The sequence below is a fragment of the Bartonella sp. AA89HNZF genome (assembly GCF_042196905.1).
Taxonomy (GTDB): domain Bacteria; phylum Pseudomonadota; class Alphaproteobacteria; order Rhizobiales; family Rhizobiaceae; genus Bartonella.
Genome location: NZ_JBHIRD010000001.1, coordinates 123,891 through 181,561, shown reverse-complemented (window position 1 = coordinate 181,561; position 57,671 = coordinate 123,891). Strand labels below are relative to the sequence as shown.

At 37.1% G+C, this 57,671-nt stretch carries 38 protein-coding genes and 2 pseudogenes (2 of these 40 cut by a window edge); 18 read left to right on the top strand and 22 right to left on the bottom strand.

Annotation, left to right across the window (positions count from 1 at the left end; all coding sequences use genetic code 11):
• The 5 genes from ACFIN0_RS00600 to gyrB form a co-directional block, all read right to left on the bottom strand.
• On the bottom strand, positions 1-536 hold the 5' portion of the coding sequence (locus ACFIN0_RS00600; protein WP_375701693.1) for a sulfate transporter family protein. Its footprint begins 184 nt before the window's first position; 536 of the gene's 720 nt are visible here — the first part of the coding sequence; its start codon is at positions 534-536; its stop codon lies beyond the left edge, outside the window.
• Between the two features lie 1,876 nt (positions 537-2,412).
• The gene (coaBC, locus tag ACFIN0_RS00595) at positions 2,413-3,834 is read right to left on the bottom strand and encodes a bifunctional phosphopantothenoylcysteine decarboxylase/phosphopantothenate--cysteine ligase CoaBC (RefSeq protein WP_375701692.1); all 1,422 of its coding nucleotides are present in this window, start codon (positions 3,832-3,834) and stop codon (positions 2,413-2,415) included.
• Between the two features lie 69 nt (positions 3,835-3,903).
• Positions 3,904-5,490 carry a 2-polyprenylphenol 6-hydroxylase gene (ubiB, locus tag ACFIN0_RS00590; RefSeq protein ID WP_375608982.1) on the bottom strand — a complete coding sequence of 529 codons (1,587 nt, stop codon included), beginning with the start codon at positions 5,488-5,490 and terminating at the stop codon, positions 3,904-3,906.
• 2 nt (positions 5,491-5,492) lie between these two features.
• Positions 5,493-6,275: a bifunctional demethylmenaquinone methyltransferase/2-methoxy-6-polyprenyl-1,4-benzoquinol methylase UbiE gene (gene ubiE, locus ACFIN0_RS00585; RefSeq protein ID WP_375701691.1), complete on the bottom strand. Its 783-nt coding sequence runs from the start codon at positions 6,273-6,275 to the stop codon at positions 5,493-5,495.
• A gap of 118 nt (positions 6,276-6,393) precedes the next feature.
• Positions 6,394-8,826, bottom strand: a complete 2,433-nt coding sequence (gene gyrB, locus ACFIN0_RS00580; RefSeq protein WP_375701690.1) for a DNA topoisomerase (ATP-hydrolyzing) subunit B — start codon at positions 8,824-8,826, stop codon at positions 6,394-6,396.
• Between the two features lie 906 nt (positions 8,827-9,732).
• Between gyrB and ACFIN0_RS00575 the strand changes: the two genes are divergently transcribed.
• On the top strand, positions 9,733-10,638 hold the full coding sequence (locus tag ACFIN0_RS00575; protein ID WP_375701689.1) for a transporter substrate-binding domain-containing protein: 906 nt from the start codon (positions 9,733-9,735) through the stop codon (positions 10,636-10,638).
• An 11-nt stretch (positions 10,639-10,649) separates the two neighbouring features.
• Here ACFIN0_RS00575 and ACFIN0_RS00570 read toward each other — a convergent pair whose 3' ends face one another.
• Positions 10,650-12,182 carry a YifB family Mg chelatase-like AAA ATPase gene (locus tag ACFIN0_RS00570; protein ID WP_375701688.1) on the bottom strand — a complete coding sequence of 511 codons (1,533 nt, stop codon included), beginning with the start codon at positions 12,180-12,182 and terminating at the stop codon, positions 10,650-10,652.
• 408 nt (positions 12,183-12,590) lie between these two features.
• Here ACFIN0_RS00570 and ACFIN0_RS00565 point away from each other — a divergent pair, with 408 nt between their 5' ends.
• The 3 genes and pseudogenes from ACFIN0_RS00565 to ACFIN0_RS00555 form a co-directional block, all read left to right on the top strand.
• Positions 12,591-14,555 carry an autotransporter assembly complex family protein gene (locus ACFIN0_RS00565; protein WP_375701687.1) on the top strand — a complete coding sequence of 655 codons (1,965 nt, stop codon included), beginning with the start codon at positions 12,591-12,593 and terminating at the stop codon, positions 14,553-14,555.
• Positions 14,555-19,213, top strand: a complete 4,659-nt coding sequence (locus ACFIN0_RS00560; RefSeq protein WP_375701686.1) for a translocation/assembly module TamB domain-containing protein — start codon at positions 14,555-14,557, stop codon at positions 19,211-19,213. Before ACFIN0_RS00565 ends, ACFIN0_RS00560 begins: the two co-directional genes overlap by 1 nt.
• Positions 19,214-19,653: 440 nt before the next feature.
• Positions 19,654-19,929 (top strand): annotated as a pseudogene (locus ACFIN0_RS00555) (Arm DNA-binding domain-containing protein); the annotation flags it as partial.
• Positions 19,930-21,443: 1,514 nt separating this feature from the next.
• Here ACFIN0_RS00555 and ACFIN0_RS00550 read toward each other — a convergent pair.
• Together ACFIN0_RS00550 and infC are read right to left on the bottom strand one after the other, a co-directional pair.
• On the bottom strand, positions 21,444-23,210 hold the full coding sequence (locus ACFIN0_RS00550; protein ID WP_375606133.1) for an ABC transporter ATP-binding protein: 1,767 nt from the start codon (positions 23,208-23,210) through the stop codon (positions 21,444-21,446).
• Positions 23,211-23,810: 600 nt separating this feature from the next.
• Positions 23,811-24,329 carry a translation initiation factor IF-3 gene (gene infC, locus ACFIN0_RS00545; protein ID WP_026500140.1) on the bottom strand — a complete coding sequence of 173 codons (519 nt, stop codon included), beginning with the start codon at positions 24,327-24,329 and terminating at the stop codon, positions 23,811-23,813.
• A gap of 196 nt (positions 24,330-24,525) precedes the next feature.
• Here infC and ACFIN0_RS00540 point away from each other — a divergent pair, with 196 nt between their 5' ends.
• From ACFIN0_RS00540 to dapE, 3 genes are all read left to right on the top strand, one after another.
• Positions 24,526-25,305 carry an alpha/beta hydrolase gene (locus tag ACFIN0_RS00540; RefSeq protein WP_375701685.1) on the top strand — a complete coding sequence of 260 codons (780 nt, stop codon included), beginning with the start codon at positions 24,526-24,528 and terminating at the stop codon, positions 25,303-25,305.
• A gap of 31 nt (positions 25,306-25,336) precedes the next feature.
• Positions 25,337-26,083, top strand: coding sequence for a M48 family metallopeptidase (locus ACFIN0_RS00535; protein ID WP_375606135.1), 747 nt, complete (start codon positions 25,337-25,339; stop codon positions 26,081-26,083).
• Between the two features lie 226 nt (positions 26,084-26,309).
• Entirely contained in the window at positions 26,310-27,482 is a 1,173-nt protein-coding gene (gene dapE, locus ACFIN0_RS00530; RefSeq protein ID WP_375701684.1) for a succinyl-diaminopimelate desuccinylase, read from the top strand.
• Positions 27,483-29,346: 1,864 nt separating this feature from the next.
• On the opposite strand, the gene hemW is transcribed toward dapE, so the two are convergent.
• A complete protein-coding gene (gene hemW / locus ACFIN0_RS00525) occupies positions 29,347-30,546 on the bottom strand; it encodes a radical SAM family heme chaperone HemW (RefSeq protein WP_375607934.1) in 1,200 nt (399 codons plus the stop codon).
• On the bottom strand, positions 30,543-31,190 hold the full coding sequence (gene rdgB / locus ACFIN0_RS00520; protein WP_375701683.1) for an RdgB/HAM1 family non-canonical purine NTP pyrophosphatase: 648 nt from the start codon (positions 31,188-31,190) through the stop codon (positions 30,543-30,545). Before rdgB ends, hemW begins: the two co-directional genes overlap by 4 nt.
• Before the next feature lie 514 nt (positions 31,191-31,704).
• Here rdgB and hrcA point away from each other — a divergent pair.
• Positions 31,705-32,775, top strand: a complete 1,071-nt coding sequence (gene hrcA / locus ACFIN0_RS00515; protein WP_375610010.1) for a heat-inducible transcriptional repressor HrcA — start codon at positions 31,705-31,707, stop codon at positions 32,773-32,775.
• 124 nt (positions 32,776-32,899) lie between these two features.
• Positions 32,900-33,562 carry a nucleotide exchange factor GrpE gene (gene grpE, locus ACFIN0_RS00510; protein ID WP_375606140.1) on the top strand — a complete coding sequence of 221 codons (663 nt, stop codon included), beginning with the start codon at positions 32,900-32,902 and terminating at the stop codon, positions 33,560-33,562.
• Between the two features lie 95 nt (positions 33,563-33,657).
• On the opposite strand, the gene thpR is transcribed toward grpE, so the two are convergent.
• The 6 genes from thpR to ACFIN0_RS00480 all read right to left on the bottom strand — a co-directional run bounded on the left by thpR (position 33,658) and on the right by ACFIN0_RS00480 (position 38,702).
• Positions 33,658-34,197, bottom strand: coding sequence for an RNA 2',3'-cyclic phosphodiesterase (thpR, locus tag ACFIN0_RS00505; protein WP_375607938.1), 540 nt, complete (start codon positions 34,195-34,197; stop codon positions 33,658-33,660).
• Positions 34,198-34,821: 624 nt separating this feature from the next.
• Positions 34,822-35,115 (bottom strand): HPr family phosphocarrier protein, encoded by a 294-nt coding sequence (locus tag ACFIN0_RS00500; RefSeq protein ID WP_012754483.1) that lies wholly within the window; start codon positions 35,113-35,115, stop codon positions 34,822-34,824.
• A gap of 17 nt (positions 35,116-35,132) precedes the next feature.
• Positions 35,133-35,531: a PTS sugar transporter subunit IIA gene (locus ACFIN0_RS00495; RefSeq protein WP_375606142.1), complete on the bottom strand. Its 399-nt coding sequence runs from the start codon at positions 35,529-35,531 to the stop codon at positions 35,133-35,135.
• A 136-nt stretch (positions 35,532-35,667) separates the two neighbouring features.
• Positions 35,668-36,132, bottom strand: a complete 465-nt coding sequence (locus tag ACFIN0_RS00490) for an HPr kinase/phosphatase C-terminal domain-containing protein (protein WP_375606143.1) — start codon at positions 36,130-36,132, stop codon at positions 35,668-35,670.
• A 23-nt stretch (positions 36,133-36,155) separates the two neighbouring features.
• Complete coding sequence (locus ACFIN0_RS00485; RefSeq protein ID WP_375606144.1) at positions 36,156-37,940, bottom strand: stimulus-sensing domain-containing protein; 1,785 nt, start codon at positions 37,938-37,940, stop codon at positions 36,156-36,158.
• A gap of 39 nt (positions 37,941-37,979) precedes the next feature.
• Positions 37,980-38,702 carry a response regulator transcription factor gene (locus ACFIN0_RS00480; RefSeq protein ID WP_005774392.1) on the bottom strand — a complete coding sequence of 241 codons (723 nt, stop codon included), beginning with the start codon at positions 38,700-38,702 and terminating at the stop codon, positions 37,980-37,982.
• 386 nt (positions 38,703-39,088) lie between these two features.
• On the opposite strand from ACFIN0_RS00480, the gene lysM reads away from it, so the two are divergent.
• Entirely contained in the window at positions 39,089-39,544 is a 456-nt protein-coding gene (gene lysM, locus ACFIN0_RS00475; RefSeq protein ID WP_375606145.1) for a peptidoglycan-binding protein LysM, read from the top strand.
• Positions 39,545-39,654: 110 nt separating this feature from the next.
• Here lysM and ACFIN0_RS00470 read toward each other — a convergent pair whose 3' ends face one another.
• Entirely contained in the window at positions 39,655-40,209 is a 555-nt protein-coding gene (locus tag ACFIN0_RS00470; RefSeq protein ID WP_375606146.1) for a copper chaperone PCu(A)C, read from the bottom strand.
• A gap of 961 nt (positions 40,210-41,170) precedes the next feature.
• On the opposite strand from ACFIN0_RS00470, the gene dnaK reads away from it, so the two are divergent.
• The 4 genes from dnaK (at position 41,171) to ACFIN0_RS00450 (ending at position 48,105) form a co-directional block, all read left to right on the top strand.
• Entirely contained in the window at positions 41,171-43,063 is a 1,893-nt protein-coding gene (gene dnaK / locus ACFIN0_RS00465; protein ID WP_375610012.1) for a molecular chaperone DnaK, read from the top strand.
• A gap of 158 nt (positions 43,064-43,221) precedes the next feature.
• Positions 43,222-44,364: a molecular chaperone DnaJ gene (dnaJ, locus tag ACFIN0_RS00460; RefSeq protein ID WP_375701721.1), complete on the top strand. Its 1,143-nt coding sequence runs from the start codon at positions 43,222-43,224 to the stop codon at positions 44,362-44,364.
• A 1,888-nt stretch (positions 44,365-46,252) separates the two neighbouring features.
• Positions 46,253-47,158 carry an acetylglutamate kinase gene (argB, locus tag ACFIN0_RS00455; RefSeq protein ID WP_375606149.1) on the top strand — a complete coding sequence of 302 codons (906 nt, stop codon included), beginning with the start codon at positions 46,253-46,255 and terminating at the stop codon, positions 47,156-47,158.
• A 32-nt stretch (positions 47,159-47,190) separates the two neighbouring features.
• A complete protein-coding gene (locus ACFIN0_RS00450; protein WP_375606150.1) occupies positions 47,191-48,105 on the top strand; it encodes a DMT family transporter in 915 nt (304 codons plus the stop codon).
• 1,014 nt (positions 48,106-49,119) lie between these two features.
• Here ACFIN0_RS00450 and ACFIN0_RS00445 read toward each other — a convergent pair.
• Positions 49,120-49,263: pseudogene (locus ACFIN0_RS00445) on the bottom strand (integrase); the annotation flags it as partial.
• A gap of 447 nt (positions 49,264-49,710) precedes the next feature.
• Here ACFIN0_RS00445 and lepA point away from each other — a divergent pair.
• The gene (lepA, locus tag ACFIN0_RS00440; protein ID WP_375610054.1) at positions 49,711-51,516 is read left to right on the top strand and encodes a translation elongation factor 4; all 1,806 of its coding nucleotides are present in this window, start codon (positions 49,711-49,713) and stop codon (positions 51,514-51,516) included.
• A gap of 576 nt (positions 51,517-52,092) precedes the next feature.
• Here the strand turns inward: lepA and dapD are convergent.
• Complete coding sequence (gene dapD, locus ACFIN0_RS00435; RefSeq protein ID WP_375610013.1) at positions 52,093-52,941, bottom strand: 2,3,4,5-tetrahydropyridine-2,6-dicarboxylate N-succinyltransferase; 849 nt, start codon at positions 52,939-52,941, stop codon at positions 52,093-52,095.
• Positions 52,942-53,047: 106 nt separating this feature from the next.
• On the opposite strand from dapD, the gene ACFIN0_RS00430 reads away from it, so the two are divergent.
• Positions 53,048-53,911: an LOG family protein gene (locus tag ACFIN0_RS00430; protein WP_375701682.1), complete on the top strand. Its 864-nt coding sequence runs from the start codon at positions 53,048-53,050 to the stop codon at positions 53,909-53,911.
• 32 nt (positions 53,912-53,943) lie between these two features.
• Here the strand turns inward: ACFIN0_RS00430 and truA are convergent, their stop codons facing one another.
• From truA to def, 3 genes are read right to left on the bottom strand one after another with little or no spacing between them, the layout of a single operon-like run.
• Positions 53,944-54,687, bottom strand: coding sequence for a tRNA pseudouridine(38-40) synthase TruA (gene truA, locus ACFIN0_RS00425; protein ID WP_375610014.1), 744 nt, complete (start codon positions 54,685-54,687; stop codon positions 53,944-53,946).
• A 1-nt stretch (position 54,688) separates the two neighbouring features.
• Positions 54,689-55,618 (bottom strand): methionyl-tRNA formyltransferase, encoded by a 930-nt coding sequence (fmt, locus tag ACFIN0_RS00420; RefSeq protein ID WP_375606154.1) that lies wholly within the window; start codon positions 55,616-55,618, stop codon positions 54,689-54,691.
• Positions 55,618-56,154, bottom strand: a complete 537-nt coding sequence (def, locus tag ACFIN0_RS00415; protein WP_375606155.1) for a peptide deformylase — start codon at positions 56,152-56,154, stop codon at positions 55,618-55,620. Before def ends, fmt begins: the two co-directional genes overlap by 1 nt.
• A 90-nt stretch (positions 56,155-56,244) precedes the next feature.
• On the opposite strand from def, the gene ACFIN0_RS00410 reads away from it, so the two are divergent.
• Together ACFIN0_RS00410 and ACFIN0_RS00405 are read left to right on the top strand one after the other, a co-directional pair.
• Positions 56,245-57,426 carry a DNA recombination protein RmuC gene (locus ACFIN0_RS00410; protein ID WP_375606156.1) on the top strand — a complete coding sequence of 394 codons (1,182 nt, stop codon included), beginning with the start codon at positions 56,245-56,247 and terminating at the stop codon, positions 57,424-57,426.
• A gap of 112 nt (positions 57,427-57,538) precedes the next feature.
• Positions 57,539-57,671, top strand: the beginning of a protein-coding gene (locus tag ACFIN0_RS00405) for a hypothetical protein (protein ID WP_375606157.1). It continues 455 nt past the right edge of the window; the window shows 133 of its 588 coding nt (coding positions 1-133); its start codon is at positions 57,539-57,541; the stop codon falls past the right edge of the window.

Here is a 57,671-nt window from a genome sequence, read left to right as displayed (position 1 = left end):
TCTGTTCGAAAACGATAAGCAGCAAACAAGAAATATTCATGACCGAGCAAATAACCATTAATAAGATAAAAAGCAATTAAATTAATACCTGGTATGAAGAATAAAATAAAAGCAATTCCATTACCAAGAAGGCTTAAAATAACAAATTTAAAGGAAATGATAAGAGAACGCTGAAACGGCAAAGCTTGTCCAATAGGCTCATTTGGGTAATCCTCTTTTTCAATGATTTCAGCAGCAGAATCAATGAAAAAACCACCAATCATAGCGGTGATTGGTGCAATCAAAAAAGCTAACAAAAGAGCCAAACCAAGATTAAAAATGATAAGCATGCTAAAACCAATCCATCCCGCCCAACTAGGGAGTCCAGGAAGAAATTGAGCAATCCAGGGCCAAAAGTAAGACACAAAAAATTGGTGCACACATAACCATAAAATGGTGAGAATGAAAAAAGTAACCCCCAATGCTTTCAGTATCATAATACGATATTGCGAGGTCAGAAGACGTTGTAAAGCACGATAAGCAGCAGTAAAAATCATAGATTAATAAACTAAGGAAAGAAGCAAAAAAAACAAGAAATATATTTAAAGTATGTACAGTGTAATTTTTTCTTTCTTTGAATTACAAGATTTTTTTCAAAAACATTATAAAAAACGGATAAGGCTCCTTTATTTAAAATAAAGTTTGAATAAATAGAAATTTTGATTTTTAAAACAAAGAAGAATTTAAAAAGCAGCTGTTGTAGAAGAAGTTTTTATTATTTTTGTACATAGTGTAGATTATTGCGTTTATATGATATATATAAAAAATTAAGGAATAAGAACTTTGGAGAGGAAAGTTATTTACTTCTATTTATTCAGTAGATTTATCTAACTTAGTTTATTTAAGTGCTTAATTGTTTTACACAATTCCTAAAATTCTGTACTTTTCTACTATTTGGCAGCATGCTTTTGCCTCTCGCTTTCAAAAAATATTGAGTTCAATGGAATAGGGGTAACGTAGTAGCTCCGTAGATATTCTAATTTTGGGCAACAGAATGATTAATATGATAGAAGTGGAAAAAATAAGCTTAGGCGATTGACCGTCCGATCCCATGGAAGAGCAGTTTTTTGAGAAGAAGCAAAGAAAGGGAGATGTCACTGATGCTTAAAAATGATGAGATTTTGAATTTTAAAAGCCATAAGTGCAATGAAGTAAGAATTCATTGAAGCACTTTTCATACAAGTGGTGCACTGTATCAAATAATTTTTAGATAATAACACCATTAATTTATGAAGAGAATTGATCATTTTCAACTTGAATAAGAATCCAAAATATAGAAATATTCTTTAATTTCAAAGTCTCTATTCAACATCAAAAAATTATTTACGTGCACATTATAGGCGAGACCAATGTATGGGTACAAAGCTTTCGATAAAAGAATAAAAATGCTTCTCATGAATCGTCACAATGTGAGGATATCATGGATAAAATTCTAGTCTTTGTGGTCTTGGTATGCTGGAGAGAGGAGACAGACATTTAATCTTAAAAACCGATCACTGAGGAAAATAATAAAAGCGTCAGTTTCATAAACTTATAGACAGTGGTACAATGAATTTTGTCTACACTCTTTATGAGCGTCAGTGTGAGGTATGCTTAAAATTGCATTGAGATATTATAATATATTAATTTATACATCATTTTCATAGTGAATAAGAGCTTCAAATAAAGTTGCCATATTTTCTCATGAGCTGTTCTCATCATGAAACAATCAAAATCATTTATTCGTATATCATAAATAGGACCAATATGGGGATAAAAACATTGAAGAGAGAAAATGCTTTTTATAAATTTTATCCAGTGCAAGAGCTTTCTCAAAATTGATGGTAGGCAAAGTGAATGATAGCTTGTTTTTTATAAGCTGGGGAGACAGTAGTACAATAGATCCTACTTTTATGAAGGTTAGGGTGAGATGGGATTTAAAAAAAAACATTTTTCAACGCTTGTCATACCCATTTCGCAACAGCGCTTGTGAATGGTCTATGGGTAAAGCTCTCGTGAATAATATAAAACTTATAGGGCATCACTATACGCTTAATAAAAAGAGTACGTTGGCGCCATCATCCTTAGTGTTGTCCGAGACAAGCTCTTTGTTCTTGAGACGGTCCATTATAAGCGTTTTTAGTCCTTTCTTAAACGTTTTGTATTCATACAGTTATCCTTGTTTACAACGTGTAAGAAAATGATTTTTATTGATTCAACATGAGAGAAATTGGAAATGAGAGAATCTTACGATATCTGGGATTCTAATTTAATATGAACAATGCTAGGTTATCATTATAAATCAAAAATATTATATACTAATTGAGATGGATAGACACCTATTATCATTTCTATTTTATAAGGTGTTTTAATATCAACGCGTTTGAAGAGTTCTTATTTGCAAAGGGGTATATTTTCCTCATGAGGAGTAGATGTTTGGGGGGCAAAAAATGATACAATCACGTTTGCTAATTTTTGCGCTACGTGTTGTTTACTCATATGAGGCCATTGTTCAACTTTTTTTCTACTTACGAGATAAACTTGATTTGTATCAGAACCCATGACACTTGTACCATCTACTTGAAGAGAAATATCATTAGCAAGAATGAAATCAGCTCCTTTTTCAACGCATTTCTTTTGCGCATTAGCAATAATATCGCATGTTTCAGCAGCAAAACCAATGACCAATGAGGGGCGTTTTGGAGCGTGTCCAATCATTGCTAAAATGTCAGGATTTTCAACCATTTGAAGGGATGGTGGTGTTTTATGAGCATCCTTTTTAATTTTGTGTAAAGATTGGGTTTGACTACGCCAGTCACAAACAGCGGCAACAAAGATGGCACCATCAGCAGGCAATGCGGTTTGAACGGCTTTTAACATCTGTTGTGCTGTTTCAACATGAATTGTTTTTACTTCTTGTGGGTCTGCAAGATGAACAGGTCCACAAATAAGTGTTACTTTTGCACCCAAATGTGCAAGAGCGGTTGCAATGGCATGACCTTGTTTACCTGAGGACCGATTAGCAAGATAACGTACTGGATCAATTGGTTCATGGGTAGGGCCAGAGGTAACGATGAAATGGCGGCCAAAGAGAGGTTTTTCATGCACATTCAAAAGATTCTCTATAGCAGCGACAATAGTTAAAGGTTCGCTCATACGTCCATATCCAATCTCGTCACGTTCAGCCATCTTTCCGATTTCTGGTCCGATGATATGAACGCCATCTGCGTGCAATTGTGCAACATTACGAATAGTTGCTGGATGCACCCACATGGCTGGATTCATGGCGGGTGCAATCAAGAGTGGACAGCGTGCTGCTAAAAGGACACAATCAGCCAGATCATCTCCTATGCCATTGGCTATTTTTGCAATGCGGTTGGCTGTAGCAGGAGCTAAAATAATCAGATCAGCATCACGTGCTAATCGGATATGTCCGATATCATGTTCTTCTTCGCGTGAAAATAAATCAGTATATACAGTACCACCGCTTAAAGCTTCAGCGGCTAAAGGCGTAATAAATTTTTGCGCCGCTTTTGTCATCACAACTTTTAAATCTGCTCCACGTTCTTGTAAACGGCGAATCAAATCAAGGGCTTTATAAGATGCAATACTTCCACCAATAATAAGAAGGAGAGATTTTGATTTCAATGATTGCACTTCAACAGCACTGGCATGAGAGGGGAGTGTGGTATGAGTAGGGGGATTGCTTAAAAGGCGGCGGGCTTCTTCTTCCATAGAAATACCATTTTGCGCGGCGCGTATGCGCAAAGCTTCTTTGGTTTCAAGAGACAGGTTACGAATAGTAATACTGGCCATAAAATACCTCCAAGAAATAAAAATGATTTCAATGATTTCATTGTTGATATTTTTAGCATATTAAGGAGATTAGAAAAGATGAAAAAAGTAAAAAGTAAGACAAGCGCAACAAAGTGCAATGATGAAAAGACTATAACGACCATAACGGTTTCTGTGACTTTGTTCCACAGCAAGTTGTTTGAGGGTAGCAGGAGAAAGATTAAAACCTGTTTTTCTCATTTGATTGAAATCTTCTTCTATTCGTTGGAAATTTTGAACCAATTGTGGTGTTTTGCGTGCCAGCGAAAGGAGAGCTTGTGCTCCTTCACTAAAGTCTTTTGCAACGCCTACGGGTCCTAAATTTTTACTAATCCATTCTTTGACAACGGGTTCAGAAGCTTTCCACATATTAAAAGTGGGGTCTAATGTACGGGCAACACCTTCCACGACAACCATTGTTTTTTGCAGCAATAAAAGTTCAGGTCGCGTTTGCATGTCAAATAATTCAGTGACTTCAAATAATAAAGTGAGCAATTTAGCCATGGAAATGCTTTGTGCTGATTGTCCGTGAATTGGTTCGCCAATAGCGCGGTTGGCTTGCGCAAAGCTTTCGATATTATGGTGTGAAGGAACATAGCCGGCCTCAAAATGGGCACGTGCAACTCGATGGTAATCGCGGGTAATAAAGCCGTAAAGAATTTCAGCAAGGAAATGCTTTTCTTTTTTGCCAAGCCTTCCTGTAATGCCTAGATCAACAGCAACAATACATCCTTTTTCATCTACAAATAAATTACCAGGATGCATATCGGCGTGAAAAAAACCATCACGCAGTGTATGACGAAGAAAAGATTGAATAAGCGTAATAGCAAGCGCCTTCAAATCAAAACCTGCTTCTTTGAGTTTGGAAGTTTCGGATATTCTTATACCATCAATCCATTCCATTGTAAGAACATTACGTCCTGTCCGTTCCCAGTCAATACGTGGAACCCGAAAGCCTGTATCATGTTGAATATTTTCAGCCATTTCAGATATAGCTGCTGCTTCTAAGCGTAAATCCATTTCAAGTCGTGTTGTTTGTGCTAAAGTATCCACCACACAAACAGGACGAAGCCTTCGAGAGGCAGGGATATAGCGCTCTTGTAAATGAGCAATGAGATAGAATCCTCTAAGATCTTTAGAAAAACGTGCTCTGATATTGGGACGAATAACTTTTACAGCACATTTTTTCTTATGGCCAGTTTCATCACTATATTCAGCTGGATGAACTTGAGCAATAGACGCGGCGGCAATGGGGGGATAAAAATTTACGAATAAATCATCAATAGAGCGACCAAGAGAACTTTCAATTTGAGCAATAGCGGCAGTGCAAGAAAATGTTTGGACGCGATCTTGTAGCTGTGACAAATCTTCCGCAATATCACGCCCAACAATATCAGGTCTTGTGGCAAGAAATTGACCAAGTTTTATGTAAGAGGGTCCAAGCTTATTAATGGCATATGAAATATTTTCAGATCGTTGTTTCTTTTTTGTTTTGCGTCGTGCTAATGCACTCGCTATACGATGACATAGCGCTGGAAATCCTTGAAGATCATCATGAGGGAGAGCACTTAAAACACCTTCACGTGTTAAAACCCATCCTGCACGCATCAATTGAAAGTAAGGGGAAATTTGCACCATTTTTAAATTTTCCAACCTGAATGCAGCGCTGCAATCGCACCGGTGAGATTGCGGTACGATACCCGCGAAAACCCCGCATGCTTGATCATATGGGCAAAATCATCTTGCTTAGGAAATTTGCGGATAGATTCAACCAAATAACGATAAGCATCGCCATCATTTGCGATAAATTGACCCAGCTTAGGGATAGCATGGAAAGACCAAAGATCATAAATTTTATCCAACAGAGGCATCTCGACATTTGAAAATTCTAAACATAAGAAACGTCCACCGGGCTTTAAGACACGAAAAGCTTCTCTAAGGGCTTGATCAATATGAGGAACATTGCGAATTCCAAAAGCAATCGTGTAAGCGTCAAAGCTTTGATCTTCAAAAGGTAGATGTTCTGCATTGGCTTCAACAAAATCAATTAGAGGGGCAAGACCATTTTTTTGTGCGCGTTTTTTACCAACGCTGAGCATTGAGCCATTAATATCAAGCACTGTAGCATGGGCTTTTTGGCGTGAAGCATTAAGAATACGAAAAGCAATATCACCTGTACCGCCAGCGACATCAAGAACTTTCCAATGAGAAAGTGCTGGTGTGGAAAGCCATGCAATCATGGAGTTTTTCCACACACGATGTAGTCCCAATGATAGGATATCATTCATCTTGTCATAATTTTCAGCGACAGAATGAAACACACCATCCACCATGGATTGTTTTTGTGTTTCATCTACTCTTGTAAAACCAAAAGAGTGCTCCATGCCACCCTTGGTTCCTACACGTTCTGTTTCAATTGCCATGTATATGATCTACCTTATTTTTCTTTTATCGTAAATGAAATAGAGAGGGAATGTTCAACTACGAAAAAACAACGTATAAAACTACGACGTTTACACAGCCAAAAACAGAAGAGTATCTTTAGATATCAAGATTGGCAACGCTTAAGGCATTGTCTTGAATAAAAATACGTCTAGGTTCAACTTCATCACCCATGAGACGAGAAAAGAGTGAATCTGCATCGGTTGCATCATTAATTTTTACTTGTAAAAGAGAACGTGCATTGGGATCAAGCGTTGTTTCCCAAAGTTGTTCAGCATTCATTTCCCCAAGACCTTTATAACGTTGAAGAGTAACACCTTTTTTACCGTTTGTAAAAATGCTCTCTAAAAGGCTCATAGGACCAAAAATACGCTCTGTTTTATCTTTGCGACGTAAAAGAACAGGAGGATGATATATGTCGATAAAATTTTGGGAAATGCGATCAATTTGGCGTGCGTCAGTTGAATTTATAAGTCCCACATCAAGCGTAACAACATCTTTAACACCACGTAAAATACGCTCAAAACATAAGTTTCCATCTGCTGTATATTGTCCACTCCAACCTTGTTCCATATCATCAGCAATCAGATTAAGGCGGTGTGCTACAGTATCTGCTATTTTTTGCGCTTTTTCTTGTGTTGCAAAGACTTCGAGATTAAAAGCACCAACAATTGCTGCTTGCTCAACAATGATGCGGTCATAACGGGTATGAAGACCATTTAAAAGTTGACGTAATATACGAGCATCTTTAGCGAGTTGATATAAATCAGCTCCTGCACGAACTTCTCCCGTTGAAAGCTCAAGCGTTGTTTCTTCTAATCCAGTATCGATCAAGAATTCTTCAAACGCTGCTTCATTTTTAATATATTGGGAAGATTTTCCACGCGACACTTTATAAAGAGGAGGCTGAGCAATATAAAGATGTCCACGTTCAATCAACTCGGGCATTTGTCTAAAAAAGAAAGTGAGCAGCAGCGTACGAATATGGGCTCCATCAACGTCCGCATCTGTCATGATAATAATCTTATGATAACGTAATTTATCGGGTGAAAATTCATCCTTACCGATAGACGTTCCAAGAGCTGTAATAAGTGTTCCAATCATATCAGATGAGAGCATGCGGTCGAAACGTGCTCGTTCAACATTGAGGATTTTACCACGAAGGGGTAAAATTGCTTGATTTTGACGTGAGCGCCCACTTTTTGCTGAACCGCCAGCCGAATCCCCCTCGACAATAAAGATTTCTGATTTTGCAGGATCTCGTTCTTGGCAATCGGCAAGCTTTCCTGGTAGAGAAGTGATATCAAGCGCTCCTTTTCGCCTTGTGAGTTCACGTGCTTTGCGTGCTGCTTCACGTGCTGTTGCAGCTTCTACCACTTTACTAATGAGAAGCTTTGCTTCATTAGGATGTTCTTCCAGCCATATCGAAAGCTCTTCATTGACCAAACTTTCAACAATAGGGCGCACTTCAGAAGAGACTAACTTATCCTTTGTTTGTGAAGAAAATTTTGGATCAGGAACTTTGACAGAAAGAATAGCTGTTAATCCTTCACGGCAGTCATCACCGGTTAAGTTCACTTTTTCTTTTTTAGCAATACCTGAAGATTCAGCATAGCCATTAATTTGGCGTGTAAGGGCACTTCTGAAACCTATCAAATGAGTTCCACCGTCACGCTGAGGGATATTATTGGTAAAACACAAGACCTTCTCATGATAGGAATCATTCCACCATAGGGCAACATCAACGCTCATACCATCCTTTTCACTTGTAATATAAATAGGAGTATCAAGCAGCGCTTTTTTTGATTGATCAATATATTTCACAAACTCTATTAATCCACCTTCATAATGCAATTCAACGGATTTAATATCAGCATGACGCTCGTCAACAAGAAGAATATAAACCCCAGAATTTAGAAAGGCTAATTCCCGTAAACGACGCTCTAAAGTTTCAAAATCAAACTCAACCATAGTAAAGGTTTCAGAGCTTGGTAAAAATCTAATTTCTGTTCCACTTTCTTGATCGCAATCGCCAACAACTTTTAATGGAGCATCAGCTACCCCGTGGGTAAATGATATTTCATGAATTTTACCATTGCGTTTGATTTGCAATTTAAGCCAAACAGAGAGTGCATTCACAACAGAGACGCCAACACCGTGTAATCCACCTGAAACTTTATAAGAGTTTTGATCAAACTTTCCGCCGGCATGAAGCTGTGTCATAATAACTTCAGCTGCAGAAATACCTTCTGTTGGATGGATATCTGTCGGAATTCCACGTCCATTATCACGAACAGAACAAGAACCATCAGCATGGAGTGTGACGTTTACAAGAGTTGCATGACCGGCTAAAGCCTCATCGATAGCATTGTCTACAACTTCATAAACCATATGATGTAACCCCGATCCATCATCAGTGTCACCGATATACATCCCAGGACGTTTGCGTACAGCATCAAGACCTTTGAGAACTTTGATAGAAGCCGCATCATAGTCATGGCTTTGTGCCGGTGAGGTTATTTCATCACTCATAAGTTAGTCCATTCCTGTGTTCAATTTCAATATTTTATCCGCTTTTTTAAAGCTCAATGTTCTGATCAGTTATTTATGGAATAACCACATTAAACATTTACCGTATATCAGATCTAGATTCAATATCTGTCGATATATAATGGAAAGAATGATGAAATGATATGGCACCATTATACATTAAAATACCGTCATTTAGGGTGATAATATAAGACAAGTAAGCACCTCTTTGGTATATTTAAGTATTTTTACAGTGCGTGGTGAATATTCAGGGCAGGGCTTGAAAGCCTTCAGTCTAAGTGAATCACAATGGGAAGACTAAAGAAATTAAAAGCGTAATTTATCGAGAGAAGCCGACTGTTTACAGAACAACGTTGGTACGAATCCTTTTCCTTTAAAATTTGGGGACGAGGTCAATTATGCTTTACGTAAACTTTAAACGTAAATTTTAAAATTATGTGAAGAGTGATATTATTGTTTATTTTTGCATATGCATAATATTTCAAAATTAGTTGTACATCTTTATGTTACACTAACGAGACTTTTACTTTCTTACCTATAAATCAATCTTCAATCTTAATGAAGTTAATATTACGCGTTCTCTAAGTTTTTTAACTTTTTGTATGTTAAATTGAGGTGAGAATATTGTGTATATTTGTTTGTATTATTCCTGTCCATGGAGGTTACATTTCTTATTCAAAATAAAACGCTATTGTGCGGCTTATTCACGCAATTTTTTAAGAAGTATTTTCAATGGTTTCAAAAAAAATATATGAAAACTGTTAAATTTTTTAACAGTTTTAAAAAATAGCAAGAATTTTATTTATTAAACGCCAGATATTTTGGTGAAGTGCGTTAGATAATAATTAAGGAGAGTTGCATTTTAGTTTTGAAAATGGGGGAGAGATTTTGAAAATAAAAAAATCTATATATGTAAAACATCTTCAATTGCGTTTACGGTATCTTTTATTCAATAATCCATACAATATTTTTATTCGTATTTTATTTGTAGCAGGGGGGGTTCTATTTTCCTCTTACGCAGAAGCTGAAAGGCTGCCTTCTTTTTTTGATTCGCATGAATATTTGATACAACCTGATACAACGGATATTGTTCGTTTGCGTTTTGTAACAACTTTTGATTTTCCTCCTTTTAATTTTCTTGATCAAACGGGGCATCTTGCAGGTTATAATATCGATTTATTGCGTGCTATTTGCTCAAAATTAGAATTAGAGAAGTTTTGTGAAGTAGAAGTTGTTCCTTGGAAAGAGCTTGTAGAACATGTTAACAATGGTGGTGCAGAAGTTATTATTGCAGGTTTAAAAGAAACAAATAAAACCCAGCAAGATCTTGTTTTTACAAAGCCATATTTGCGTTTTCCAGCGCGATTTGTTGCTACTCGACGTTTAAATCTCGATGAGCCAATAAGCGATCAATTGGTACATTTAACCAGTGGTGTTTTATCTAAAAGTGTTCACGAAAAGCTCTTTCATCACTATTTTCCTGAAGCCAAAGGACAAGAATTTAAAGGCAGGGCGGAGCTCTATAAAGCGTTACAGGAGCGTAAAATTGATCTTATTTTTGATGATGGATTTGCTTTATCTTTATGGCTAAACGATTCAAAAACCGCGAATTGCTGTCATTTTGTTGGGGGGGCATATATGGCGCCACAGTTATTGGGACAAGGAATGCAGCTTGCTGTTGCAAAAAAGAACGAAAAATTGGTCGATATACTCAATTATGCGCTGAAATCTTTAGAAGAGGATGGTAAACTTACAGAACTTTATTTGCGTTATTTTCCAATAAGTTTTTATTGATGAATAGTTTTTTAGTTAAGGGCTGTTAATCTTTCTGCGCCTAGTCGATAGGAAATAGCTTCTGCGAGATGATAGCGTGAAAGAGTATCTGATCCGTCAAGATCAGCAATTGTGCGTGCAACTTTGAGAATGCGATGATAAGCACGTGCAGAGAGGTGCATTTTTTCACTCACATCTCGTAAGAGTATGGTCGCACTTTTATCAGGAATGGCAATCTGTTCTATAATTTTGGCAGGGCAATCACCATTGGTACGAATATGATCAAACCCCATTGTTGAAAAACGTTTAGCTTGAATGGTACGGCACCGTGCGACGCGTTTGGCAACGTCGCAGCTTTTTTCTGATTGTTCTGGTTGCATAAGGTCCATAGCCGTCAAAGCAGGGACATCAATCCGTAAATCAATTCGGTCAAGCAGAGGACCAGAAATACGGGACTGATAATCGATTTGACAGCGTATCCCTTTAGGGCAAACATGGTCTTTTTCGCCTGCCATACCACAACGGCAAGGATTCATTGCGGCAATAAGTTGGAATCGAGCAGGATAGCTAATATGATGATTAGCGCGGGCGATAACTGACTCCCCACTTTCTAAAGGTTGACGAAGAGAATCAAGAACCTGTGGGGAAAATTCAGGCAATTCATCAAGGAATAACACACCATTATGAGCAAGGGAGACCTCTCCCGGTCGTCCTTTAAGCCCTCCACCAATCATTGCGGCCATGGAAGCAGAATGATGTGGGGAACGAAAGGGGCAATGAAGTGAAATGGTATTATGAACCGTTTCTCCTGTAATAGAAGCAATCAGACAGACATCTAAAAGCTCACGGCTATCAAGAGGTGGCAAAATGGAAGGTAAGCGTTGCGCTAGCATAGATTTTCCAGCACCAGGGGGACCTACAAACAAAAGGTTATGGCGTCCAGCAGCACAAACTTCTAAGGCACGTTTGGCTGTTTTTTGTCCTTTGATTTCGCAAAGATCTGGAAGCTCAGTTTCGATAGTATATTGGCGCGGTTGTGGACGTTTTTGAATTTGGGTTCCTTTGAAATGGTTGACTATAGTGAGCAGAGTCTCTGGGGCAAGAATATTTATTTCTGCATTTGCCCATGCTGCTTCAGGTCCACATTGAAAAGGACAAATCAGTCCTTTATCAAGTGATAAAGCTGTCATGGCGGCTGGTAACACACCATGAACAGCGGTAAGTGAACCATCTAATGATAATTCTCCTAAAATGACATAGTCTTGTGCTACTTCAGGAGGGAGGATTCCCATAGCAAGCATTAAGCCTACGGCAATTGGCAAATCATAATGTGATCCCTCTTTAGGTAAATCAGCTGGTGCAAGATTAATCGTAATTCGTTTAGTAGGCATAGAAAGTCCACAAGCGTGGAGGGCTGCTTGTACACGTTCACGGCTTTCTGCAACTGCCTTATCAGCTAATCCAACAATAGCCATTCCTATTTTACCGGATGAAATCATAACCTGTACATCGACAGGGACTGCTTCTAGACCGCGAAAAGCAACAGTTGTAATACGTGCGATCATTTATTTATTTTCCCCCTTTAGACTTGGTAGAGACAATCATATCTATTTATAAAAATCAAGAAGCATCTCTATAGCTTTTTTTATAGAGAGAACTATATACGTGGGCAGTTTTTTAGCATTCCCATGGAAAGTCATTTGTACAAATTTAACCATGATGATATGGGACGCAATAAAACATTTATAATAAGCTAAATAAATATGTTAAGAAAAAAAGAATGAGGCTGTTCGTGTTATACAACAGTGCAGAATTTTATGAAAATATAAGGGGAGGATAACGTTATGTATCGCAGAGTGTTATTTGATGTGATAAAACGTGTAAAATGTGCAAAGTAATTATATTTACCTTTCTTATTTTTATATTATTTAAAGCGTAGTAGATGCAAAGTGTATTATAAGGTATCTGATTTTATGGTATACCAGACAAGAATTTTGTTAAAATCAGGGACTATGCGCTGTGTATTTATAGGCTTGTGTTTTACTTTTTCTTTTCCACAGCCACTTGCTGCATTTGATTTTTTCGGCATCCCTCTTTTTGGTCAAAAGAAAACAAATTCTTCTTCATATTATGCCAAAAGTACAGAGAAATTTTATAAAGTTGATGTTGTTGCACCGCCAGGTGCACCATTAGAAGGTATAAAAATAGTTAAATCTGTTTCTTCTCTTGTTGCTGATAAAGAGAAAGCATCCGCCAGTTCTTCTGGTTTGCTCGCCAAGGCGCGTTCAGATTATCGAGCAATTCTTTCTGCTCTTTATGCTGATGGACGCTATGGTGGTATTATTAGTATTAAAATTAATGGCTTAGAAGTCGCTGATTTAAGTCCGGTAACTCAACTTCCAGCACGGTCCAATATTGTTATTACAATTAATGCTGGTCCACAATATGTTTTTAGTATTGCAAATATTGATAAAGTAGCTCCGTTTGAAAAACGTAAAGCGCATAAAATGCCCACAATTGAAGAATTGGGCTATAAAGTTGGGGCTATTGCTAAATCTGAAACTATTTTGAAAGCAGAAAAATGGGCGATAGAAGGATGGCGGCAACAAGGTTATGCTAAAGCTAAAATTATGAAGAGTGAGGTCGTGGCTGACCATGCTGCGTTGCGTGTTGAAGGACGGATTGTTGTTGCTCCTGGACAAAAGGCTTATTATGGTCCTTTAAGTGTGCGTAATATAAGTAAGAAACCACGTGTAGATTCAGCTTATATCGCGTGGATGACCGGATTGAAACCAGGGCAGATATACGATTCCGATGCGTTAGCTAAGGGAAATGAACGTCTTGCGCGCCTTGGTGTTTTTCGTGCTATCAATATACGTGAGGCTGATACTATTAATTTAGATGGACGTTTACCGCTTGCACTTGTTGTACAAGAACATAAACCGCGTCGTTTTGGTGTAGGCGGCAGCTATTCAACTTTAGACGGTGCCGGTTTTGAGACTTATTGGATGCATAACAATCTTTTTGGTCATGCAGAGACTCTTAAAATTGAAACAAAAATAACTGGTGTTGGTAGCAATAAAAAGCAATCATATAATTTTAAAAATTTTGATTATCTTTTCGGAGGCACATTTGTAAAGCCCGGTGTACTCACGCCAGATACAGATTTCAGGTCAGAATTAAAAATACAACAAGATGTTTTAGAAAATTATACGACAAAAGCCATCAAAGGAAAATTAGGTATTACGCATATTTTTAATGGTAATCTATCGGGACAGGCTGCTGTAGAAGTTTCAAATGGTTATTCACGTGATGTCTATTTTGGGAGCCGTAATTTTACAACAATCGGTTTCCCTAGCGGCTTGATTTACGATAGTCGTAATAATAAGTTTAATGCAACAAAAGGTTTATATGGTGAAGTTTTCATTGAGCCTTTTTATGAGATGCGTTTTAGCAACTTTGTTGCAAAAGTAACAGCAGAAGGTCGCTCTTATTGGGCGTTGGATGAAGGGGATCGTTTTGTTGTTGCTGCGCGGGCAAAGCTTGGTACAATTCTTGGGAATGATACAGCACAAGTACCCGCAAATACGCTTTTTTTTGCTGGTGGTGGGGGCTCTGTTCGTGGTTATGCTTACCGTAATATTGGTATCAAAACAGAAAATGATGGGGTTGTTGGTGGACGGGCGCTTATTGAGGGGTCAGCAGAATTGCGTGTTTCTTTAAATGATAAAATAGGGTTTGTCAGTTTTCTTGATGGAGGTTTAGTAGGGGAAAAGGCGAAATTTGATTTTTCTCAAAAAATTAAATGGGGAGCCGGTATAGGAGGTCGTTATATGACGGGTCTTGGTCCTTTACGCGTTGATTTAGCCTTTCCTTTAAAGAGAGAGAAGGGTGACCCTCGCATTGGTTTTTATGTGGGTATAGGGCAAGCATTTTAATGAAAAAAGGTGCACGTTTATCAGCTTTCTTCTTTGTATTTTTGTTTTTTGGGGTGGGTTGTTTTGTTTTTGCGCAAAGAGGAGACATTCTTCCCTCTAGCGAAATGAAAACAGATGATCGCTCATGGTTTGTTTCTTTAATTGAACGAAAGCTTTCAGCGCCTAATCGTCAAGTTCGTTTACACAATATGCAAGGGACACTGTCTTCTCAAACATCAATTGATACTATTACTGTCAGTGATAAAAAAGGGGTTTGGCTTAAAATTACCAATGCTAAAATGGATTGGAATCGTCTAGCGTTGCTGAGAGGGCGGATGGATATTAACCAGCTTTCGGCAGAACAGGTTACATTTTTACGCAAACCGCAAGGCAATTCTTCTTTTGTTTCTTCCCTTGAGACAGGTAAGTTCTCTTTACCAAAATTGCCACTTGCTCTTTCTATCAATGCGCTTACAGCTCAACATATAACGTTTGAACAGAATCTTTTTGGTTTTTCTGCTGATATGTCTTTAGAAGGCAATGTCACTTTAGATAGTGGTGATTTTAATGTTGATATAGAGACACATCGTTTAGATGCACCTGGCTCTTTTTCTATTCTAACGAAGATATCTGATAGCAATCGTACAGCCAAAATTGATATTTCTGCTAATGAGCCACAAAATGGCATTTTAACGAATGTTTTCAATATTGAAAAACACCCAGCATTAAATCTCGCCATTAAAGGTGAAGGTACTTTTGATGATTTGGTTGTTAGACTTTCGTTGGAAGCTGATCATTCTTCTGTTTTAGAAGGCAATATTATTTTTGCAAATATTGCAGAAGGACATAGTTTGTCTACGAAACTAGTGGGCAAACTGAACCCTTTAATGCCTTCTCAATATCGTGACATCTTTGAGTCTGATGTAACGTTGAAAGCACAAGCAAGAAGGACAAGAGAAGGTGTGATGCATCTTGATCAGATGGTTATTCAGAACAAAGCAATGAATGTTATAGCCAATGCTGAAATAACCGCCGATGGATTCTTGCGACGGCTTTTTGTTGATGGCAAAATGGCTCTTGATAACGAAAAGGAGTCTGTTCATTTATCTGTATCAGAAGTGCCAAAACCTGCGAATACTCTTGCTTTGAACATTGACTATGGTCGCGAAGGGCAACAATCTTGGAATGGGCGGTTGGTTGTAAGTCATTTAAGCAATAAAAATATTTATATTCGCGATGCAATTTTTGATATGGGAGGAGTAAGCGAAAATCTTGATAATGTAGCTTCTCGTCATGTTGGTGTTCAGGTTAAAGGGACGCTTCAAGGGGTTAAAAAGATTAAGGGAGCGTTAGTAGAAAATTTAAGCCAAGCGGTTCATGTGCATTTAGATACGGATATTGTTTCGAATAAACCAATTTTGATTCATGATCTGAGTGTTACGGCTCAGGGTTTTTCTTCTTGGTTAAAAGGGACAATGGAGAATTTTGTTTTTAAAGGCGATCTCGGTTTAAAAGCTCAAACATTAACTCCTTTGGAAGTGTTCAGTAAACAATCACTTTCTGGTAGTGCAGATATTAAAGCCAAAGGAACGATCAGTTTATTGAGTGGCATTTTTGATCTCCAATTATCAGGAATGGCTGATGATATGAAAATAGGCATGCAGTCTTTTGATCGTTTATTCAAAGGAAATACTAGTCTTTCAGGTGGAGTTGCTCGAAATACAAAGGGCTTCATTTTACGTCATTGGAATTTGAAAAATCAATATACAAACATAAAGGCTAATGGTTATTTTTCAGATGAAAGCGCTAAAATGGACTTATCTGCTCAAATATCTGATTTGTCCAAATTAGACCCAAAGATAAGTGGTGCACTTACAATTCAAAGTACGGCGAGAGGGAGCAATAGCCATATAAAACTAAATACACGTGCTCATGTGGCTGAAGCACTCTTTGTGGGGAAGAAACTTCAAAACACAACGTTTAACATAGAGGCACTTATGGATAATACAGCACCGATTACTTCTTTAACAGGAGTTGTAAAAGGTGAAGGAACTTTTGCTAAGAAACCTTTGCATTTATCGGCCTCTTTTGAAGATTCTCATAAAATTCGAAAACTTGAAAATATCGATATTAGAGGGGGAAATGCAAAAATAACCGGTGGTCTTTCTCAACAACTTGGAGGTTTTTTGAAAGGAGCGCTGCATATTGATGCCGATGATATTTCCGTACTTTCAGCGTTATTTTTGCAGGATGGTAGTGGAAAAGTAAAAGGAGATTTTATTTTTGATGAACAAAATGGCAGACAAAAAACCAATGTGAAGGCGCATGTTAACCATTTGAATTTTTCCAAGAATAAAATAAAAAAATTGACAATAGATGCTGATATATTCGATCCTTTTGGCATGACTCAGTTTGAAGGAGTTCTCAATGCAGAACATATTCAAACACCTTTGGTAATGGTCAATCGTTTAAATGCTCACGCTGATAGGAATAATGGACAAACGGTTTTTACTGTTCAGGCGATGTTGCATGATACTCTCAATGCACGGCTTTCTGGTCGTTTAATGGTTGAGGAACTTCCAGAAAGTATAAAACGAGAAGTGCAAATTGAAACTGTGGGCTTAAAACAACATACTTTTCATGCAACATTGCTGAAGCCATCCATAATTGCTTTTGATAAAGATGGAATGACAATCAATGAATTAGGAATTGCAATAAATGGGGGAAACATCATCTTAGCAGGGAATATTCAAGATACCCTGAATTTACAACTTACAATGAATGCCCTGCCTGCTACTTTAGTCAATTTGTGGAAATCCGATCTTGGAGCAGCAGGGAGTGTAACAGGGCAGGTTATGATTCGTGGTCATTTAAAAAAACCTGATATAAATTACGATATAAAAGGTGAGGGACTGACAACCGTTGCTTTTCAAGATAAAAAAATTATGCCTTTTTCTCTTTCTGCTACGGGAAACACTGTAGATCAAAATCTTACTTTGAATGCAAATTTAACAGGAGAAGGAGTACAAGCACAAGCTCAGGGGCGTGTATCTCTAGAGAAAAATGCGCTTGATCTTCATATTAATTTGCAAAATTTATCTGCACGTTTGGCGAATGGTTTTATTGCAGGACAAGCGCTTGATGGGACAGTGATAGGTAAAGTTGATATTGGTGGAACAATGAAGGATCCATCTGCTCATTTTGAGCTTTCTAGTCAAAATTTAACCGCTATGACGCCTAAAGGACCGATGTCAATCAATATAAATGCTCGTGGTTCTTATAAAAAATCGACATTTCATATTGAAAATATGATAGCTACTGGAGATAAAGGATTAGATCTTTCCATCCATGGGCCTGTATCTCTTAATGGTTCAGAGGCAAAATTAAACGTTAAAGGGATAATGCCTCTTGATTTTGTTAATCTCTTATTAGCTAAGCGTGGTGCACATATAACGGGTACAGCAAGAATTGATACAGCTCTTAATGGGTCATTATCAAAGCCACAATTGATAGGAAATATTTCTGTAGGCGACGGTAGCTTTTTTGATTCACAAACAAATGTAGGATTAAATAATATAACAATTGAAGGCAAATTGAAAGGTGATCATATCCTTATAGAAAAAGCTTCAGCTTCTTCGTTTGAGGGGGGAGGAATTTCTGCTTCAGGTCGTATCTCTAATGGTCTAGAGACAGATTTGATATTTCATCTTGATAATGCCAATTATAATGATGGTTCTATGATTCTGGCAACATTATCAGGTGAGATGACAATGACAGGTCATTTTTTAAATAGTCTTGTTCTTGGTGGTGATATCATCGTTGAAAAAGCTGAAGTTTTTGTTCCTGATCATTTTAAAAGTGCCAAGTTTCTTGATGTTAGAAATAAGAATTTAACTAAATCGATTCAAACAACACTTGAACGTGCTGATGTTAAGAACACGAACAAAAGCAAAAGCCGTATAGTTACACAAGAATCTTCATCTGTCGTGCTATCAAATATGCGTATTACTGCACGCAATCAATTTTTTGTACGCGGAAAAGGCTTAGATGCTGAACTGGGAGGACGCATTAATCTAGCAGGTCCATTGAATGATGTGCATCCAGTTGGTGAATTTAGAATGATTCGTGGACGTTTTGATATCTTGTCGCAACGTCTTAATTTTGATCAAGGACAAGCGAGTTTTAGTGGTAATCTTAATCCTACGGTTTATTTTGTAACCAACAATAACAGTGGTGATATTCGCGTCACTGTAACTGTAAGTGGGACGGTTGATAATCTTGATATCAATTTTTCATCACAACCAAATTTGCCTCAGGATGAGATTTTGGCGCGTTTGATTTTTAAACGCTCTCTTAATGAATTATCACCATTTCAGATTGCTCAACTTGCAGCAGCAGCGGCTGATCTTGCAGGTAGTTCTAATACATCTTTGTTGAATACTTTACGAACTAAAATTGGACTTGATGATCTTGATGTTATCGTTAATGAGAAAGGGAATACAGGCTTACGTATTGGACGCTACATACACAATAATATTTATTTGGGCTTTGAAGCAGGGTCTGATGGAACGACGAAAGGGACAATTAATTTAGATATTTCGCGTCATCTCAAAGCTAAAGGTGCCATAGGAAATGAACAAAATTCTAGTATAGGTCTCTTTTATGAAAGAGATTATTAAAGATTGAATTTTAAAAAAACAATTTCTTCGTTTTTTGTCTCTCATTTCTAAATCTGAGGAAGGAGGCATAGACTAGAAATCCTATAAAAGAAGAAGCTTTTTGTTGAGGCGTGAAGAGATATATCTGAAATATTTGATTTTTGTTATGCTATTCTCTAAAGGGACAAAATCTTCACGAAAGATAGTATGTTATTTTGCTGCTATATATTTATTTTAGAGAAATACCTTACCTTGTTTTCAAGCCCATATCGTGCTGTTGCCTAAAGAATGTAGTGTGTGCAATATATTGATTTATAAAGATAATTTATCGTTATTCAACTTGAATTAGAACTATGCATATCATACGAATTTCTCTCGCGTTGAATCAATCAAAATCATTCGGCTTGCATGCTACAAGCTGGGAATCCTGTGTGGATAAAACTATTAAGAAATGACTAAAAATGCCTCTTATGAATCATCTCGAGAGCTAAGAGCTGTCGCAACATTAGGGGCTGGAAAATAGTGTAAATGGTGCCGGCTTGTTACTCCATAAGTGTAAAGATGGGGAGCTTAATGGATTTATCATTATACAATTCACGGATGTTATCGCGAAATGGGTTTGGGAAAGACTTTGAGAGAGGTCTCTTTAAAACAAGTACGTGAATTTGCAACACAATGGCATTCTGTTTTTACGTGAAGGACATGATTCCATTAAAGACCGTCAAAAACGTGAGGCAAGCAGAGAATTCATAAGATATCGATTTTATTGTCAAACGCATTTAAAGCAATATTTTTTAATAATAAAAATTACCTATTATTTTAGATTTTGTTTATTGTGTCTGGAATAAGATCACTTTTCTTATAACGAATAGCTCCCCAAACAGAATACTCCAAAATATAACATTATTGTGTTGCAAGTTTATGTACTTGTTTTAAAGGAACATTTCTCAGTGTGCGCTTGAGTCTATTTCATAAGATTGCTTGTGAAATGGTATAAAGTATCTCTTATGAATGGTATAAAATCTACACTACCGTTATTAATAAAGGTATAAGTATTTACTAAAGCTATAAGCCGGCATTATCATTCTATTTTCCAGCTTCTCATGTTGCTGACAATCTTTTCACTTGAAAGTGTAGAGGTATTTTTATTGCTTATCTTAAGAGTTTTTATGCATATACCAATATCTCTTATGACGTACAACAAGCGCTTTTGATTGATTCATCATAAATATAAAGAAAATTTGCAATAAGCAAATTACATCTTATCTTTTGTTTAAGATATAAAATAACAAATTATGATTATAAATCAAAGTATTAAAATGTATATTAAAAGATATTTTTGTAAAAATATTTATCAGAGTTATATGTCGTATTTTTCTATTTTAGCGATTAAAAGAAAGAGGAATGTCATTTTGCTTTTCATCTGTTTTTTTGCATATTGAATCATAGCCTTATATAAGCATTAACGTTGTGCATTTGTAAACTCTTCAAGCAGTTAAGGTATTAGAGGAATATCATTTTAGTTTCTAGATGTAGAAAAAACAGCAAAGCTTGCTTTAAAGCAAGCTACAACAGTAAAAAAAGTTTTATAAAATCCTCTCTTATTTTTCAATGTTTTTCTTACACGGAGTGTATCTATAATTTGCAGCACAATTTATAATTGTTAGCTTATTCTATTGTACTATAAAAGACCGACATTTGAGGTGAGGTGATATAAGATATGTAATTTTGACACAGTATTCTGAAAACACGTGGTAAATATTTTAGGGTAAGCCTTGTATAAGTGAATCACATAAGTTGTTATCAAGCGGAATGAACTCAATAAAAATCTAGATTGTTACAGATCAGATTGGGTAGAATCTTTGTCCTTTAAAATGTGTAGAGAAAAAAATTATCAGTGCAGGGATAAACACGGATAAAGGTTGTATTAATCCAGATTCCTCCTCCGTAACAATTTTTTCAAACCTTGATGCTCTCTTTTTCAGGGATTCACAACACTTATGAATGTTTCAACACTTATTTGAGGAAGGGAAGGGGTTTTTGAAGTTTCGTGGTTAAAGTCAATTGCATTCAACAAAATAGCGAGTAAAGGTTTCATTTAAATCCAAGAAGTTTATTTTCAATAAACCATAAATTCTTTGCCAATTCTTGATTGAAGTAATGCTTTTTCTTGATAACAAGTCTTTTTTTATAAATGAAGCATTACCTTCTATCCATTTTTTATTTCAAATCTTATTTAAGGATCTAGAAATTAGGGGGTATGTTTTTTGAACTGGATATTATGAAGTTTTTTATAAAACCCATGTTCTTTTGCGAGCAATTCTTTTTGAGTACCTTGTTCAATTAGTTGTCCATTTTGTATGACCACAATTTTATGAGCACGGGCAATTGTTGAAAGGCGATGAGCAATGATAATCGTTGTGCGTCCTTTGGTAAGGTGATGAATAGCTTCATTAATTTGCGCTTCGGTGTGTGAATCGAGCGCACTCGTTGCTTCATCAAGAATCAGAATTTCACTATCGTGAATCATTGCTCTAGCGATAGAAAGTCGTTGTTTTTGCCCCCCTGAAAGATTACAGCCATTATCACCTATCTGTGTATCATAACCATTTGGCAAACGCATAATAAAGTCATGAGCATTTGCTGCTTTTGCTGCTTCGATAATTTCGTCATCACTAGCCCCTTCTTTTCCAAGTCCGATATTATATTTAACAGTTCCTTGAAAGAGAAAAGTATCCTGTCCTACATAGGCCATCAGGTTTCTCAGAGAGCGAAATGTTGTGTAGCGGATGTCTTGATCATTAATTAATATGCGTCCTTTTGTGGGATCATAGAGTCGCATAATAAGGTTAATAAAGGTAGACTTTCCCGAACCTGATGGTCCCACCAATGCTGTCATTTTTCCAGCTTCTATTTCTAGGTTTATGTCTTTCAATACCATTTTGTTCTCAGTGTATGCAAAAGAAACGTGTTCGAAGCGAATAGCTCCTTGCGTTTTATTCAGATCTTTAGCTTCTTTATGTTCTATAACTGTAAGAGGATGGTCGAGTATTTCAAACATCGTACGGATATTGACCAATCCAGATTCAATTTTAACACGTACATTTGCTAGTCTTTTTGCGGGTTCATAAGCTAAAAGTAAAGCAACAATAAAGGACATAAATTCACCTTGAACACCTGCGCGTTGGGTTGCAAGGTAACCGGAAAAACAGATAATACCAGCAATGGCAACACCTGTGAGCGTTTCCATAATCGGATTGGTAATAGCTTCGAGTGTTGCAATATTATTTGTTTGTTTTTCAACATCACAAATGGCTTTGTCCATTCTTTTCTTCATGACTTCTTCTAGTGAAAAAGCCTTAATGACTCGAATACCAACAGCAGTTTCCTGTACGATTTTTATAATTTCACCAAGTGAAAGGAGCTCTTTTTCCATAAGGCGGCGAACGCGTTTTAAAGCCATGCGAACGCCTAAAAAAGCTAGTGGTCCTACGATTAAAGTAATGGCAACTAATATAAAGTTTTGAATAAACATGACAAGCAACAAACCACTAACGGAAAGCAAATCACGTACAAAAGTTGTGATAATAGTATCAATGATATTACGTACAGCTGTAGCATTGTGGGTTACGCGAACAAGAAGATCAGATGAAGTGTTATTATGATAAAAAGAGACTCCTTGTTCCATAAGTCGGGCAAAAATTTTGCGTTGTTGTTCAGCAATGATACTATTGCCTGCTTTGTTTAGAAAATAAGTTTGGGAAAAAGTTGCAACTCCTTTGAGAATAAAGATAAAAGCAATGATGCTAGAAATCAAAACGATCATAGGAAAATTTTGCGCATCAATAATCTGATTAACAACATCACGCATCATCCATGCACTAGTTGCAGTTGTACCAGAAATGATGATCATTGAGAAAATAGCTGCACTGTACCAACGCGCATGTTTATGAAAATTTTCTCGCAAAAGACGGATAATAAGATGTTTATCAAAAGAGGAAATTTGTTTTTTGTCCATAAAGTGCTTCTATATTTTCTTGTTGTTTTATGCAAGATTGAAGCACTCTTAGATTAAAAAAATCCATAAATCTTTTGTACAAAAATAGCCTTTTCTTTCAAGGTTCATCCATCAATTTCACGACGGTGAGAGTGAAGAATATAGTGCAAGGTTTCTGTGAAAAGTATAACGAAAATTTGTTGTTTATTACTATCTTTAGTTAAATAAAAAGTACGGGCGAGTCTCATCATTATTATTTACTAATTTCCATATTGTAATAGCCTTTGGCACTTCAAATGGTTCACAAAAGGCATTTCTGCTTTTTTTAATAATTTTATGTATGCATTATCTCTGTTTGTGATGTGCAAGCAGAATTATTTTGTCGGATTCATATAGAAAGAACTTGAAATAATAAGACCTTACGATGTTTGAGCTTTTTCATTTAATATGCAAAATAACGAATTCTTTTTATAAATCAATCAAGCACTGTTAAACTGTTAAAAGGATTTATACACATTTATAAAACCTTAAAAGCACCACAAAAACTCTATGTGGTGCTTCTAAATAACACTATACACATCATTTTGATGAGTTGCATGCGAATATTATTCCAATGCAAAACTATTTAGGTGCTATCACCATCATCATTTGTCTGCCTTCAAGCTTTGGCTCCAATTCGATTTTGGCAATTTCACTTGTATCTTCTTTCACACGCTGAAGAAGCTTTAATCCAAGATCTTGGTGAGCCATCTCACGACCACGAAAACGCAAAGTAATCTTTACTTTATCACCATGATCAATAAAGCGATGAACAGCCTTGAGTTTGACTCCATAATCATGGACATCAACATTTGGGCGCATCTTAATCTCTTTGATTTCGATGACTTTTTGCTTTTTACGTGTTTCAGCAGCTTTTTTTTGGGTTTGATATTTTAATTTTCCCAAATCGATGATTTTACATACAGGTGGCTCCGCATTTGGTACAATTTCAACCAAATCAAGTCCCGCATCTGCAGCCATAGCAAGAGCTTCTTGTATCGCAACAACTCCCTGATGTTGTCCCTCATCATTGATAAGCTGAACATGAGGTACCCGAATATCCTGATTTGAACGTGGTCCGTCTTTTTGGGTAGGTGTCATTTTAAACGGTTTACGAATGGTTTATGCTCCTTAAATTTTGATTCAACTACAGTTAATTTAATATACAATTATGCACCTAAAAACAACAATAATTCGTATCTTTTTCATTATTTGATTTATTACTTTTTGGAATGATTTAGATTATAAAAGTTTTTCTCTTAATTTAAAGAAATTGTTTTATGGAGGATAAAGAATCATGGATCAAAATATTCCTTGTCAGTTTTTTTCGTTTGAGAACACCGCACTTGCGGTACGCTATCGCAAGGGGCGCCAATCTCCAGGTTTGGTTTGGCTTCCTGGCTATCAATCCGATATGTTGGGAAGTAAGGCAACGTTAGTTGATCAGTTTGCTCAGAAGAATGATTTGTCTTGTTTACGTTTTGATTATTCTGGACATGGAGAATCTGAAGGTGATTTTTTTCAAGGAACAATTTCGCGTTGGGTTAAGGAAAGTTTAGCGATTTTTGAAACCTATTGTGAGGGTCCACAAATTTTGATTGGTTCCTCTATGGGTGGGTGGATTGCGCTAAGGCTTGCTATGATGCTAGCACAGAAAAATAAGAAGCTTGCTGGCATGATATTGATTGCTCCAGCGCCTGATTTTACACAAACATTGGTGGAACCAAAATTAGGCCCAGAAGAATGGAAGGTTTTGGAAGAAAAAGGCTATATTGAACGACCTGCAGTTGATGATACAGAGCCAATGCCCTTTACAAAAACATTGATTGAAGATGGACGCGAAAATTGTGTTATGAAAGGATGCATTGATGTTGGGTGTCCTGTCCATATTCTACAAGGGATGGAAGATGAAGATATTCCCTATCATCATACATTGACTTTACTTGATCATTTACCTCTCCATGATGTAACATTGACACTTGTTCGTGATGCAGATCATCGCTTTTCTCGTCCACAAGATTTAGATTGCCTTGAAACAGTATTGAGATCTTTTATTAATCAGATTAATGCAAAATAAGGGGTATATTTATTGATGAAGATAAAAATATATGAGCATTTCTAAACAGCATTTTATTTTTTCTGATCGCTCTGTACCTGTACGGGTGCGGGAAAATAAGTATGCGCGCCGTCTTACCTTACGTATCGATGCCAGAAATCAAGAGATTTGTGTAACAACACCACCAGCGATAAATCTCTATGCGGTTGAAAATTTTATTGAAAAACATCGGTCTTGGATTGAGGCACGTCTTGCTCGTGTACAAGTCTCTCCTGAAAATGCTTATCTCAAAGAGGGGGCGACAATACCTTTATTGGGCGTTTCTCATACCATAAAGCATAGAAAGGGACGTGGAGTAACAGAAATTGTTACAGCAGATGCGGAGCAAGGGCCTGAAATTATTGTTTATGGTCAATTAGAATATCTTCCAAGACGCATTGCTGACGTTTTAAAAAAACAAGCGGCGCTTATTATAACGCCTTTGGTGGCACTTTATGCTCATCAGGTAGAACGTAAAGTCAAATCCATTTGTTATAAAGATACGAGAAGTCGTTGGGGCTCTTGTTCAATCGATAAGCGTCTTTCTTTTTCTTGGCGCCTTATTATGGCACCAAAAGAAGTTGTTGAGTATGTTGTTGCCCATGAAGTTGCTCATCTTGTTGAAATGAATCACGGACCAAGATTTTGGGCTCTTTGTGAAGAGCTATGTCCTGATAGTAAAACATATCGAGCTTGGTTGAAAGAAAATGCTCCTAGACTGCATGCAATTAATTTTGATTCATATAAATTAGAGGCGTAAAAAACTTTCAAATGAAGACAACATTTAACGGAACTTTTTGTTGAGTGTTTTGTTGAGTGTGTGCTTGCTCATGCATCATAATGAGGAAGTCATTGAAGCTCTCAGCACGATTGTTCTCCCCTGCTTGGTTTGCTGAGTGTCTTCAATGTTTTTGCTTTATCTTTTTTGTAATTCAGCGTAATAACTCTAAGTTCCGATGACTTATAAAAAAATGGGAAGGGACCTTATGTCTGTTCTTACAGATCCACTTCAGCTATTACAGGCACTTATTCGTTGTCCTTCTGTTACACCTCATGAAGCAGGGGCTTTATCAACTTTGGAACAATTTTTGAAAAAAATGGGATTTCACGTCGATCGCCCTATTTTTACGGATAAAAATACAGATAATGTTGAAAATCTTTATGCAAAAATGGGAAGTGAAGGACCCCATCTTATGTTTGCGGGTCATACGGATGTCGTACCGCCAGGCGCATTGGAAGATTGGACTTATCCACCTTTTGAAGCTGTTATAGATCAGGGGAAATTATATGGGCGGGGTGCTGTTGATATGAAGGGTGGTATCGCTTGTTTTATTGCGGCTCTAGCGCGAGTTCTTGAGAAACAGTCCATTAAAGGAAGGGTAAGCCTTTTAATTACAGGTGATGAAGAAGGACCTGCCGTTAATGGTACGGTAAAACTTCTCAAATGGGCAGAAAAAAAAGGCGAAAAATGGACTGCGGCTCTTGTGGGAGAACCAACAAGTGTAAAGACTGTTGGTGATATTATCAAAATTGGTCGTCGCGGATCGATTTCTGGTATCATTATCGTGAAAGGTCGCCAAGGCCATGTTGCTTTTCCAGAACGGGCTGCCAATCCCTTGCCTTTGGCAAGTAAGCTTATTCAAGCATTGACACAAACCGTTTTAGATAAAGGGACAGAGAATTTTCAACCGAGTAATTTAGAACTAACAACCATCGATACCGGTAACTTAGCAGTCAATGTTATTCCAGCGCAGACAACGGTTCGTTTTAATATACGCTACAATGATCTTTGGACAAAAGAAACACTGATGGAGGAAATTGAAAAGCGCCTTGCTTTGGTGCAAGCAAAAAACAATAGTGATCAATATCCCTCTTATCAGCTTGAATGGATTCCAAGTTTAGGGGATGTTTTTTTGACTAAAAATGATAAACTCATTCAAACTGTATCCAATGCGATTAAATGTGTAACAGGGAGTATACCAGAATGTTCTACTTCTGGTGGTACTTCAGATGCGCGATTTATTAAGGACTATTGCCCAGTGGTTGAGTTTGGCTTACCAGGGCAAACGATGCATATGGTAGATGAGTGTGTATCTCTTGAAGCCGTGGAAACGCTCACTGCTATTTATGAGCGTTTTATTGTTGATTTTTTTGCATAAAGAAAAGGTTGCTGGTTCAAAAATACCTTTGTCTTGTTGTGCCATAAGATATTGCCATTTATGGTGTGGTGATACGAGACTCGTAAAACTTAATATATTAAGTAGTCTTAGAGTAAGTGATGAATATTCTTAAGTTGGGATTCTTGCCTGTAGAGTCTTTAGTTAAGTGAATTACGTAATTGAAAAGCCAAAAGAGACCTGTTTGAAGAAGCAGAACTGTTTAGACCATATTGGATTGAAAATATTTGTTCTTTAAAGTGTAGAAAGGAAGTCACACGCAATCATATATGGAAAACAATGAATATTATATCATCATTGTGTGATGACAGATTGGAGCCATAAAGACACACAAAAACATGCTGCTATTGTAAAAAGTTCGTACAACGTAAATGCATTCATTCATACCACATGTCTTAATATGATTTCTGCATGTTCATAAAATGCTTTCCTTGTTTCAATGAACTTCTTTTAAAATAAAGCCTATAGAAATACGCTTCAAGTTTATTTTATCCATATATTTTGCCATACTCTTTGTTACTCTAAAGAACCTTTATTGTAGAAAAAATCATTATGAGATAGAAAGTAAGCTTATCCAATCAGCTTTAATATTTTTGATGATAAAGATATATAGAAATTCTTCTGTAGCATCACATTGACTTTTTTAGCCAAGGATTGTCCTATATTATTATTTTCAATTAGTTATAAAATAACCTTAAAGGACGTGTATAGATACCCATAAGCATGTACACATACAAGTAAGATGATATGCAACGAATACCATTTTGCTCGCCAACGAAGCAATGCCGATTCATATTTAGTATATTTGTGATTTTATAGCATTGTATGTTTAATAAAATTCGTGATTTTGCTGTTACCTATAAATTAATACCCAGCACACAACGGCATATCTCAAATATTGGTTCACAATTTTCTTTGTTACAACAGTTTTTATATGTCAGGGTGAGATAAAATGTTGCATGTATATCTGTTTTTGTAATCTCTTAAGATACATCACATTGATTTATAAGAATAATTCATTGTTTTGCATGTTGGGTAAGAGCCCTAATATTCGAGGATTCTCTCATTTCAAACCTGTTTATCTTAAATCAAGAGAAATCATTTGCTTGCACATAACAAGCGGGGATGAGTGTGTGAGTAAAAACTATAGAAGAAAGGAATACAAATGTCTCTTATGAACCGTCTCAAGTGCCAAGGGCCGTCGCAACACCCACGAGCTGGCAAAGTTATGTGCTGGTGCTCGGCTTTGCTTCTTCACAAGCAGACATAGAGTCTCATTGAGGGAGGATATAAAAGCATAAAGGTAAAAATAAATGTACCTTTTTACTATCCTTTTTCATGCGATTTTACAGTTTTCAAAAGGATCTAGAGTAAATAATAGAGATTGTTTCATGCTTATGTCTTTGGTTCTTTAATAGTGCCACGATCTCATAAAGAACAAAAATCATCGTGTTATATATTCATGTGCTTGTTTTAAAGAAATATCTCTTAGTTTTTATCATATTCATGCTACAATGGTTCTTATGAATATGTAATATAGAATTTTCCGTGAAGTGTATAAAGTCTATAGTATTGCATCATCTTTGCGCTTATGAAAAAAGCTAGACCACTATACACTTTCCAGCTCAAAATATTGCGATAGCTTTCATTTGAGAGTGTTCATAAAAGGTATTGCCTCTTTTTTATAGTTTTTATCCACATTCCCTATTTTTAAGGTGTAAGCGAATGGTTGTAATTAATTGACTATAAACAGATTTAAAATAAGGGAATCTTACAATATTTTAGTCTCGCTTTTGCTATGAAAAATGATAATTATGATTAAAATAAGTATGTTGTTATAAAAACTTTAGTTTGCGAGTTGGCTGATGATGTGATCAAGAACAATACGTCCTTTGGTTGTTGCTTTTAAGCGTTGGTTATCCACCATTTCTATCAATTCTTGGTGTTGTAAATCGATCAGTTTTTCCATTGGGATACGTTTAGGGCTTAAGGTTTCATAGCGTATAAGTTCTAAGCCTTCGCAAAGGCGTAATCCCATAAGGAGCATTTCATTTGCCTGTTGTTCAGTGGTTAAATGTTCCGTTTCAATACAGCCATGTCCTGTTGTTTCTACCAAATTAAGCCACTGTTCGGGATGTTTTTCATTTATTGTGACATAACGTTCACGGTTTTTAAGGTGTGATAATGATGTTTTTGAACAGAAAGAGGAATGATTCGGTGCGTGCTCAATGAAACGTCCATGTGCTCCTGGACCAAAGCCTGCATATTGGTGATAACGCCAATAAAGAAGATTATGTGCTGATTCGGCACCGGGCATTGCATGGTTTGAGATTTCATAGGCAGGAAGTCCATGCAGTGCGGTTATTTCTTGAGTAAGATGGTACAGATCTGCTGCTAGCTCTGATGGGGGAAGGATAAGTCTTCCTGCATCATGAAGCCGTTTAAAGGCAGTTCCTTCTTCGATTGTCAATTGATAAAGAGAAAGATGGTCTGCTGCTAAATCAATTGCTTGTACAAGTTCAGATTTCCATTCTTCAAGAGTTTGTTCAGGGCGGGCATAAATGAGATCAAAGGATAAACGTGGAAAAATTTGTCGCGCTAAAGTAATGGCACAAAGAGCTTGTTCCACATTATGGAGTCGGCCAAGTTTGCGCAATGCTTTATCATTGAGCGCTTGTATTCCTAGAGATAAGCGATTAACACCTGCCGTACGGTATCCACGAAAGCGCTCTGCTTCCACACTGGATGGATTGGCTTCTAATGTAATTTCAACTTTATCATCGACTACCCATTTTTTTGCAAGTGCTTGCAATAGGGCATCGACAGTTTGCGGCTCCATAAGAGAAGGGGTTCCTCCACCAATAAAAATACTTGTAATATGGCGTGGGCCTATTTTGTGGTATTGCGTTTCTATTTCGCGCTTAAAGGCGGTGACAAAACGTGGTTGATCAACACCATGGATGCGAACATGCGAATTAAAGTCACAATAAGGACATTTAGCTGCACAAAAGGGCCAATGAATGTAAATGCCAAAAGGTTCATTCATGAGAATGCTAAAAGGTTTTCTGCCAAAAGTTTGAAAGCACGTGCGCGATGTGAAAGAGGGGGAATATCATTACATTTCCAGTTGTGTTTTTGCTCTGTTGACATTTCTCCAAAGGTATTTTCATATCCATCGGGTAAAAAAATAGGATCAAAACCAAAGCCTTTGTCTCCCCGTGGAGGCCAAATGAACGTTCCTTCAACGCATCCGCGGAAGTAATCTGCATGAGCATCAGGCCATGCAATGCAAATGACGGATATAAAACGGCATTTCCGTTGGTTTTTTTCTCGTGCTCCGACTTTTTGGAGTTCATTTTCTATTTTTTTCATAGCTTTTGGAAAATTACGTGTACCATCGGCTTGAATTGCCCAATCAGCGGTATAAACGCCTGGCGCACCCTCCAATGCATCTACCTCTAAGCCTGAATCATCAGAGAGGGCAGGAAGTCCTGTCTTTTTTGCTGCTGAAAAAGCTTTAATATAAGCATTTTCTTCAAATGTTTTTCCTGTTTCTTTTGGTTCTAGCAAGCCCAGTTCTTTTGCCGATTGTATTATTAAACCGAAAGGCGTAATTAAAGTAGTGATTTCATGCAATTTTCCGGTGTTATGTGTAGCAATGACAAGTTTTTTATCTGCTATGCTTCTCATATAGATTTCTCCAAAAATGAAAGGGGAATTATTTTTGTGCTAAAAACCGGCTTAAATGCTCATACACACACATTCTGCTTGATTTTACATGATATGATTATTTTACACGTTTAATGATATTTTGTTCCAATAAAAATTTTTATCTTGTACGAAGATAATCTTGCAAAGATAAGAAAGACATGTCTTTTTTATGATAGCATTTTTATGGTAAATTTCCAATTTTCTGCTTGCTCTAAAGGGTAAAATTTTCTACTTACAGCGGTTTTTAATCAATCTAGATTCTTTTGACAAGTCCCTACAGCAGACCACTTTACAGATCAACTCTTATCTTAAATATTTCTCACACACTCTAACAAAAAATATTTCCTGCGTAATTTATCAAGCATCACTCTGAAAGGTAGCATTTTACAGCTCAATAGGATAATATGTTTTTATACTACTTTAGACTATTTGACCAAACCTTGGCAAAACTTATATAAGAGATGAGGATTTTAAAAATAGTGAAACAATTGTGATGAAACACAAAACTATTGATAATGAACTAAAATATCTTGATGAGCGTTCGCGTGATATTTTTCGCCATATTGTTGAAGCTTATCTTAATGATGGGGAACCTGTAGGGTCACGTAATCTTTCGCGGCTTTTGCAACAGACATTATCACCTGCAACGATTCGTAACGTGATGAGTGATCTTGAACATCTCGGTTTGATTTATGCACCACATGTTTCTGCGGGTCGAATGCCAACACAATCAGGTTTACGCTTTTTTGTTGATGCATTTATGGAAGCGGGTGATTTGCCAAACGAAGAGCGAGAAAATATTGAAATGCAAGTCAAAGAGGCTGGTCATGCACAATCGGTTGAACATTTTCTTGTTCAAGCAAGCCGAGTTCTTTCAGATCTATCACGTGGGGCAGGGCTTGTTTTAGCAACGAAACAAGAAGGAACATTGAAACATATTGAATTTGTGCGCCTTGATAGGGAGAACGCTCTTGCCGTTTTGGTGACTCAACAAGGTGAAGTTGAAAATCGTATTGTTCATTTACCAGAAGGGGTTACTCATGCACAATTGACGGAAGCAACGAATTTTCTCAATGCCCATATCCAAGGGCGCACACTAAGTGAAGCTAAAGGGGAAATTGCCCGCTTATGTGCAGAAACACGGGCTGCACTTGATGATTTATCGCATCATCTTGTTGAAACGGGATTAGCTCTTTGGGGAGGAGAAGATGCTGATCATAAAATACACCTCATTGTTCGCGGGCGTAGCAATTTGCTTGAAGATGTAAAAGCAGAAGAAGATTTAGAACGGTTGCGCCATTTGTTTGATGATCTTGAAACGCGTGAGAGTATGGCACAGCTTCTCGATTTAACGGATGAAGGTTCTGGGGTTAGAATTTTTATTGGTTCAGAAAATAAGTTATTTTCACTTTCTGGTTCTTCTTTAGTTGTAGCACCTTATCGTGATTCACAACAAAGAGTCATTGGTGCTTTAGGTGTTATTGGTCCTACACGGCTTAATTATGCAAGGATCGTGCCCATGGTTGATTATACAGCTCAACTTGTGTCACAGTTATTGCGTTAAAACGGTGCAAGTAAGTATTTGTACTATAAAAGCTCATTGTATTATATACATCGATACCCCTTGATTTTTGTCTGTAGAATTTCGATATCGAGAATAACGAATCTTATGAAGGAATAAAATTTTTATGTCTGATGAAAAAAACAAATTTACTGACGCTTCATTTGAAAATTGTGATTTAAAAAATCCAGCTGATCGTAATACACTTAAACAGGCAGCCGATGAATTTTTAAAAACACATAAAACAGAGGAACACGAAGTCGTTGAAACAGAAAGCAATGAGGTTAGTGATCTTTTAGCGTCTTTGCAGGATGAAAATAAAGAATTGAAAGATCAACTTTTACGTCTTGTTGCAGATATGGAAAATCTTCGACGCCGTACTATGCGAGATGTGGCGGATGCAAAGGCTTATTCCATTGCTAATTTTGCAAGGGATATGTTATCGGTTTCTGACAATCTCAATCGTGCTTTGGAAGCGATTCCAGAAGGTGCACGGGAGAGTGATGCTGGTTTGAAATCATTAGCAGAAGGCGTTGAAATGACTGAACGTGCCATGATGGCAGCATTAGAACGTCATGGGGTGCAAAAAATTCATCCAGAGGGGCAAAAATTTGATCCTCACTTTCATCAAGCGATGTTTGAAATTCCCAATGCTGATGTTCCAGATAATACTGTTCAACAAGTGGTTCAGGCAGGTTATATTATCGGGGAAAGGGTGCTACGTCCAGCTATAGTGGGTGTAGCTAAAGGAGGAGCAAAAGAAGCTTCTGTTGAAGCTGATTCGGCTTAAAACACATCAATAATAAATCTCCAACATAAAATGCAGTATTCCCTGCAATTACATATATGTGAAGTCTTTTTTTAAAGGGTGTTTATAACACCCTTTTATCTTTGAAGCGCCCAACTTCCTTTTACAATATAGGGAGTCTTATTTAAGGGAGAGGCCGATAACAATAAAACAAAATGATCAACCTCAAAAGGAGGGAGCGAAAAATCATCTCGAGAAGATAGATAAGAAGAAAGATCTTTAAGATTAATATCAAATATTCGTGCAAGAGTGATATGCGGAATAAATAGTCTTTCATCAGGCTTTAACTCTAATTTATTCCGGATATATTGCATCTTTTCATGTAAAAGAGTAAGCTTTTCACAAGGTTCAATGCAAACCACAAGAGAATGGGGAGCATTTTCTGAACTAAAAACTTCAAAACCCTTTATCTGTAGCGTAAAAGAAGGAAGTTCTATAGTGTTAAAGGTATGCATAATTTCATCTTCTAGGGAGCTTTCAACTTCGCCAAAAAAAGATAAGGTTACATGAAAATTTTGCGGATTGATCCATTGCGCTTTTGGTAAGCCATTTTGCAATGATATGAGGGCTTTTGTTGTTTGTTGAGGAATCTGAAGAGCACTAAATAGACGATCCATGATATTATCTCCTTATAATGAAAGATGTTATCCCAAGCGCAATATAGATAATAAGGGCGGGGCACGTACCACAGAAAACAAGGCAATAGTATAGAAAAAGAATGTCTAAAGAATTCTTACTATAATTATGAGCTTACAAAGCTTATTCGTTTTAAGAAAATGGTTATGACATTGATAAGAATTGCATTTTCATGATCTGTATCACAATGATGTGCAATGGAAGATTACTTGTGTATTATAAAAGCTACAAAGTGAGCAGAAAATAAGAAAGTTGATAGATTTTTGATGTGCGAAATTATTTTGACATTTATCTTTAGCCTAAAATAAAGCATATTCTAATACAAAGGTGAAGAGTTCTCTTTTCTGTAAAGGTCTAATTATATGATTAAGTTGGGGAATAGCCATAATACGCAAAACTATTCAAATGGGCCAAATAATGTTAGGAAAAGGAAAAAATTATTGCATAACAAAATAACTATAAGCTTTTACATTTATGATAATTATACCAATCTATAATGGATATGAATATTGGTATAAAAGCGGGAAGAGAAATTAAAATTCAAAATAATGATGGAAAGTTCCTATTTTCTAAGAATTATCATCCTTGTTTATGATGAAAAAGCACTAGTTTTCCTCTCCAAAGTTGTTATTGATGAGCTTTTCAAGAGCATTAAGAGCATCTGTTGCTTCTGGTCCTGAAACACGAATGGTAAGGTTGCAACCGGATGAAGCCGCTAGCATCATAAGTCCCATAATTGATGATCCGCCAACAATTTTTCCGTCCTTTTCAACTTCAACAGTAACATTAAAATTGTCAACAGTTTGTACAAATTTTGCAGAGGCACGTGCATGCAACCCACGTTTATTACAGATATTGAAATGACGACTTATACATGGGAGGGTATCTTTGGAAAACATTGGTATTTTATTATCCGCTATAAAATTATACTTGGTACATTAATATATTTACGCCCTGCTTCTTGTGCTATTCTTAACGCGTCTGATAATGAAATATCAGGACATTTGCGAATAGAAATCAGTTTAATAAGCATGGGCAAATTAACACCCGCAATCATTTCAACGCGTCCTTTTTCAATAGCAGGAATAGCTATATTTGATGGTGTTCCACCGAACACATCTGTTAATATGATGACGCCATGATCCGTATCTGTATCGGTTACTGCGGCTATAATATCACCTCGGCGCTGATCTATATCGTCATCGGGATAAACGCATATTGTTGCGAACTTTTCTTGTACTCCAACAACATGTTCCACGGCATGTAAAAATTCGACAGCCAGCTCACCGTGCGTTACAAGCACGAGTCCAATCATTTACGCAAACTCCTGTTAACTAATAAGACCCGACCATAGTTGGTGGGAAAGACATTGTACAAGGCTTTATCTTGCTGCCAAGAAAAATTTGCAAAAAAAAGGCAAAAATTGTGATTTTTTTATCTTTAGAAAAAAATTAGACAGATTTTTGCCATATTCTTCTAAACAAAAATGCTTCAATAGCTTGACAAATGGCTGTACAATCGGCTTCACGAAGAGAGGGAAGTTTTAAAAGAGGAATGTGCAAATTTTCAAATTGAAAAGTTTTATTTGTGGAAAAACGTTCATACTTCGGACCGAGAAAAATAACACAATCGATAGTTGTGTGCTTTTCAAATTCTATCATATAAAGACCAACGCCACGAATCTCGATGCCGCCCTCTAAATTATCAGGAGTGTATCCGTGAAGCTTTCCATTTTCCGCACGCAACATTGTATAATCATCACTGATAAGCTTCGCTTCACGTTTTGACCACTCAGCGCGGTCAAGCAAAGAGAGGGTGATGGTTGATTTTCCTGATCCAGATGGACCTATAATTAACAGCCCCTTGCCGCCTAGTTGCAGGCAATTTGCGTGGAGTATTTCACATTTTGTTTTCATGTCTTTTACTTTGGATAAAAGATTTATTTAGCAAGCGGAAGCATAATAGTAAAACGTGCACCAGTTTTACACTTCCCAAGTGTAGGATCAATAATATTTTCGGCTGTAATTGTCCCATTATGAGCTTCGATGATTTGCCGACTAATAGAAAGGCCAAGTCCAGAGTTTTGTCCAAAAGCATCTTCATTTGGTCGATCTGTGTAAAAACGTTCAAAAATGCGTTCAATATTTTCTGAACGAATACCTGGGCCATTATCTTCAATGGTTAAAATAAGGGTTGAAGCATGACTTTTCATAGTAATGCAAATTTTGCCACGATTCCGAGGAATAAAAGAACGCGCATTTTCAAGAAGATTTGAAATCACTTGTCCTAAACGGAGTTCGTGTCCCAATACAAGATAGGCTTTTCCATGAGGACGTGGGACAATATTAAGGCTTATATCAATAGTTTGCGTATTACGATACACTTCCTGAACAGCATGAACAAGACTTTCCAAAAGCGGTGTCATATCAACGATCTCTGCAGTTTCTCGTGCAAGCTCTGCATCGAGCCGCGATGCATCAGAAATATCTGTAATCAACCGATCAAGGCGGCGCACATCATGTTGAATAATTTCAAGCAATTTCTCTTGTGCTTCTTCATTTTTAGCCAGAGGGAGCGTTTCAACAGCACTGCGTAGGGAGGTGAGAGGATTTTTTAATTCGTGGCTTACATCAGCAGCAAAACGTTCAATGGCTTCAATACGCATATAAAGGGCATTGGTCATATCACGAATAGAAGTTGAAAGGTGACCAATTTCATCTTCACGCATTGAAAAATCAGGAATTTCCACACGCTGATTATTGCCATTACGCACTCGATTAGCCGAGGCAGATAATTTACTTAATGGATGGGCAATCGTATGGGCCAAAAAGAGAGAAAGAACCAAAAGTACGCTACCTACAACGGCAAAAACTTTAAAGATAACCAGTCTTTCGCCTTTTACAATGTTATCAATATCGGAACCAGTGGTTGAAAGAAGAAGAGCACCAACCACTGCGCGATAGCGTTGAACAGGAACGGCAACAGAAACAATTAATTGCCCTTGTCTGTTGCGTCTTTTAGCCGTAGCAAGAGATCCGTTTAATGCGCGGTACACTTCTGGATAAGCAATACCACTGGTTTTTGTTTGTTCTCTGTCAAGAGCAATACCTTTGCCATAAAATACGCTTGAATACCATGAAGTAAGGCGATCCCACATGTTTTGTTCTGTTTTAAGTGGGGGTAAATCATAACTAAAAACTTCTCCACTAGAATAAAGAACGCGCGAATCAAGAAGGAGAGTAGCATCACGATCATAGATACGTGCTCTTGTCGTTTTAGGTGTAATAAGACGCCGTAAAAGAGGGGCAACTTGCTCAGGGTTAATAGGAAAATCCCAAGAATCGGTTGATTGAGGAGCGGGTGTAACGCTTTCACCAGTCTGTAACTCTAAGAGTTTTTGAGGGTCAATGAGGATAGAATTTGTATCTACTGTTGCAGAAGCAGCAATAGCCCCAGCAATAATTTTTCCTTGGGTACATAAACTTTTGATTTTTGCTTCAATTAAACCATCGCGAAATTGGTTAAGGTATAAAATGCCTGTAACTAAAACGGCAAGGGCAGCAATGTTTAATATAACAATGCGACGTGTGAGGCTGGAAAAAAGCAATTGTCTAAAGAGACGTTGTGTTCGAAGATGCAAACCAGCGAACATAAGAAATGGCGTTGAGGAGGTACCATTAACGGTTGTTTTTTGTAAAGTTTCCAGTTGAGAATTGTCTGTCATCGATTTGATTGCCATTCAAATTTTTGCGACAAAGTAGTTTTATACCTCGTGGAAACGATAACCTACACCATAAAGTGTTTCAATCATTGCAAAATCATCATCCACTTGTTTAAACTTTTTACGCAGACGTTTAATGTGACTATCAATGGTGCGATCATCTACGTATACTTGATCACTATAAGCAGCATCCATTAAAGCATCACGACTTTTTACAACTCCTGGTCTTTGTGCTAAGGTTTGCAGAATCAAAAATTCCGTAACGGTTAAAATAACAGGTTTATCTTTCCATGTACAGGTGTGGCGTTCTTGATCCATCACAAGATCTCCACGTTTGAGAGAAGAGGTGGAAGAAGTTCCTGTAGAAAGCGGTTGGTTACGTGCATTAGAACGGCGTAAAATAGCTTTCACTCGTTCAATAAGAAGACGTTGGGAGAAAGGTTTAGTAATAAAATCATCAGCTCCCATTTTGAGACCAAATAATTCATCAATTTCATCATCTTTAGAGGTAAGAAAAATAACTGGAAGATCAGATTTTTGACGCAAACGGCGCAAAAGTTCCATCCCATCCATTCGGGGCATTTTAATATCAAAAATAGCTAAGTGTGGAGGGTGAAGTGTGAGACCCTTGAGTGCAGATGCTCCATCTGTATAGCTTTCAACCCGATATCCTTCTGTCTCAAGCGCAAAAGATAAAGATGTCAAAATATTGCGATCATCATCAACAAGTACAATCGTTTGCGTGATTGTTGGTGTATCTTTCATGGTTTCTTAGACCTTTCTATTGCTGTGGTAGCAAATTACCCACACTTATTTATATGGGAGTTCATATTTTTTTTGCAAAACAAATATGATACAAATTGTAGCAAAGTAAAAAACCTTTTGTCATTACTGTAAAATCTTGTTTTGCTTTCATAATTTATAATGTTTCTACGTCTATTAAGATCCCTTCATTTGAGAGAAAATTTTCATAAAGGCTTTTTTTATCAAGGTTTATTACAAAGTTTATTATTGTATTTGTCTCATAATTGAACAGATGTAGTTTTGATTATTGAAGTTTAGAAAATCTGCCTATGTGTTTTAAGAGCAAAGAAAAGAATGTGGCAATATATGCACAAAAATTTGTTTCTGCTACACGAAATGAGGTCGTAATGGGATTTTTTAATTTTATTAAAACTGTAGGGGAAAAGTTAGGTATTGGGGATCATGAACCAAAAGAAAAGGATTTTAAGAGAGCATTTGATCATTTTCAACTCGGTACAGAAAAAGTCAATATTCAAGTTGAAGACGGTAAAGCTATTTTAAGCGGTGAAGTTCCAGATAGGGAAACACTTGAAAAAGCACTGCTGGTTGTTGGCAATTCACAAGGTATCTCTTCTGTAGATGTTGATCAATTAAAGGTTATAGATACAACGCCTAGAAAAACTTCTCGCTTTTATGAGGTTAAATCTGGTGATAATCTTTGGAAAATTGCTGAAGAGGTTTATGGAAAAGGGCAAGGTAATAAAAACACATTTATTTTTGAAGCCAATAAGCCAATGCTAAAATCTCCCGATAAAATTTATCCTGGTCAAGTTTTACGTATTCCTGAAATTGACCATAGTTAATTCATCAAAGGGGATAATTTTTTACTGATGGCATTAAACAAAAAATAAAGAAGCGTAAAAAATTTCACACTTCTTCATTTTATAAAGTGTGTATTTATAATAAAAGGAGCTTAGTGAACAGGAGAGGATTTAGAAGGTGATGGTACTTTCATAGCGTTTACAGAGAAATCAACATCAATGGTTCCTGCTTTCTCAAATGTTAATTTTGCGCTAATTTTATCACCTAACTTAAATGGTTGTGAAAGCCCCATGAACATAATATGATCACCGCCAGGCTTAAGCGTGATTTCGCCATTTCCCGGAATTTCAATGCCATTGTGCATTTTTTCCATTTTCATAATATCGTTAACGACAGCCATAGAGTGTATCTCTGTTGTTTTTACTCCGTTTGTGGAAATAGAAACCAAACGGTCTGGGGTATTACTGTGATTAATAATGTAGAGATAACCGCTACCAACTCTTATACCTCTAGGTGTTTCGCGTGTCCAAGGATTGAGAATTTCTATGTCGCCAAGTTTATATTGCTGAGCACCTGCTGGCAGGATTATACCAGCAAAGAGAAGAGTACACACGATATTTATGATAACCTTTTTATATGGATATTGTGTATGTATTATATTCTTAAAGATGAGATTTGTTATTTTCTTAATAATAGATGTCATCATTGATTTACCCTCCTTCATAAGATTCACACTTTGAATATTTTTTATTTTAGCAGAGCTTTTATTTAAAATAAAAGAAAGAAATACTAAAATGAAATTGATTTGAATATAAAAATCATAGAATTCTTGAAATTTAAAAGAAGACAGTAAGATTTACAATGACAACACACCTCTTAACGCTTCCGTGTTCATCTCATAAATAGTATTTGCAAATGGTATAAAATCTATGATGCACTACTATTTTACTTAATGAAGATATAATACAGAACAATCATTAACCACTTTACCAATTTTTAATATTATGACAGCTTTTGGCATTTTAAAGCGTTTATACAGAGGTATTTTTATATATTTTCAAAGTTCAAAATTATACAGTTAAGAAAAAACGCTTTAGGTGAATTTAAAGCACAGATTTCAAATAGCCGCAAACACTGAGACCGTTAGAGGGAGAATTTTTGAAAGGAGATTGATAGATAATACCTTTACTGATATGAGCATTAGATATGATGACTATTTTAGTCCAAGAAAAATCTATAATATTTGTGATATAAATTATTCGCCTTTTAAAAAGCTTTTACGTGAGTACGATTTTATCAATGATGAGAAGATCAAGAGCGAGAGTGCAATCATTCTTTTATTTTTTAATTTTTATAGAAAGATATATTTTTTGAGAATTGCAAGAAAAATATATTATGCTCTCAAGTCTCTCATAAATATGGTATTTATGGGTCATTAGAGTGCCTATTTTAAAATAAATTTTTTATTTTGGAGATGTTTCTCTCATTATTCTCTTGTAGCAATAAAAGCCTGTTCTTATATACGAGGCAGCAAGGCTTGTTGCGACTTGCAGTTTATTATTATTTATGTTGCTTGAAGCAATATACGGGCTTTAGGTGTTATGAGGAGCTATCTTAAAAAGATGCTTTATGAAGGTTGAGGTAGCTTGCTGAATGGAGATTATAATATGGCAAAAGTAATTGGTATTGATTTGGGGACAACGAACTCTTGTGTGGCTGTTATGGATGGCAAAAATGCAAAAGTTATTGAAAACTCAGAAGGAGCGCGAACAACACCTTCCGTTGTTGCCTTTACTGATGGGGGGGAGCGGCTTGTTGGGCAACCTGCTAAACGGCAGGCGGTGACAAATCCTGAAGGGACAGTTTTTGCAGTTAAACGTTTGATAGGGCGCCGTTTTGATGACCCTATGGTTGAAAAAGATAAAGCGCTTGTTCCTTATAAAATTGTTAAAGGTGACAATGGTGATGCATGGGTTGAAGAGGCGGGAAAGAAATATTCTCCGTCACAAATTTCAGCTATGATTTTGCAAAAGATGAAGGAAACAGCAGAATCTTATCTTGGTGAAAAAGTTGAACAAGCCGTTATTACGGTTCCTGCTTATTTTAATGATGCGCAACGTCAAGCCACGAAAGATGCAGGTAAAATTGCTGGACTTGAAGTTTTACGGATTATTAATGAGCCAACTGCTGCTGCTTTAGCTTATGGTTTGGACAAAAAGGACGGAAAAACAATTGCTGTTTACGACCTTGGTGGTGGTACATTTGATATTTCAGTCCTTGAAATTGGAGATGGCGTTTTTGAGGTTAAGTCAACCAATGGGGATACATTTTTAGGGGGTGAAGACTTTGACATGCGCTTGGTCGGTTATTTTGCCGATGAATTCAAAAAAGAGCAAGGAATTGATCTGAAAAATGATAAACTGGCTTTACAGCGCTTAAAAGAAGCAGCAGAAAAAGCAAAGATTGAGCTTTCTTCGTCACAGCAAACAGAAGTTAATTTACCATTTATCACGGCAGATCAATCAGGTCCCAAGCACTTAACAATGAAATTGACTCGGGCAAAATTTGAATCTCTCGTTGACGATTTAGTGCAGCGTACCATCGAACCTTGTAAAGCTGCGTTGAAAGATGCTGGATTAAAGGCTGGTGAGATTGACGAAGTTGTTTTAGTGGGTGGTATGACACGTATGCCTAAGATTCAGCAAGTTGTGCAGAACTTCTTTGGTAAGGATCCACACAAAGGCGTTAACCCTGATGAAGTGGTTGCAATGGGCGCTGCCATCCAAGGAGGTGTATTGCAAGGCGATGTCAAAGACGTATTGCTGCTAGATGTAACACCTTTATCTTTGGGTATTGAAACCTTGGGTGGGGTTTTTACACGCCTTATTGAGCGCAATACCACTATCCCGACGAAAAAATCGCAAGTTTTTTCGACAGCTGATGATAACCAGAGTGCTGTAACGATTCGTGTTTTCCAAGGTGAACGGGAAATGGCAAGTGATAATAAGTTATTGGCTCAATTTGATCTTGTTGGTATTCCTCCAGCACCACGTGGTATACCTCAAATTGAAGTTACTTTTGATATCGATGCGAATGGTATTGTTAATGTTTCGGCCAAGGATAAGGGAACAGGGAAAGAGCATCAAATTCGTATTCAGGCATCAGGCGGTTTAAGTGATGCTGATATTGAAAAAATGGTAAAGGATGCAGAAGAGCACGCGGCTGAGGATAAAAAACGCCGTGAAGGTGTTGAAGCTAGAAATCAAGCGGAGGCTCTTATTCATTCAACTGAAAAGTCGCTCAATGAATATGGCGATAAAGTATCAGCTGAAGAAAAGGGACAGATTGAAACAGCAATCTCTGATTTGAAATCTGCGCTTGAAGGCAGTGATACGGAAGAGATAGCAACAAAGATGCAAAAATTAGCAGAAGTCAGTATGAAACTTGGACAGGCTATGTATGAAGCTTCACAAGCAGCGAGCGCGGACACTGAAACAGAAACAAAGAATGATGATGTTGTCGATGCTGATTTTGAAGAAGTTAATGATAAGAAGAAATAGTGTCAGCGTATGTGTTGATTAATTTATAAACCCGGCCTTTGAAATATAAGGCTGGGCTTTATTATTTGAGATAAGTTGCAACTTTGTTGCTAAAAATATAAATTAAAAGCAATATTATCCATAAAGTTGGATGACAGAAAAATTATCAGGAATACATGATGAAGGTTGACTATTATGAAATTCTTGGCGTGACTCGCGAATGTGATGATAAAAAGTTGAAATCTGCTTTTCGTAAGTTGGCAATGCAATATCATCCTGATCGCAACGCGGGGGATAAAGAGGCAGAGCGAAAATTCAAAGAAATTGGCGAAGCCTATGAAGTTCTTAAAGATCCCCAGAAGCGTGCTGCTTATGATCGATTTGGCCATGCAGCCTTTGAAAATAGCGGTGGTCAAGGGGGAGCAAATCCCTTTAGTGGTTTTGCTGCTGGTGGTGGATTTGCGGATATTTTCGAAGACTTTTTTGGTGAGATTATGGGAGGGACCCACCGTAAGCGTGGTGATAGTCGCGAACGTGGTGCAGATTTGAGTTATAATATGGAAGTGACTTTAGAAGAGGCATTTTCAGGAAAAACTGCAGAAATTAATATTCCCAGTTCCGTTACGTGTGATGTTTGTGAAGGATCAGGAGCGAGAAAGGGCTCTAAGCCACAAGTTTGTGGAACATGCCATGGATCTGGACGTGTGCGTGCTGCGCAAGGTTTCTTTTCTATTGAGCGGACATGTCCTACATGTCATGGACGGGGTGAAACTATTACCGATCCGTGCCCCAAATGTCAGGGGACACGGCGTATAGAGAAAAAACGTTCATTGAGCGTAAATGTTCCAGCTGGTATTGAAGATGGAACGCGTATTCGCCTTTCTGGTGAGGGTGATGCTGGTATTCGTGGTGGCCCCAATGGTGATCTTTATATTTTTCTTTCCATTAAACCGCATGAGTTTTTTCAGCGAGAAGGAGCAGATCTTCACTGTCGCGTTCCTATTTCAATGGTAACAGCTGCTTTAGGAGGAGAGTTTGAAGTTTCCGACCTTGATGGTGTTAAAGCACGTGTTAAGATCCCAGAAGGAACACAAAATGGACGTCAATTCCGCCTTAGAGGCAAAGGTATGCCCATGTTGCGCCGTCAGCAAGCAAGGGGTGATCTTTACATCCATATCACGATTGAGACACCGCAGAAATTAACGCAAGAACAACGTGAATTGTTGCGAAAATTTGAAAAGCTCTCAAATCATGAAAATTCACCGCAATCACATGGTTTTTTTTCACGGATGAAAGAATTTTTTGAAAATATTTCTGGTTAAAATATGTGAATGTTCTCAGAATAATTAGAGAGAACTGTGGGAAAGTTATTTTCATTAAGTGTTCTATTGTCTCATTATCTTTGAAAAGCATTTTTTTCTTTAAAAAGAAAAGAGAGAGACAGCTAATTTAGGATAAACTCCTGCTGCTGATAGTTTTTATATTTCATGAGTTTTATGGATAAGTCTTATTTTTGAATGTCTATGACATTTTAAAAAGGGCTTATCCATATAAGAACGCAATTGAGTGATTGATAATAAATATTGCCGGTGTCATGATGGCTGTCTTTATGCATTCAGTATTTTTTGTATTTATTTTTTCACTCAAAATTTCTTTTTAAAGGCTCTATAAATAAAACTATAAAATAGTTAGCAGCTTGCCAAGAAACGCTAAATAAGCTGTTAGGCAACCCATCTTTTCAAATAAAGTATCAACTTCTTATAACCGATTTTATTTCTGGCATTTTCATAGCCTTAAACCACTGCTTTCCTTAAAATACGGGTTATTCTTATTCAAAATAACTTTTACATGCCTTATCTCAGCTTTTAGCAGTAATCATGTCTTTTTAGATTGTGGATTTGGTTTTGTATTTTAATAAAGCGCTTACTTTTGCTGTTATCTGTAAATCAATTCAGATCTCATAGAGCACTATGTTTGAGATAAATGGATAAATATTAAGGCAGTTCAGTATGTTCTTTACTGTTGCAACTTTTTTTATGTCGGAGTGAAACAAGAGTATTGTATATATCTGTTTAAGTAATTTTTGCAACGAGGATATAGCTAAAGTTGAGGAGAATATAAAAGCATAAAAGTAGAAAATTCAAGCTTTGCCACCTCTTTTTCACTTAGCTTTGCGCCTTTCAGAAATATTCAAAGTAGTATTTAATAATGGAATACATAGTCCCTCACGCTTTTGTTTTCGCGATCTTTAATAGAGGTAAATCTCTTACGCCCATACAGAAGATCATTGTGTTACAAATCTATACGCTTATTTTGAAGAAACATTTCCTAATGGATGTACCCCGATTGCATGCGATGGTGCTTGAAAGGGTATAAAACTTCATTGTACACCACTCTTTTTACGCTCATGTATGCGTAAGTTGACACTATCATTCCTCGTTTCAAACATTGCTGCATCTTTTGCTATTGAGAGCATTAATAAGAGGTATTTTAAGCTTTCTATAGTATTTATAATACCAAGTTCATTTGTAACGTACAAGCCAACGGTTTTTATTGATTTGAAATGTGAGAGTTAAAATGACAAAATATTCTTATATTCAGACTTCTTATTTAGGGTTTTACGCTATAAATATATAAAATTATTATTATAAATCAACGTATTATAATTCTTCATAAAGGGATATTTAATTGACATTTTCTCATGTTTAATGATTGAAAAAAGTCAAATTTTAAAAACCAAAGTTATAGTCTCCGGTCGAACTTCGTTTGACAATTTCATTAAAGAAAAATTGAGATAGGTTACTAAAGCGGTTGAGTGGTTTCTTATCTTGGCGATAGGTTAATTTTATTATGATAAGAAAATTTTGCTTTTATCTTATAAAATCAATGGTTGTATATATTTCTATTCATTGTTAAGTATCCATAGGTATAAATTAATGAATTGAATATAGGGCGTCGCTTAAAAAATTTTCAAAATTTTGCTTTTCAATTTTATACATAAGATCATAAAGTAATGACGTTTTTTGACACCTATTTTGTTTAATTTTTTACGGTCAATTTTTAAAGGATATTTTTTGTGTTTCATCTTCGTAAATTAAAAGAAAATTGACGATTTTCAGGGGGATGGATAGAGTAAAGCTTGGTTTTATTGTTTTCACTTTTCCTAAGTTTCATTAAGAGATGGTAAAAAGTGATGAGGAGGCTCTATTGATGGATGATGCTAAAAACGATGATGTAGATGTTTTGGAAAAACAAGCAGCATTTTTATCGTCTGCTTTACCTTATATGCAAAAATATGAAAATGAAACGGTCGTGGTAAAATATGGCGGCCATGCTATGGGTGATCCCGCTTTGGGACGAGCATTTGCGCGTGATATTGCTCTATTAAAGCAATCAGGGATTAATCCTATTGTTGTTCATGGTGGTGGACCTCAAATTGCTAAAATTTTAATGAAAATGGGGATTGAATCACGATTTGAAAACGGTTTACGGGTAACCGATGAACGGATTGTTGAAGTTGTTGAAATGGTTTTAGCGGGATCCATAAACAAAGAAATTGTTGCTCTCATCAACGCTGAGGGTGAATGGGCAATAGGATTATGCGGCAAGGATGGCAATATGGTTTTTGCCGAAAAGGCTTATAAAACTGTCATTGATCCTGATTCTCATATTGAACGTGTTTTAGATTTGGGGTTTGTTGGTGAGCCTATTGAAGTTGATCGCACATTGCTAGATCTCTTAGCGTGTTCTGAAATGATACCAGTTCTTGCTCCTGTGGCTCCAGGACGCGATGGTAAAACTTACAATATTAATGCTGATATTTTTGCTGGAGCTATTGCTGGTGCATTAGAGGCTAAACGCCTTTTATTTCTCACTGATGTTCCTGGTGTTTTGGATAAACAGGGTAAACTTTTAAAAGAATTGACAGTTTCTGAAGCTGAGAAACTTATCAAAAATGGAACAATTTCAGGAGGCATGATCCCAAAAGTAGAGACTTGTATAAAAGCCCTTCAAAATGGTGTGGAAGGTGTTGTCATTTTAAACGGTAAAACCCCTCATCCTGTTTTACTAGAACTGTTTACCGAACAGGGAATTGGAACGCTTATTGTTTCATAAATTGTGCGGAAAATTGAAGGAGAAGGCTTTTCATGAAAAGTATAAAACAGTTTAAATATCCTTTATTAAGTAAACCAGAATTGGCACTATTTGCTGCGACAATATTGTGGGGCATTACATTTTTAGTCATTCACATTGCGGTACGCTATAGCGGTCCTCTATTTTTTGTTGGATTTCGTTTTATTGTTGCATCTCTTATATGTGGGGCAATTTTTTGGCGCTCTATAAAAAGGATAACTGTTTATGAAGTTTTTGCTGGGATGGCGATTGGTTTAGCCATGTTTTTGGGGTATGCTTTTCAAGCTGCTGGACTTCAAACGATTATTAGTAGTCAGTCGGCTTTTATCACAGCGCTTTATGTACCGATGGTTCCAATCTTGCAATGGATTGTGTTTAAAAAACCTCCCCGTTTAGCATGTTGGATTGGTATTGTTTTCGCTTTTATTGGGCTTGTATTCATTTCAGGACAAAAGCCTGGAAGTTTTGATTTTTCAAAAGGTGAAATTTTGACTTTGTTAGGTGCATTAGCGATTGCTGGAGAAGTCATACTCATCGGAATTTTTGCGAACAAGGTTGATAGTCGGCGTGTAACCATTATTCAGTTATTTTTTAGTGGTTTTTTTTCATTTGCTTGTATGCCTTTGATGGGTGAAAGCATTCCTGAATTTTCGTGGGTGTGGTTTAATATTGGTATAGGATTGGCATTAATGAGTGCCATCATTCAATTAGCTATGAATTGGGCACAAAAGTCTATTTCCCCTACGCGTGCGACACTCATTTACGCAGGTGAACCGGTATGGGCTGGTATTGTTGGGCGTTTGGCTGGAGAACGTTTATCTCCCTTAGCTTTATTGGGCGGTTTGCTTATTCTTATTGGGATCATTGTGGCTGAATTACAACCTTCACAATGGCGTAAAAAAAATAAAGCAATTAAAAAAATTGATTAGCTATACATTTTTTTATTATGATTTTATTGCACGAGATTTTTGCTTGTAGAGTTTTCATTTTTAAAGTTTTTTTAATATTAAGATGATTAAGAATTCTATAAATTATTCCAGCTTTTGCATGCCAAATTGGAGCAAGAGTATGCTTCTATCTGTTTTCTAACCTCTGAAAAGGAAAAACAAACTTCATTGAGCTAAGCATTAAGTTGTAAAAGTGAAAATTAATACGCATCTTTACGATCATTTTTAAATTCGGCTTTAACAACTTTCAAAAACATCTACGGTAATATTTTTGAATAATGAAAACTATGCACTGTCGCACGTTATTCCTTTTGTTCTTTAACTCCCATGCAAAATAGAAACGCTCAAAGCAGGCCCCATAATGGTGTACATTAACGCACTTTTTTAAAAGACATATTTTTTCAATGGATGTTGTACCCATTGATGGTCCATGTGAAATGTATAAAGGCCATGAAATATCACCATTTTTACTTAAAATAAAAAGTTAAAGTTAATAGCATTATTTTCTTTATCAATTCCCATTACGACAAGTTTTGGTACTTGAAAGAGTTTATTAAGAGGTATTTTACTCATTCCTTAAACGGCTTTATCCACACACCAGTCCTGTTTGTCCAGTTCTGTTTGTAATGTGTAAAAAATTTGACTAATTTACTATAAGCAAGCTTAAGATGAAAAAGGCTCGCGATATTCAGGGTTTTCATTTAAATTGCAAAACAATAAATAGTCATTATAAATCAAAGCACTAATAAATTAATAGAAGAGATTTGATGTTTTTTTATCTTTAATGAAAGAAGAAAGGCGTTATATAAAAGGGCATAAAAACTTTACTCAATAAAGCCTATTTCTAAAGTTTTAAACATTGAGAAGAAAATTATCTCTCTCAATATCCATTTTATTTTATAAGATTGCTGAAAAAAACAGATTATTGCGTACAAATAAAAAAGCATTTCTTGCGAATTTTATTGCAAGCCTTAGTGATATACGCATCCATAATTGCGTTGCATATTCACGGGCTTGTTTTAAAGAAACATCTCTTAATGCTCTCAACTCCCATTTCGCGACGGTGCCTATAATAGTATAACGGTAAATCCATTGAGCACCTCCATCTTTACGCTTATGAAAAAGTAAGTCGGCACCATCACACTATTTGCCAGCTCGTGGGTGTTGCCGACAGCTCTTGCATTAAAACGGGTTCATAAGAGCCATTTTTAGTTCTTTCTTATATAAATTTTATCCACACACTTATGCCGCTTGTAATGTGCAAGCAAGTGATTTTAATTGATTCAAGAGATACAGATTTGAAATGAGAGAATCTTACGGTACTCAAGGTTCTAATTCAATATAAATAATGCTAAATTATATTTATAAATTAATATCTTATTATATAATGTCAGCATATGAGTTATCAAACAAGATGTGAAAAGATCATTTTAGCACCCTTGGATTTAATTTAGCAAACAAAAGCCTCATTTTTTAGTCTATGAAAAGTTGTGTTTTGAGAAGCTTTTTAGGTTTATATTCTTTTGATAGAAGCCGGAGCATAATTGGTCTTTGCGTTTTGTATTATTCTTTGCTAAATCGCCTTATATGACAATAGATCGTAATTATATTCGTAATTTTTCCATCGTGGCGCATATTGATCACGGCAAATCCACTTTAGCTGATCGTTTGATTCAAATAACAGGTGGGCTTGAAACACGTGAGATGAAAGAACAAGTACTCGATTCCATGGATATTGAGCGTGAACGTGGAATTACTATTAAAGCACAAACGGTACGTTTACACTATAAGGCAAAGAATGGTGAAACCTATATTTTAAATCTTATGGATACACCAGGTCATGTGGATTTTGCTTATGAGGTTTCGCGTTCACTGGCAGCTTGTGAAGGTTCTCTGTTGGTGGTGGATGCAAGCCAAGGCGTAGAGGCGCAGACGTTAGCAAATGTTTATCAAGCCATTGATAATTCCCATGAGTTGGTTGTTGTTCTCAATAAAGTTGATCTTCCAGCAGCAGAACCTGAGCGAGTTAAAGAACAAATTGAAGATGTGATAGGCATTGATACATCTCAAGCAGTAGAAATATCAGCAAAAACAGGTTTGGGTGTTCCTGATGTTTTGGAGGCAATTGTTGCACAATTACCACCTCCACATACAGGCGATGTTGCAAATCCCTTGAAAGCAATGTTGGTTGATAGCTGGTATGACGCATATCTTGGTGTCATTGTTTTGGTACGGGTGATAGATGGTATTTTAAAAAAAGGCCAAACCATTCGTATGATGGGTACAGGAGCAAAATATCCAGTTGAGCGCGTTGGGGTTTTTACACCTAAAATGGTACAAGTTGATGAATTAGGACCAGGTGAGATTGGTTTTATCACTGCTTCTATCAAAGAGGTAGCAGATACACGGGTTGGGGATACGATTACTGAAGAGCGTCGTCCTTGTGAAAATGCTTTGCCTGGTTTTAAGCCGGCGCAACCGGTTGTCTTTTGTGGACTTTTTCCAATTGATGCTGCCGATTTTGATGATTTGCGTGCAGCCATGGGCAAATTACGCTTAAATGATGCGAGTTTTTCTTTTGAAATGGAAACATCCGCGGCTTTGGGTTTTGGTTTTCGCTGTGGCTTTTTGGGGCTTCTGCATCTTGAAATTATTCAAGAGCGGTTAGAGCGTGAGTTTAATTTGGATTTAATTGCGACAGCACCTTCGGTTGTTTATCGCATGAATATGAATGATGGTTCTGTTAAAGAGTTGCACAATCCAGCAGATATGCCGGATGTGGTTAAAATTTCTTCCATAGAAGAACCATGGATTCGGGCGACAATCATGACTCCTGATAATTATCTTGGGTCAATTTTAGAACTATGCCAAGAGCGGCGCGGGGTACAGGTTGGTTTGTCCTATGTTGGAACTCGTGCTATGGTAACGTATGATTTACCACTGAATGAAGTTGTTTTTGATTTTTATGATCGGCTAAAATCGATTTCAAAGGGTTATGCTTCTTTTGATTATCAAATGACAGATTATGCAGAAGGTGATTTAGTTAAAATGTCTATTTTGGTAAATGGAGAGTCTATAGATGCATTGTCTATGCTTGTGCACCGCACGATTGCAGAAAAGCGCGGGCGTTCCATGTGTGAAAAACTGAAAGATCTTATTCCTCAGCATATGTTTCAGATTCCAGTTCAAGCGGCTATTGGTGGTAAGGTTATAGCGCGCGAAACAATTCGTGCTTTGCGTAAAGATGTAACAGCGAAATGTTATGGGGGTGATGTTACGCGTAAGCGCAAACTTTTGGAAAAGCAAAAAGAAGGCAAAAAGCGGATGCGCCAATTTGGAAAAGTAGAAATTCCACAATCGGCCTTTATCCAAGCGCTCAAAATGAATAAATAATGGAAAAAGGAATATTTTCTCTCATTGGTTGCGCTTTTGCTTTTGTCGATTGGTTCAGGTGCTTAAAGAACACTTTTAAATAGAATCGCACTGTGCTTCATGTTTTTGTGTATTGCGAATGGTGTCACTTTCTCATGTAAAACAGAATGCTTTAAACAAAATACATTTGTTGTATTGCACGTTTGTGCACTTGTTTCAAAGAAACATCTCTCAATACATCAAACTTCATTTCACAACGGGGGCTGCAACAAAATATAATGTGAAATTCATTGTAAATTACATGAAACCCATTTGGCGCCACATCTTTATGCGTCAGAAAGGTGCAAAGCGCACCCATCATACTCTTTTTCAGCTCAAAATATTATGATAGCTCTTGGCGATAGAGAGAATTCATTAAAGGTATTTCACTCTTTTCTTGAAGTGTTTCTTACCCACACACCAACAGCATTTGTGACGAGCAAGGAAATGATAGTGATTGATTTACTATGAAAGGATTTGAAATGAGAGAATCCTTGTATTCGAGGTTATTATTCAAGTTAAAAAACGAAAAAATATTATTATGCATTAATCTTGTGTCTAAGAACGTAAAAGATCATTAATGGATGTTTTTTCTCGTGTTTTTTGATCAACGCGTTTTACAATAACAGCACAATAAAGGTTTGGGCCTGCTTCACCATTTGGTAAAGGTTTTCCGGGGAGAGAACCCGGTACAACCACTGAATAGGCTGGTACTTCACCAATAAAAATTTCACCTGTTGTACGATCAATAATCTTTGTTGATTTTCCAATAAAGACTCCCATTCCTAAAACAGCGCCTTCACGAATAATACAGCCTTCAACAATTTCAGAGCGTGCACCGATAAAGCAGTGATCTTCAATGATTGTTGGATTTGCTTGCAGGGGTTCCAAAACACCTCCAATACCAACACCGCCAGAAAGATGAACATGTTTACCAATTTGTGCACAAGAACCAACGGTGGTCCATGTATCAACCATTGTTCCTTCATCGATAAAGGCGCCGAGATTGACAAAGGATGGCATCAATATAACATTGGGTGCAATGTAAGCAGAATGACGTACAATGGCTCCAGGAACGGAACGGAAATCAGCACTTTTAAAATCTGCCTCTTGCCAACCAGAGAATTTTGAAGGAACTTTATCCCACCAATGTGTTCCATTTACACCACCGGCAATAATTTGCATAGGGTTAAGCCGAAAAGAGAGCAAAACAGCTTTTTTCAACCATTGATGAACATGCCATTGTCCGTTTTTTTGCCGTTCTGCGACGCGAATTGCACCTTTATCGAGAAGATTCAATGCGTGTTCGACACTCTCACGAATTTCACCTTTTGTGGTAGTATCAATAGAATCACGATCATCAAATGCTTTTTCGATAATGATTTCAAGTTGTGTGAGATTGATCATGAACATAGTTCCGTTAAACAAGTTGAAAGCTTCAAGATTTATTCTCTATGACTTACGCGAAGAAATGTTTTCAGTCAATAAAACGATGAGGAAGTAGGACAGGTGCATGAAAAAAGGCTGTAAAGAAAAAATAAAAGCAGAGCAAGAAAACTGGACACCACTTCTCCATACGAAGGATGCTCTACAACAAATACATAAAGTCTCTAATTCAGCACAGGTGCGTTCGTCTACTTATCGTTTAGCCTATATCGATCAAGAGTTTATGATACGTCCAGAGCTGCGCTCACAACGTATTGGTCTTGAATTTTTAAAGCCGGAAATAACTCTTAAAGAATATAATATTCAATCGACAGTTGTTTTGTTTGGTGGTGCGCGCATTCCTGAACCTAGGCAAGCTGCGTGGGCAGCAAAAAATGAAACACAAAAGAAAAATTTGCGTGCTATGTCACATTATTACGATGAAGCAAGAGAGTTTGCGCGTTTGTGCTCACTTTATTCTGCTACGACAGAATATCGTGAATTTGTGGTTGTTACGGGGGGCGGACCAGGGATCATGGAGGCGGGAAATCGTGGTGCTTGTGATGTTGGGGCTCCAACAATTGGCTTGAATATTATTTTACCGCATGAGCAAGAGCCTAATTCATATGTTTCGCCGCATTTGTGTTTTAATTTTCACTATTTAGGGATGCGAAAAATGCATTTTTTATTACGAGCGAAAGCATTAGCCATTTTTCCTGGAGGATTTGGGACTCTGGATGAACTGTTTGAGACGTTAACTTTAGTACAGACGGGGCGTATGAAACAGGTACCAATTTTATTGTTTGGCAAAGAATTTTGGAGCAATGCTATCAACTTTGAGTATCTATCTGCACAAGGTACGATCTCTCCCAGTGATGTTAATTTTGTGAAATTTGTCAATACAGCAGCAGAAGCGTTTGAAGAAATTCGTTCTTTTTATATGCTGCCTTAACAGTTTTTGAGGCGTTAACGCTTGAAGGATCATTAATATTCTACTTTGGTTAAATAAAGTCCTGAGGGGGGGGCAACAACACCACAGCGTTTGCGATCTTTAGCGTGAAGAGCTGCTTCAAGATCTTGTGTTGTCCAACGTCCAATACCCACTTCCATGAGGCTTCCTGCGAATGAACGGATTTGATGATGAAGAAAAGAACGAGCTTGTGCATAAAGGAAGATTTCCTCTCCTTCTCTTTGAACATCAAGGCGTTCAAGGGTACGAATAGGGCTTTTGGCTTGGCAATGTGCTGAACGGAAAGTTGTAAAATCATGTTGTCCAACAAGCTTTTGCGCAGCTTCATGCATAGCTTCAGCATTAAGAGGTTTTGGTATCCACCATACGCGTTTGGCATTTAGAGCTGGTGGAGAGCGGCGATTGAGAATTTTAAAAAGATAATGGCGCTTTACAGCGGAAAATCGTGCATCAAAGTCATCAGGGACATTTTGTACGTTTAGGATTGAAATCGCTTCTCCCTGTTTACGTAAAAGAGCATTGAGTGCGTCACGCACAGTATGGGGGGGCCAGTTTTTTTCAAAATCAACATGGGCAACTTGTCCCGTGGCATGCACCCCTGCATCCGTTCGTCCTGCTGTTGTTATGGTCAATTGTTGTCCACTGAAGTAAAAAATCGCTTGTTCAAGAGCTCCTTGTATCGTGTGAAGCTCCACTTGACGCTGCCAACCAGCATAATTTGAACCATCGTATTCAAGAGTGAGTTTAAAACGTGGCATATTAAAAAACAGCAGAAATATGAGCGCCTCGCAAGAATGTTGCGCTATCAAGAATTTTACCGCCAGATCTTTGGAGAGAGGTTATTTCTATCCGTCCTTGTCCACAATGAATAATCAAAGAATTTGGTTCTATCCTCCCAATTTCAAAAGAAGCTCCTGTTGTTAAGCGACTTTCAATAATTTTTACGCGTTCTTCTCGTCCACCGATATTCATATTGCACCAGCAACTAGGAGAGGGAGAGAGCGCGCGAATATGCCTATGAATAAACTCTGCAGGTTTTGTCCAATCAATGCGGGTTTCTTCTTTCCTAATTTTGGCTGCATAGGTGATGCCTTCCTCTGATTGTGGGGTCAGTTTAAGTTGTCCTTTTTCAAGAGTTGATAGAGCTTCTATCATAAGTTCTGCGGCTATATTTGAAAGTTTATTTGAAAGCTCAGCGCTGGTGGCGCTATCAGTAATAGGGAGAGAACGAGAAAGAGCAATAGGTCCTGTATCAAGTCCTTCATCCATTTTCATGATCATGATACCTGTTTCCTTATCACCGGCCATAATTGCTCGTTGAATAGGTGCAGCACCACGCCAACGTGGTAAGAGTGAAGCGTGGGCATTAAAACAACCAAAACGCGGTGCTTCGAGAATAGCTTTGGGTAACAGGAGTCCATAAGCCACGACAATAGCAGCATCAACAGAAAGTGCTGCAAATTTTTCTTGTTGTTCGGCTGTTTTAAGTGTTTGAGGCGTAAAGATAGGAATAGATTTTTCTTTTGCTACCGTGTGAACAGCTGAGGGGATTAATTTAAGCCCCCGACGTCCTGCTGGACGAGGGGGTTGACTATAAACAGCGACAACATCATGACCAGCATTCAATAAAGCATGTAAAATGGGAACAGAAAAATCTGGTGTTCCCATAAAACTTAACCGTAATGCCATTACAAAACTGCTTCCTGTGTGTTTTTTTCTTTTGCGCGTTTTTTAAATTTTCGTATCACCATATCGCGTTTGATCTTTGAAATGTAATCAATAAAAAGACGCCCATTTAAATGATCAATTTCATGCTGTAAGCAAGTCGCCAAGAGATCATCTGCTTCAATTTCTGTCTGTTTTCCTTCACGGTCCTGATAGCGAACACGCAGACGTTTAGGGCGTTCAACTTCCGCAAAATAGTCAGGAATAGAAAGACAACCTTCTTTATAAATATTGCGCTCATCTGAAAGCCATAAAATCTCAGGGTTGATAATAACAAGCGGTTTTTTCTGCTCATCTTCAGAATTTCCAGAGACATCCATAACCAACATACGTAGTGGTATACCAATTTGAATAGCAGCAAGACCAACACCTTTAGAATGATACATGGTCTCCAACATATCATCTGCGAGCTTTTGGAGAGCTGAATCGACCTGCTCAACGGGTTTGGACTCTTCCCGTAAAATCGGATCAGGTAAAATAACTAAAGATCTTATTGGCATAAGAAGAGATTAATCAAAGGTTTGTTATTGGTCAATATTGAATAACGGATTCTTGCATTTTTTTACCATAAGAGCGTTATATTACCTTTTATGTTTGATTCGTTTTTTTCTATACTCACTGGTGAGTTTTTTTCTAAATTAATCGTTTTACTTTTATTTACACTTGTCTGTTTGGCATTTTTTATGCTGATACATTCTCATCGAAAAAGAACATTTTTGGAACAAGAAACTGCTGAACGTGCGCGTGAGGCACAAATGCAGATGGCTACCTTGCTAAAAACACAAGCTGAAATGCAAGGGCGAATGCAAACGATGGCGGAAATTTTTGGTCAACGGCAAGCTGAATTGAATAAATCGCTCAGTGAGCAACTCAATGGAATGACAACAAGCTTAGGTCAAACACTTCAGGTACAGACTAAATCCACTTATGAAAATTTGAATCGTTTGCAAGAACGTTTAGCAGTGATTGATGCGGCACAAAATAATATTCAATCGCTTACGGGACAAGTTGTTCAGTTGCAATCCATTTTAAGTAATAAGCAGACACGTGGTACCTTTGGTCAGGGGCGGATGGAAGCAATTATTGCTGATGCCTTACCAGCAAATGCCTATGCTTTTCAGGCTGCTCTTTCCAACGGAAAGCGCCCAGATTGTCTTATTCATATGCCCAATAAAGCACCTTCTCTTGTTGTTGATGCTAAATTCCCTCTAGAGGCTTGGAATGCTATGCGTAAAGCCGCATCAACGCAAGAGCGTCAAGAGGCAGAACGCCAATTTCGTACCGATATGGAAGTCCATATCCGTGATATTGCGCAGAAATATTTAATTCCTGGAGAAACCCATGACACTGCTTTCCTTTTTGTGCCATCGGAATCAATTTTTGCAACAATTTATGAGGACTTTGAGGCATTGGTACAAAAAGCCAATAGAGCCCATGTGATTATTGTTTCACCATCTTTGTTGATGCTCTCTGTCCAGGTTGTACAAACCATTATGAAAGATGCGCGGATGCGTGAACAAGCGCATTTAATTCAATCGGAAGTGGCAAAACTGATGGAAGATTTTGGACGAATGGATATGCGTGTTCGCGCCCTACAGAAGCACTTTTACAAAGCAGGTGAAGATATAGAGGGAATTTTAATATCATCTTCCAAAATTATGAAACGGGCAAATCGCATTGAAACTTTCGAATTAAAAGAAAATTACTCTGAGCCAACAAAAATGACAACATCCGCTCAGTCACAAACATTGCGTTTAGTTGATGAGGAATAACGCAAAACAATTTTCTTAAATATCACAAGTTAGATCACGCTCTTTATTGATTGGTAATCATTTTTTAGTATCTCTATCTTGTTTTATTTCTTAAACGAGAGGAATAGAGAATATGCGACACCTTTTGTTTTTAGGGGCATTGGTGTTTCTGCTAGGGGGCTGTGCAACAACCACTCCCACTCACACAAACAATGCTTGCGCTATTTTAGCACAAAAAAATGGTTTTTTTGATAATTGGGGAAAGG

Excerpts from the sequence above, each read along its gene's own strand:
- coaBC (WP_375701692.1), bottom strand. The coding sequence starts at position 3,834 with ATGGCCAGTATTACTATTCGTAACCTGTCTCTTGAAACCAAAGAAGCT.
- ubiB (WP_375608982.1), bottom strand. The coding sequence starts at position 5,490 with ATGGTGCAAATTTCCCCTTACTTTCAATTGATGCGTGCAGGATGGGTT.
- ubiE (WP_375701691.1), bottom strand. The coding sequence starts at position 6,275 with ATGGCAATTGAAACAGAACGTGTAGGAACCAAGGGTGGCATGGAGCAC.
- gyrB (WP_375701690.1), bottom strand. The coding sequence starts at position 8,826 with ATGAGTGATGAAATAACCTCACCGGCACAAAGCCATGACTATGATGCG.
- ACFIN0_RS00570 (WP_375701688.1), bottom strand. The coding sequence starts at position 12,182 with ATGATCGCACGTATTACAACTGTTGCTTTTCGCGGTCTAGAAGCAGTC.
- ACFIN0_RS00565 (WP_375701687.1), top strand. The coding sequence starts at position 12,591 with ATGGTATACCAGACAAGAATTTTGTTAAAATCAGGGACTATGCGCTGT.
- ACFIN0_RS00560 (WP_375701686.1), top strand. The coding sequence starts at position 14,555 with ATGAAAAAAGGTGCACGTTTATCAGCTTTCTTCTTTGTATTTTTGTTT.
- ACFIN0_RS00550 (WP_375606133.1), bottom strand. The coding sequence starts at position 23,210 with ATGGACAAAAAACAAATTTCCTCTTTTGATAAACATCTTATTATCCGT.
- infC (WP_026500140.1), bottom strand. The coding sequence starts at position 24,329 with ATGACACCTACCCAAAAAGACGGACCACGTTCAAATCAGGATATTCGG.
- ACFIN0_RS00540 (WP_375701685.1), top strand. The coding sequence starts at position 24,526 with ATGGATCAAAATATTCCTTGTCAGTTTTTTTCGTTTGAGAACACCGCA.
- ACFIN0_RS00535 (WP_375606135.1), top strand. The coding sequence starts at position 25,337 with ATGAGCATTTCTAAACAGCATTTTATTTTTTCTGATCGCTCTGTACCT.
- dapE (WP_375701684.1), top strand. The coding sequence starts at position 26,310 with ATGTCTGTTCTTACAGATCCACTTCAGCTATTACAGGCACTTATTCGT.
- hemW (WP_375607934.1), bottom strand. The coding sequence starts at position 30,546 with ATGAATGAACCTTTTGGCATTTACATTCATTGGCCCTTTTGTGCAGCT.
- rdgB (WP_375701683.1), bottom strand. The coding sequence starts at position 31,190 with ATGAGAAGCATAGCAGATAAAAAACTTGTCATTGCTACACATAACACC.
- hrcA (WP_375610010.1), top strand. The coding sequence starts at position 31,705 with ATGAAACACAAAACTATTGATAATGAACTAAAATATCTTGATGAGCGT.
- grpE (WP_375606140.1), top strand. The coding sequence starts at position 32,900 with ATGTCTGATGAAAAAAACAAATTTACTGACGCTTCATTTGAAAATTGT.
- thpR (WP_375607938.1), bottom strand. The coding sequence starts at position 34,197 with ATGGATCGTCTATTTAGTGCTCTTCAGATTCCTCAACAAACAACAAAA.
- ACFIN0_RS00500 (WP_012754483.1), bottom strand. The coding sequence starts at position 35,115 with ATGTTTTCCAAAGATACCCTCCCATGTATAAGTCGTCATTTCAATATC.
- ACFIN0_RS00495 (WP_375606142.1), bottom strand. The coding sequence starts at position 35,531 with ATGATTGGACTCGTGCTTGTAACGCACGGTGAGCTGGCTGTCGAATTT.
- ACFIN0_RS00490 (WP_375606143.1), bottom strand. The coding sequence starts at position 36,132 with ATGAAAACAAAATGTGAAATACTCCACGCAAATTGCCTGCAACTAGGC.
- ACFIN0_RS00485 (WP_375606144.1), bottom strand. The coding sequence starts at position 37,940 with ATGACAGACAATTCTCAACTGGAAACTTTACAAAAAACAACCGTTAAT.
- ACFIN0_RS00480 (WP_005774392.1), bottom strand. The coding sequence starts at position 38,702 with ATGAAAGATACACCAACAATCACGCAAACGATTGTACTTGTTGATGAT.
- lysM (WP_375606145.1), top strand. The coding sequence starts at position 39,089 with ATGGGATTTTTTAATTTTATTAAAACTGTAGGGGAAAAGTTAGGTATT.
- ACFIN0_RS00470 (WP_375606146.1), bottom strand. The coding sequence starts at position 40,209 with ATGATGACATCTATTATTAAGAAAATAACAAATCTCATCTTTAAGAAT.
- dnaK (WP_375610012.1), top strand. The coding sequence starts at position 41,171 with ATGGCAAAAGTAATTGGTATTGATTTGGGGACAACGAACTCTTGTGTG.
- dnaJ (WP_375701721.1), top strand. The coding sequence starts at position 43,222 with ATGAAGGTTGACTATTATGAAATTCTTGGCGTGACTCGCGAATGTGAT.
- argB (WP_375606149.1), top strand. The coding sequence starts at position 46,253 with ATGGATGATGCTAAAAACGATGATGTAGATGTTTTGGAAAAACAAGCA.
- ACFIN0_RS00450 (WP_375606150.1), top strand. The coding sequence starts at position 47,191 with ATGAAAAGTATAAAACAGTTTAAATATCCTTTATTAAGTAAACCAGAA.
- lepA (WP_375610054.1), top strand. The coding sequence starts at position 49,711 with ATGACAATAGATCGTAATTATATTCGTAATTTTTCCATCGTGGCGCAT.
- dapD (WP_375610013.1), bottom strand. The coding sequence starts at position 52,941 with ATGATCAATCTCACACAACTTGAAATCATTATCGAAAAAGCATTTGAT.
- ACFIN0_RS00430 (WP_375701682.1), top strand. The coding sequence starts at position 53,048 with ATGAAAAAAGGCTGTAAAGAAAAAATAAAAGCAGAGCAAGAAAACTGG.
- truA (WP_375610014.1), bottom strand. The coding sequence starts at position 54,687 with ATGCCACGTTTTAAACTCACTCTTGAATACGATGGTTCAAATTATGCT.
- fmt (WP_375606154.1), bottom strand. The coding sequence starts at position 55,618 with ATGGCATTACGGTTAAGTTTTATGGGAACACCAGATTTTTCTGTTCCC.
- def (WP_375606155.1), bottom strand. The coding sequence starts at position 56,154 with ATGCCAATAAGATCTTTAGTTATTTTACCTGATCCGATTTTACGGGAA.
- ACFIN0_RS00410 (WP_375606156.1), top strand. The coding sequence starts at position 56,245 with ATGTTTGATTCGTTTTTTTCTATACTCACTGGTGAGTTTTTTTCTAAA.